This is a genomic window from Pseudoduganella sp. HUAS MS19, from assembly GCF_053615455.1.
Window position 1 is genome coordinate 448,269 of sequence record NZ_CM132133.1, and the last position, 53,173, is coordinate 501,441.

Annotated in this window: 61 protein-coding genes (2 of these 61 only partly in view); 26 read left to right on the forward strand and 35 right to left on the reverse strand. The window is 61.5% G+C overall.

Translation table 11 applies throughout. The features are described 5' to 3' along the window. The 9 genes from ACWBU6_RS02120 to ACWBU6_RS02160 form a co-directional block, all read right to left on the reverse strand. Positions 1 to 470, reverse strand: partial view of a hypoxanthine-guanine phosphoribosyltransferase gene (locus ACWBU6_RS02120; RefSeq protein WP_452647237.1) — the 5' portion only. It extends 112 nt beyond the left edge of the window; the window shows 470 of its 582 coding nt (coding positions 1-470); it begins with the start codon at positions 468 to 470; its stop codon lies beyond the left edge, outside the window. A gap of 95 nt (positions 471 to 565) precedes the next feature. Continuing rightward, positions 566 to 1,822 carry a phenylacetate--CoA ligase family protein gene (locus ACWBU6_RS02125; protein WP_452649512.1) on the reverse strand — a complete coding sequence of 419 codons (1,257 nt, stop codon included), beginning with the start codon at positions 1,820 to 1,822 and terminating at the stop codon, positions 566 to 568. Continuing rightward, complete coding sequence (locus ACWBU6_RS02130) at positions 1,822 to 2,175, reverse strand: MmcQ/YjbR family DNA-binding protein (protein ID WP_452647238.1); 354 nt, start codon at positions 2,173 to 2,175, stop codon at positions 1,822 to 1,824. The genes ACWBU6_RS02125 and ACWBU6_RS02130 overlap by 1 nt, the downstream gene beginning before the upstream one ends. 7 nt (positions 2,176 to 2,182) lie before the next feature. Next, positions 2,183 to 2,983 (reverse strand): ABC transporter ATP-binding protein, encoded by an 801-nt coding sequence (locus ACWBU6_RS02135; protein WP_452647239.1) that lies wholly within the window; start codon positions 2,981 to 2,983, stop codon positions 2,183 to 2,185. Positions 2,984 to 3,003: 20 nt separating this feature from the next. Further along, complete coding sequence (locus tag ACWBU6_RS02140) at positions 3,004 to 4,308, reverse strand: ABC transporter substrate-binding protein (RefSeq protein WP_452647240.1); 1,305 nt, start codon at positions 4,306 to 4,308, stop codon at positions 3,004 to 3,006. A gap of 28 nt (positions 4,309 to 4,336) precedes the next feature. After that, positions 4,337 to 5,395, reverse strand: a complete 1,059-nt coding sequence (locus tag ACWBU6_RS02145; RefSeq protein WP_452647241.1) for a branched-chain amino acid ABC transporter permease — start codon at positions 5,393 to 5,395, stop codon at positions 4,337 to 4,339. Between the two features lie 3 nt (positions 5,396 to 5,398). After that, the gene (locus ACWBU6_RS02150; protein ID WP_452649513.1) at positions 5,399 to 6,295 is read right to left on the reverse strand and encodes a branched-chain amino acid ABC transporter permease; all 897 of its coding nucleotides are present in this window, start codon (positions 6,293 to 6,295) and stop codon (positions 5,399 to 5,401) included. A gap of 6 nt (positions 6,296 to 6,301) precedes the next feature. Next, the gene (locus tag ACWBU6_RS02155) at positions 6,302 to 7,114 is read right to left on the reverse strand and encodes an ABC transporter ATP-binding protein (RefSeq protein WP_452647242.1); all 813 of its coding nucleotides are present in this window, start codon (positions 7,112 to 7,114) and stop codon (positions 6,302 to 6,304) included. 14 nt (positions 7,115 to 7,128) lie between these two features. Continuing rightward, the gene (locus ACWBU6_RS02160; RefSeq protein WP_452647243.1) at positions 7,129 to 9,051 is read right to left on the reverse strand and encodes an AMP-dependent synthetase/ligase; all 1,923 of its coding nucleotides are present in this window, start codon (positions 9,049 to 9,051) and stop codon (positions 7,129 to 7,131) included. 119 nt (positions 9,052 to 9,170) lie between these two features. Between ACWBU6_RS02160 and ACWBU6_RS02165 the strand changes: the two genes are divergently transcribed. The 3 genes from ACWBU6_RS02165 (at position 9,171) to ACWBU6_RS02175 (ending at position 11,848) form a co-directional block, all read left to right on the forward strand. Beyond that, positions 9,171 to 9,854, forward strand: coding sequence for a Crp/Fnr family transcriptional regulator (locus ACWBU6_RS02165; RefSeq protein WP_452647244.1), 684 nt, complete (start codon positions 9,171 to 9,173; stop codon positions 9,852 to 9,854). 110 nt (positions 9,855 to 9,964) lie between these two features. Beyond that, entirely contained in the window at positions 9,965 to 10,963 is a 999-nt protein-coding gene (locus ACWBU6_RS02170; protein WP_452647245.1) for a cyanophycinase, read from the forward strand. A 78-nt stretch (positions 10,964 to 11,041) separates the two neighbouring features. Beyond that, on the forward strand, positions 11,042 to 11,848 hold the full coding sequence (locus ACWBU6_RS02175; protein WP_452647246.1) for a beta/gamma crystallin-related protein: 807 nt from the start codon (positions 11,042 to 11,044) through the stop codon (positions 11,846 to 11,848). A gap of 5 nt (positions 11,849 to 11,853) precedes the next feature. Here the strand turns inward: ACWBU6_RS02175 and ACWBU6_RS02180 are convergent, their stop codons facing one another. Continuing rightward, on the reverse strand, positions 11,854 to 12,225 hold the full coding sequence (locus ACWBU6_RS02180) for a DNA polymerase beta superfamily protein (RefSeq protein WP_452647247.1): 372 nt from the start codon (positions 12,223 to 12,225) through the stop codon (positions 11,854 to 11,856). Further along, on the reverse strand, positions 12,125 to 12,628 hold the full coding sequence (locus ACWBU6_RS02185) for a nucleotidyltransferase domain-containing protein (RefSeq protein WP_452647248.1): 504 nt from the start codon (positions 12,626 to 12,628) through the stop codon (positions 12,125 to 12,127). Before ACWBU6_RS02185 ends, ACWBU6_RS02180 begins: the two co-directional genes overlap by 101 nt. A 58-nt stretch (positions 12,629 to 12,686) precedes the next feature. On the opposite strand from ACWBU6_RS02185, the gene ACWBU6_RS02190 reads away from it, so the two are divergent. From ACWBU6_RS02190 to ACWBU6_RS02210, 5 genes are read left to right on the forward strand one after another with little or no spacing between them, the layout of a single operon-like run. Beyond that, entirely contained in the window at positions 12,687 to 14,477 is a 1,791-nt protein-coding gene (locus ACWBU6_RS02190) for an aminopeptidase P family protein (protein ID WP_452647249.1), read from the forward strand. Continuing rightward, positions 14,474 to 14,737 carry a hypothetical protein gene (locus tag ACWBU6_RS02195; RefSeq protein WP_452647250.1) on the forward strand — a complete coding sequence of 88 codons (264 nt, stop codon included), beginning with the start codon at positions 14,474 to 14,476 and terminating at the stop codon, positions 14,735 to 14,737. Before ACWBU6_RS02190 ends, ACWBU6_RS02195 begins: the two co-directional genes overlap by 4 nt. 12 nt (positions 14,738 to 14,749) lie before the next feature. After that, positions 14,750 to 15,493: an MgtC/SapB family protein gene (locus ACWBU6_RS02200; RefSeq protein ID WP_452647251.1), complete on the forward strand. Its 744-nt coding sequence runs from the start codon at positions 14,750 to 14,752 to the stop codon at positions 15,491 to 15,493. A 9-nt stretch (positions 15,494 to 15,502) separates the two neighbouring features. Next, positions 15,503 to 16,087 (forward strand): DUF924 family protein, encoded by a 585-nt coding sequence (locus ACWBU6_RS02205; protein ID WP_452647252.1) that lies wholly within the window; start codon positions 15,503 to 15,505, stop codon positions 16,085 to 16,087. Next, the gene (locus tag ACWBU6_RS02210; protein WP_452647253.1) at positions 16,087 to 16,917 is read left to right on the forward strand and encodes a Rossmann-like and DUF2520 domain-containing protein; all 831 of its coding nucleotides are present in this window, start codon (positions 16,087 to 16,089) and stop codon (positions 16,915 to 16,917) included. The genes ACWBU6_RS02205 and ACWBU6_RS02210 overlap by 1 nt, the downstream gene beginning before the upstream one ends. Before the next feature lie 46 nt (positions 16,918 to 16,963). Here ACWBU6_RS02210 and ACWBU6_RS02215 read toward each other — a convergent pair whose 3' ends face one another. The 3 genes from ACWBU6_RS02215 to ACWBU6_RS02225 are packed head-to-tail and all read right to left on the reverse strand — an operon-like array spanning position 16,964 to position 18,693. Continuing rightward, a complete protein-coding gene (locus tag ACWBU6_RS02215; protein WP_452647254.1) occupies positions 16,964 to 17,488 on the reverse strand; it encodes a peroxiredoxin family protein in 525 nt (174 codons plus the stop codon). Further along, a complete protein-coding gene (locus ACWBU6_RS02220; RefSeq protein ID WP_452647255.1) occupies positions 17,485 to 18,012 on the reverse strand; it encodes a carboxymuconolactone decarboxylase family protein in 528 nt (175 codons plus the stop codon). Before ACWBU6_RS02220 ends, ACWBU6_RS02215 begins: the two co-directional genes overlap by 4 nt. 60 nt (positions 18,013 to 18,072) lie before the next feature. Further along, a complete protein-coding gene (locus tag ACWBU6_RS02225; RefSeq protein WP_452647256.1) occupies positions 18,073 to 18,693 on the reverse strand; it encodes a MarR family winged helix-turn-helix transcriptional regulator in 621 nt (206 codons plus the stop codon). A gap of 217 nt (positions 18,694 to 18,910) precedes the next feature. Here ACWBU6_RS02225 and ACWBU6_RS02230 point away from each other — a divergent pair, with 217 nt between their 5' ends. Beyond that, the gene (locus ACWBU6_RS02230) at positions 18,911 to 19,273 is read left to right on the forward strand and encodes a hypothetical protein (protein WP_130316215.1); all 363 of its coding nucleotides are present in this window, start codon (positions 18,911 to 18,913) and stop codon (positions 19,271 to 19,273) included. Here the strand turns inward: ACWBU6_RS02230 and ACWBU6_RS02235 are convergent. After that, entirely contained in the window at positions 19,264 to 19,842 is a 579-nt protein-coding gene (locus ACWBU6_RS02235; protein WP_452647257.1) for a molybdopterin-dependent oxidoreductase, read from the reverse strand. The genes ACWBU6_RS02230 and ACWBU6_RS02235 overlap by 10 nt on opposite strands. Before the next feature lie 18 nt (positions 19,843 to 19,860). Here ACWBU6_RS02235 and ACWBU6_RS02240 point away from each other — a divergent pair, with 18 nt between their 5' ends. Further along, positions 19,861 to 20,454 (forward strand): alpha-ketoglutarate-dependent dioxygenase AlkB family protein, encoded by a 594-nt coding sequence (locus ACWBU6_RS02240; protein ID WP_452647258.1) that lies wholly within the window; start codon positions 19,861 to 19,863, stop codon positions 20,452 to 20,454. Positions 20,455 to 20,638: 184 nt separating this feature from the next. Next, positions 20,639 to 21,223, forward strand: a complete 585-nt coding sequence (locus tag ACWBU6_RS02245) for a porin family protein (RefSeq protein ID WP_452647259.1) — start codon at positions 20,639 to 20,641, stop codon at positions 21,221 to 21,223. A gap of 101 nt (positions 21,224 to 21,324) precedes the next feature. Here the strand turns inward: ACWBU6_RS02245 and ACWBU6_RS02250 are convergent, their stop codons facing one another. The 4 genes from ACWBU6_RS02250 to rarD form a co-directional block, all read right to left on the reverse strand. Next, entirely contained in the window at positions 21,325 to 21,798 is a 474-nt protein-coding gene (locus ACWBU6_RS02250; protein WP_452647260.1) for a DUF6265 family protein, read from the reverse strand. Between the two features lie 97 nt (positions 21,799 to 21,895). After that, on the reverse strand, positions 21,896 to 23,563 hold the full coding sequence (ettA, locus tag ACWBU6_RS02255) for an energy-dependent translational throttle protein EttA (RefSeq protein WP_452647261.1): 1,668 nt from the start codon (positions 23,561 to 23,563) through the stop codon (positions 21,896 to 21,898). Between the two features lie 107 nt (positions 23,564 to 23,670). After that, the gene (locus ACWBU6_RS02260; protein WP_452647262.1) at positions 23,671 to 24,450 is read right to left on the reverse strand and encodes a hypothetical protein; all 780 of its coding nucleotides are present in this window, start codon (positions 24,448 to 24,450) and stop codon (positions 23,671 to 23,673) included. Between the two features lie 155 nt (positions 24,451 to 24,605). Then, positions 24,606 to 25,481 (reverse strand): EamA family transporter RarD, encoded by an 876-nt coding sequence (gene rarD / locus ACWBU6_RS02265; protein ID WP_452647263.1) that lies wholly within the window; start codon positions 25,479 to 25,481, stop codon positions 24,606 to 24,608. 130 nt (positions 25,482 to 25,611) lie between these two features. Between rarD and ACWBU6_RS02270 the strand changes: the two genes are divergently transcribed. After that, the gene (locus tag ACWBU6_RS02270) at positions 25,612 to 27,492 is read left to right on the forward strand and encodes a potassium transporter Kup (protein WP_452649514.1); all 1,881 of its coding nucleotides are present in this window, start codon (positions 25,612 to 25,614) and stop codon (positions 27,490 to 27,492) included. 98 nt (positions 27,493 to 27,590) lie between these two features. Continuing rightward, entirely contained in the window at positions 27,591 to 28,790 is a 1,200-nt protein-coding gene (locus ACWBU6_RS02275) for an FKBP-type peptidyl-prolyl cis-trans isomerase (protein WP_452647264.1), read from the forward strand. Positions 28,791 to 28,839: 49 nt separating this feature from the next. Here the strand turns inward: ACWBU6_RS02275 and ACWBU6_RS02280 are convergent, their stop codons facing one another. From ACWBU6_RS02280 to ACWBU6_RS02300, 5 genes are all read right to left on the reverse strand, one after another. Then, positions 28,840 to 29,292, reverse strand: a complete 453-nt coding sequence (locus ACWBU6_RS02280; RefSeq protein WP_452647265.1) for a GNAT family N-acetyltransferase — start codon at positions 29,290 to 29,292, stop codon at positions 28,840 to 28,842. A 42-nt stretch (positions 29,293 to 29,334) separates the two neighbouring features. Continuing rightward, the gene (locus ACWBU6_RS02285; protein WP_452647266.1) at positions 29,335 to 29,634 is read right to left on the reverse strand and encodes a DUF4148 domain-containing protein; all 300 of its coding nucleotides are present in this window, start codon (positions 29,632 to 29,634) and stop codon (positions 29,335 to 29,337) included. A 55-nt stretch (positions 29,635 to 29,689) separates the two neighbouring features. Beyond that, complete coding sequence (locus ACWBU6_RS02290) at positions 29,690 to 30,118, reverse strand: organic hydroperoxide resistance protein (protein WP_452647267.1); 429 nt, start codon at positions 30,116 to 30,118, stop codon at positions 29,690 to 29,692. A 152-nt stretch (positions 30,119 to 30,270) separates the two neighbouring features. Continuing rightward, on the reverse strand, positions 30,271 to 30,783 hold the full coding sequence (locus tag ACWBU6_RS02295; protein WP_452647268.1) for a thioredoxin family protein: 513 nt from the start codon (positions 30,781 to 30,783) through the stop codon (positions 30,271 to 30,273). Between the two features lie 2 nt (positions 30,784 to 30,785). After that, positions 30,786 to 31,490, reverse strand: a complete 705-nt coding sequence (locus ACWBU6_RS02300; protein ID WP_452649515.1) for a cytochrome c biogenesis CcdA family protein — start codon at positions 31,488 to 31,490, stop codon at positions 30,786 to 30,788. 153 nt (positions 31,491 to 31,643) lie between these two features. Here ACWBU6_RS02300 and ACWBU6_RS02305 point away from each other — a divergent pair, with 153 nt between their 5' ends. Together ACWBU6_RS02305 and ACWBU6_RS02310 are read left to right on the forward strand one after the other, a co-directional pair. Then, complete coding sequence (locus tag ACWBU6_RS02305) at positions 31,644 to 32,384, forward strand: response regulator (protein ID WP_452647269.1); 741 nt, start codon at positions 31,644 to 31,646, stop codon at positions 32,382 to 32,384. Further along, the gene (locus ACWBU6_RS02310; RefSeq protein ID WP_452647270.1) at positions 32,381 to 33,697 is read left to right on the forward strand and encodes an ATP-binding protein; all 1,317 of its coding nucleotides are present in this window, start codon (positions 32,381 to 32,383) and stop codon (positions 33,695 to 33,697) included. The genes ACWBU6_RS02305 and ACWBU6_RS02310 overlap by 4 nt, the downstream gene beginning before the upstream one ends. Positions 33,698 to 33,699: 2 nt before the next feature. Here ACWBU6_RS02310 and ACWBU6_RS02315 read toward each other — a convergent pair whose 3' ends face one another. The 7 genes from ACWBU6_RS02315 to ACWBU6_RS02345 form a co-directional block, all read right to left on the reverse strand. Continuing rightward, positions 33,700 to 34,707, reverse strand: coding sequence for a histone deacetylase family protein (locus tag ACWBU6_RS02315; RefSeq protein ID WP_452647271.1), 1,008 nt, complete (start codon positions 34,705 to 34,707; stop codon positions 33,700 to 33,702). A gap of 3 nt (positions 34,708 to 34,710) precedes the next feature. Continuing rightward, positions 34,711 to 36,303, reverse strand: a complete 1,593-nt coding sequence (gene gshA, locus ACWBU6_RS02320; protein WP_452647272.1) for a glutamate--cysteine ligase — start codon at positions 36,301 to 36,303, stop codon at positions 34,711 to 34,713. Between the two features lie 110 nt (positions 36,304 to 36,413). Continuing rightward, entirely contained in the window at positions 36,414 to 37,244 is an 831-nt protein-coding gene (gene prmC / locus ACWBU6_RS02325) for a peptide chain release factor N(5)-glutamine methyltransferase (protein ID WP_452647273.1), read from the reverse strand. Continuing rightward, positions 37,241 to 37,714: a disulfide bond formation protein B gene (locus tag ACWBU6_RS02330; RefSeq protein WP_452647274.1), complete on the reverse strand. Its 474-nt coding sequence runs from the start codon at positions 37,712 to 37,714 to the stop codon at positions 37,241 to 37,243. Before ACWBU6_RS02330 ends, prmC begins: the two co-directional genes overlap by 4 nt. A 141-nt stretch (positions 37,715 to 37,855) precedes the next feature. Beyond that, entirely contained in the window at positions 37,856 to 38,932 is a 1,077-nt protein-coding gene (prfA, locus tag ACWBU6_RS02335; protein ID WP_452647275.1) for a peptide chain release factor 1, read from the reverse strand. 85 nt (positions 38,933 to 39,017) lie between these two features. Then, entirely contained in the window at positions 39,018 to 40,292 is a 1,275-nt protein-coding gene (gene hemA / locus ACWBU6_RS02340) for a glutamyl-tRNA reductase (protein ID WP_452647276.1), read from the reverse strand. Positions 40,293 to 40,346: 54 nt separating this feature from the next. Then, positions 40,347 to 41,036, reverse strand: coding sequence for a response regulator transcription factor (locus tag ACWBU6_RS02345; protein WP_452647277.1), 690 nt, complete (start codon positions 41,034 to 41,036; stop codon positions 40,347 to 40,349). Positions 41,037 to 41,244: 208 nt separating this feature from the next. Between ACWBU6_RS02345 and ACWBU6_RS02350 the strand changes: the two genes are divergently transcribed. Beyond that, a complete protein-coding gene (locus ACWBU6_RS02350; protein WP_452647278.1) occupies positions 41,245 to 41,739 on the forward strand; it encodes a hypothetical protein in 495 nt (164 codons plus the stop codon). A gap of 62 nt (positions 41,740 to 41,801) precedes the next feature. Here ACWBU6_RS02350 and minE read toward each other — a convergent pair whose 3' ends face one another. From minE to minC, 3 genes are read right to left on the reverse strand one after another with little or no spacing between them, the layout of a single operon-like run. Further along, the gene (minE, locus tag ACWBU6_RS02355) at positions 41,802 to 42,053 is read right to left on the reverse strand and encodes a cell division topological specificity factor MinE (protein ID WP_130316192.1); all 252 of its coding nucleotides are present in this window, start codon (positions 42,051 to 42,053) and stop codon (positions 41,802 to 41,804) included. Then, positions 42,053 to 42,868: a septum site-determining protein MinD gene (minD, locus tag ACWBU6_RS02360; protein WP_130316191.1), complete on the reverse strand. Its 816-nt coding sequence runs from the start codon at positions 42,866 to 42,868 to the stop codon at positions 42,053 to 42,055. The genes minE and minD overlap by 1 nt, the downstream gene beginning before the upstream one ends. Positions 42,869 to 42,889: 21 nt before the next feature. Beyond that, positions 42,890 to 43,654 (reverse strand): septum site-determining protein MinC, encoded by a 765-nt coding sequence (minC, locus tag ACWBU6_RS02365; RefSeq protein WP_452647279.1) that lies wholly within the window; start codon positions 43,652 to 43,654, stop codon positions 42,890 to 42,892. A gap of 103 nt (positions 43,655 to 43,757) precedes the next feature. Here minC and ACWBU6_RS02370 point away from each other — a divergent pair, with 103 nt between their 5' ends. Further along, positions 43,758 to 44,231, forward strand: coding sequence for a hypothetical protein (locus tag ACWBU6_RS02370; protein ID WP_452647280.1), 474 nt, complete (start codon positions 43,758 to 43,760; stop codon positions 44,229 to 44,231). Next, positions 44,231 to 44,746, forward strand: a complete 516-nt coding sequence (locus ACWBU6_RS02375; protein WP_452647281.1) for a GNAT family N-acetyltransferase — start codon at positions 44,231 to 44,233, stop codon at positions 44,744 to 44,746. Before ACWBU6_RS02370 ends, ACWBU6_RS02375 begins: the two co-directional genes overlap by 1 nt. Here the strand turns inward: ACWBU6_RS02375 and metE are convergent. Next, positions 44,743 to 47,073 carry a 5-methyltetrahydropteroyltriglutamate--homocysteine S-methyltransferase gene (metE, locus tag ACWBU6_RS02380; protein WP_452647282.1) on the reverse strand — a complete coding sequence of 777 codons (2,331 nt, stop codon included), beginning with the start codon at positions 47,071 to 47,073 and terminating at the stop codon, positions 44,743 to 44,745. The genes ACWBU6_RS02375 and metE overlap by 4 nt on opposite strands. 101 nt (positions 47,074 to 47,174) lie before the next feature. On the opposite strand from metE, the gene ACWBU6_RS02385 reads away from it, so the two are divergent. The 8 genes from ACWBU6_RS02385 to ACWBU6_RS02420 form a co-directional block, all read left to right on the forward strand. After that, positions 47,175 to 48,083: a LysR substrate-binding domain-containing protein gene (locus ACWBU6_RS02385; RefSeq protein WP_452647283.1), complete on the forward strand. Its 909-nt coding sequence runs from the start codon at positions 47,175 to 47,177 to the stop codon at positions 48,081 to 48,083. 126 nt (positions 48,084 to 48,209) lie between these two features. Beyond that, complete coding sequence (locus tag ACWBU6_RS02390) at positions 48,210 to 48,482, forward strand: phasin family protein (protein WP_452647284.1); 273 nt, start codon at positions 48,210 to 48,212, stop codon at positions 48,480 to 48,482. Between the two features lie 75 nt (positions 48,483 to 48,557). Further along, a complete protein-coding gene (locus tag ACWBU6_RS02395; protein ID WP_452647285.1) occupies positions 48,558 to 49,736 on the forward strand; it encodes an acetyl-CoA C-acetyltransferase in 1,179 nt (392 codons plus the stop codon). Positions 49,737 to 49,767: 31 nt separating this feature from the next. Next, the gene (gene phbB / locus ACWBU6_RS02400; protein WP_426167185.1) at positions 49,768 to 50,508 is read left to right on the forward strand and encodes an acetoacetyl-CoA reductase; all 741 of its coding nucleotides are present in this window, start codon (positions 49,768 to 49,770) and stop codon (positions 50,506 to 50,508) included. A gap of 77 nt (positions 50,509 to 50,585) precedes the next feature. Further along, a complete protein-coding gene (locus ACWBU6_RS02405; RefSeq protein WP_452647286.1) occupies positions 50,586 to 50,924 on the forward strand; it encodes a hypothetical protein in 339 nt (112 codons plus the stop codon). Positions 50,925 to 50,987: 63 nt separating this feature from the next. Next, complete coding sequence (locus tag ACWBU6_RS02410; protein WP_452647287.1) at positions 50,988 to 51,383, forward strand: DUF1761 domain-containing protein; 396 nt, start codon at positions 50,988 to 50,990, stop codon at positions 51,381 to 51,383. Then, positions 51,383 to 51,979 carry a hypothetical protein gene (locus tag ACWBU6_RS02415; RefSeq protein ID WP_452647288.1) on the forward strand — a complete coding sequence of 199 codons (597 nt, stop codon included), beginning with the start codon at positions 51,383 to 51,385 and terminating at the stop codon, positions 51,977 to 51,979. The genes ACWBU6_RS02410 and ACWBU6_RS02415 overlap by 1 nt, the downstream gene beginning before the upstream one ends. Positions 51,980 to 52,115: 136 nt before the next feature. Next, positions 52,116 to 53,173 carry the 5' portion of an amino acid deaminase gene (locus ACWBU6_RS02420; RefSeq protein WP_452647289.1) on the forward strand. The gene runs 241 nt beyond the window's last position, so 1,058 of the gene's 1,299 nt are visible here — the first part of the coding sequence; it begins with the start codon at positions 52,116 to 52,118; its stop codon lies off the right edge, out of view.

A 53,173-nucleotide genomic window follows, 5' to 3' on the forward strand; every position in this document is an offset into this window, starting at 1 on the left:
CCGACCAGGTCGGCCTTCACCGGCTTGGTTTTGCCGATATCCTTGTCGCAGAAGACGGCGATGATCACCTCCTTGGCGCCCATCTCCAGCAGGCGTTCCTTGACGTGGGCCAGGGTTTCGCCTTCGTCGAGAATGTCATCGAGCACGATCACGGTGCGACCGGAAACGGTCGGGCGCGGAACAACTTTCCACACTACCTTGCCGCCCTGGTCTTCGTCGCCGTAACGGCTGACGTGGATGTAGTCGAATTCGAGCGGGAAGGTCAGTTGCGGCAGGATGTTGCCGGTGAAGACGACGGCGCCGCCCATCACGCCGAGCACCAGGGGAAACTCCTGTTTGGACGGATCGCCAAAGCGGTCGTTCAGCGTGTCGGCCATGCGGCTGACCGCCACCTGCACCGAATTTTTGTCGAAGAGCTCTTCTGCGTTCTGGAGAAGGGCGCGTGCGCGGTTGTGGTGAAAGTCTTGCATGATGTTTCTGAGGCAGGTCAAGAATGGTTCAATTATCCCGCCAATCCGCTGCCTGCCCTAGGAACAGTTGGATTTATGCCACATGCTGCGGCATCTCAACTGTAATCGCGCACATCGTCGATGATCTTGCCGTCATTTGGCAAACTGCCGCGCGGCGCAAAACACACTTCGCCGCGCAGTTTGGTGATGTCGCGGATGGTGGCGACGATTTCGGTGGCCTGAGCCGGCAGGGCGGGGTCGTCGGTCTCGCAGTGCAGCGTCATGACTTCGTCCGCGATCTTGCCGGAAACGACCAGGCGCGCCTTGCCCATGCCGGGATGGCGGCGCGCGATCTCATGCACCTGCGATGGGTGGACGAACATGGCGCGCACCTTGGTGGTCTGGTCGGCGCGGCCCAGCCAGCCCTTGATACGGGTGTTGGTACGGCCGCAGGCCGATGGAGCGGCATCCGTCAGTACGGCCGACAGGTCGCCGGTGGCAAAACGGATCAGGGGATAGTCAGGGTTGAATAACGTGACAACAACTTCGCCGACTTCGCCCGGCACCACAGGCTCGCCGGATCCGGGGCGCACGATTTCCAGCAACACGTCTTCGTCCAGCACCATGCCGGGATTAAGCTTGCCGTTGGCGCGTGTTTCGTAAGCGATGCTGCCGATGTCGGCGGAGGCATAAGTGGAAATCACTTCCGGTACACCATGCTCGGCGAACCATTGGCGCAGCGATTCAGGCAGCGCTTCGGCGCCCATCATCGCGCGTTTGACGCTGCTGATGTCAGCGCCCATCTCCGCGGCCTTCTCGATGATGATCTTCAGGAAGGAGGGCGTGCCGATATAGGTATCCGGGCGCAGTTCCGTCATGGCCTGCACCTGCAACTCGGTCTGGCCGGCGCCGGCCGGGATCACTGTGCAGCCAATGCGTGCGGCGCCGCCCTCCACCATGAAGGCCGCAGGCGTGAAGTGGTAGGAGAAGCAGTTTTGCACCAGGCAGCCGGGGCGCACGCCGGTGGCGAACATGGGACGCGAGAAGCGCCACCAGTCGATCGATCGGCCTTCCGGGTCGAAAATCGGGCCGGGGGACATGAAAATGCGTCCCAGCCCGCCTGCCGGGGTGCTGTTCAGGCCACCAAAAGGACGTTGCTGCGCTTGCAATGCCTTCAGGTCGGACTTGCGCGTAACCGGCAGTTGCGCCAGCGCCTCGCGGCTGTTGATGCGCGCAGCGTCGATGCCGGACAGGATGCGCGCCCAGCCCGGCGCCGATTGCGCCTGGGCCACCAACAGCGGCAGGCGTTCCATCAGATCGCGTTCGCGCTCGGCGTGCGGGCGCGTCTCGAGGCGGTCCAGGGTCTCGGCCATCATGCCGCTCCTTCAATCTCGCGTTGCAGCTTCTTGGTCAGCTTTTCGAACACCAGCTCGTGCGAGCGCCTGATCAGCGCTTTGGCTTCCGCATCCGCCAGCTTGGACAGGTCCTGCACCATGACCCATTTGGCGCGGGCCAGGTAGGGCGCGGGGATGATGCCTTCGCGGTCCGTCAACTCCAGGAAGCGCTCGTCGTCCACCTTGAAGCTGATCGACTTTTCCTTTTCCTTGGCATCCATCACGGCAAACATCTTTTCGCCGACCGAGAACACCAGGTTGCATTCCCACTTGATGTCTTCGGTGGTGCCGGGAAGCGCGCGGCAGAATTCTTTTGCTTTGTTCAGGTTCATTTTCTGTTTAGGCTAACCAGCGTTTGCGCCGGCGGTAGAATTTCATGTCGCGGAAGCTCTTGCGGCCGGCGCCGGACATGCCGAGGTAGAACTCCTTGACGTCTTCATTGTTGGCCAGTTCGCTGGCCTCGCCTTCCATCACCACCCGGCCGTTCTCGAGGATATAGCCGAAGTCCGCGTAGCGCAGTGCCACGTTGGTGTTCTGTTCCGCCAGCAGGAAAGACACGTTCTCCTTGGCGTTCAGGTCTTTGACGATGCCGAAGATCTCCTCCACGATTTGCGGCGCTATGCCCATCGAAGGCTCGTCCAGCAGAATCATGGAGGGTTTGGCCATCAGCGCGCGGCCAATGGCGCACATCTGCTGTTCGCCGCCGGAGGTGTAGCCCGCCTGGCTGTTGCGACGTTCGCGCAGGCGAGGGAAGTAGTGGTAGACCTTGTCCAGCGATTCCTTCATTTCGCCGCGCGATGCGCTGCGCGTATAAGCCCCTGTCAGCAAATTCTCCTCGATGGTCAGGTGGCCGAAGCAGTGACGGCCTTCCATCACTTGCGACAACCCGCGCTTGACCAGCTCGTTGGGCGTGAGCTGGTCGATGCGTTCACCCTTGAATTGCACCTCGCCCTTGGTGACGTCGCCGCGCTCACCGCGCAGCAGGGTGGAGATGGTCTTCAGCGTGGTCGACTTGCCGGCGCCGTTGGCGCCCAGCAGGGCAACGATCTTGCCCTGAGGGACCTGCAGCGACACGCCTTTCAGCACCAGGATCACGTGGTCATAAATGACCTCGATGTTGTTTACCGACAGGTAGCTCATTAGCTTCTCCGCATTGGCCATCACTTCGCGCAAGCAGGCGTGATCTTCTTCTCGGCAGCGTACTTGGTCGAAGATTCGTCTACCAGCTTGCGCAGCAAGGCTTTATCCCCTATCACCCAGTTCGGGGTGACAGCCTTCCAGGCCTTGCCGTCCCATTGCTGGACCTTGACGGCGCCCGAGCCCTCATGGTCTTCGCAGGACGTCTTCACGGTCGGGAACATATTGTGGACGCCCAGCACCTTTTGCCGCGCTTCGTCGATATTCAGGTTCTCCAGGCCCCAGCGCAGTTGTTCGCCGTTGACCGGCTTGCCCTTGCCAAACTTCTCCTGGGCGGCACGCATGGCTTCCACATACATGACGCCGGCCGTCAGGCCGCGCATGTGGTAGACGGAGCCGATGCGGCCCTGGTCGGCCAGGTTGCCCTTGCCGCCGGCGTAGACCTTCTTGCGCAGCTCGTCCAGCAGCGGGTAGTTGCCAGGGGTATTGAAGGTCATCGAGGTATAGCCCTTGGCCGCTTCGCCCGAAGGCACGGTATCCTCCTCGGAGCCGGCCCACCATACGCCCAGCATCTTCTCGCGCGGGAAGCCGTTGCGCTGCGCGGTCTTGATGGCGACGGAGTTCATCACGCCCCAGCCCCACAGGATCACGTAATCAGGCCTGGCCTGGCGGATTTGCAGCCATTGCGATTGCTGCTCGCTGCCTGGCGGTGCCACCGGGATCTTGATCAGTTCAAAGCCATACTGGCCGGACATTGCCTCCAGGACCGGCAGCGGTTCCTTGCCGAAAGCCGAGTCGTGATAGAGGTGCACGATCTTCTTGCCTTTCAGCTTGTCCATGCCGCCGCTCTTGTCGCCCAGGTACTTGATCATGCCGGCCGCCTGGCTCCAGTAATTGGTAATCAGCGGGAAGACATAGGGGAAGACCTTGCCGTTGGCGGCGTCGGAGCGGCCATAGCCCAGGGTGGTCATCGGGATCTTGTCCTGCGGGATGCGGTCCAGGATGCCGTAGGCGATGCCGGTGGACAGGGGTTCGACCACGGTAGCGCCGCCGTTCTTGGTTTTCAGGCGCTCATAGCATTCGACGCCGCGCGATGGGTTGTATTCGGTCTCGCATTCTTCCCAGCTGATTTTGACGCCATTGACGCCGCCATTGGCATTGACCAGGTTGAAGTAGTCGATGATACCGCCATAAAAGCCGGAGCCGCCCGCCGCATAGGGACCGACGCGATAGGAGGGCAGGGCGACGAATTGGTCGGCTGGTTGTGCCCAAGCGCTGCCGGCGACGATGCTGCTAGCTGCGGCAATGCCAAGTACGAACGATTTCATGTGATGTCTCCAGTTTTGTAGTTGCCGCTCAGTGGGGGAAAGGCCACAGGCGGAGTTTCTCTTTACCGATTTGCCACAAACGCGCCAGACCGTGGGGTTCCACGATCAGGAAGAAAATGATCAGGGCGCCGAAAACCATCAGCTCGAGGTTCGATGCCACGGTGGTTGGCAGCGCCAGGCCGTGCGCGACGATGTTCAGGAATACCGGCAGCAGCACGATGAAGGCGGAGCCGAGGAAGGAGCCGAGCACCGAGCCGACGCCGCCGATGATGATCATGAACAGGATGCGGAAGGACAGGTCCAGGTTGTAGGCTTCCGGCTCCACGGTGCCGAGGTAGGCGAAGGCGTACAGCGCGCCGGCGACGCCGCAATAGAAGGAGCTGACCGCAAACGCCAGCAGCTTGGTGCGCATCAGGCGGATGCCGATCACCTCCGCCGCCACGTCCATGTCGCGCACCGCCATCCAGGAGCGGCCGACGTTGGAGCGGATCATGTTCTTCGCCAGCAGGGCCATGATGGCTACCACGGCCAGCACCAGGAGGTATTTGCGTGCCGGGGTGTCAAACGCATAGCCGAAGATTTCCATCTTTTGCGCGGTGATCACGCCGGAGGAGCTGGAATTCGTCAGCCAGCCGATCTTGGTCAGGCACCAGACGACGAAGAACTGCGTCGCCAGCGTAGAGGCGGCCAGGTAGAAGCCGCGTATGCGCAGAGAGGGCAGGCCAAAAGCCATGCCGACCATGGCGGCGCACAGTCCGCCCAGCACAAACGCCAGCAGCACCGGAATGCCGGGGATACGCAGCATGAAGTTATAAGCCGCGAATGCACCGACCGCCATGAAGGCGGCGGTGCCGAGCGAAAGCTGGCCGGCATAGCCGGTCAGGATGTTCAGCCCCAATGCCGCCAGCGCAAAGATCAGGAAGGGAATGAAAATGGCCGACAGCATGTAAGGCGACGACACCAGCGGCAACACCAGCAGTGCGATGGCCAGCGTGGCGAGCAGCGCGATACGGTCCTGGCGGATCGGCAGGATCTGGCCGTCCGCCTCGTAGCTGGTTTTGAATTGTCCTGCTTCGCGGTAGAACATCGCTCAGATCCTCCGGATGATTTTTTCGCCGAACAGCCCTTCCGGGCGCACCAGCAGGAACAACAGGGCCAGCACATAAGGGAACCAGCCTTCGATACCGCCGCCGACATGCGGGCCGATATAGACTTCGGCCAGTTTTTCCGAGGCGCCGATGATCAGGCCGCCGACGATGGCGCCCGGAACCGAGGTGAAGCCGCCCAGGATCAGCACCGGCAGTGCCTTCAGCGCGATGAAGGTCAGCGCGAACTGGACGCCATTGCGTGCGCCCCACAGCAAGCCTGCCACCAGTGCCACCATGCCAGCCACCGCCCACAGGATGCCCCAGATGCGCTGCAGGGGAATGCCTACCGCCTGCGCTGCCTGGTGGTCGTCTGCCACAGCGCGCAGCGCACGGCCCACCTTGGTCTTGGCGAACATCAGGGCCAGCGCGGCGACCATCACGGCGCAGATAGCGGCCGCGGTGAGGTCGAACTTCGAGACGATGATGTTGAACTTTTGCATCAGGTACTCGCTAGGCACATCCTCGATGGGAATTTCCAGCTTGTGCACCTGCGAGCCCCAGATCAGTTGCGCCAGTCCCTCGATGAAGAAGGCCAGGCCGATGGTGGCCATGAAGAGCGTGATTTCAGGCTGGTTGACCAGCGGCCGCAGCACCACGCGTTCGATTGCCAGGCCGAGGATGATCATCGCCAGTATCGTGGCCGGAATCGCCAGCCAGAGCGAGAGCCCGAACTTGTCCATGAAGCCGACAGTGGTCAGCGCGGCAAAGAACACCATCGCGCCCTGCGCAAAATTGAACACACCGGAAGCCTTGTAGATCAACACGAAGCCGATCGCCACCAGCGCGTACATCACGCCCGACAGCAGCCCGCCGATCAGCACTTCTGCAAAAAAAGTGATATCCATTTAGTGGGCCACTCCGAGGTAAGCGTCGATCACATCCTGGTTGGTGCGGACTTCATCCGGCGTGCCGTCGCCGATCTTCTTGCCGTAATCGAGCACCACGACGCGGTCGGAAATATCCATCACCACGCCCATATCGTGCTCGATCAGCACGATGGTGGTGCCGAACTGTTCGTTCACGTCGAGGATGAAGCGGCACATGTCCTGCTTTTCTTCCACGTTCATGCCGGCCATCGGCTCGTCCAGCAGCAGGATTTGCGGTTCGGCAGCCAGCGCGCGGCCCAGCTCCACACGCTTCTGCAGGCCATATGGCAGGCGGCCCACCGGCGTCTTGCGGATATGCTGGATCTCGAGAAAGTCGATGACCTCCTCGCATTTGCGGCGATGTTCGATCTCTTCGCGCCGCGCCGGCCCCCAGTACAGCGCCTGCAGCAGGAAGTTCGATTTCATCTTCAGGTTACGGCCGGTCATGATGTTGTCGAGCACAGTCATGCCCTTGAACAGCGCGATATTCTGGAAAGTGCGCGCGATGCCCGACTTGGCAGCAGCGTAGCAATCCATATTCTTGCGATGCTCGCCGCGATAAATGATTTCGCCCTGCTGCGGCCGGTAAACGCCGTTGATCACGTTCAGCATCGAGCTTTTGCCCGCGCCGTTCGGGCCGATGATGGCGCGGATCTCATGCTCGCGCACATCGAAAGAGATATTGGTCAGCGCCTTCACCCCGCCGAACGACAGCGAGATATTGCGCAGGTCCAGGATCACGTCGCCGATCTTGCGGCCAGCGGTGATGGCTTCCGGTTCATTCATTTGCATGGTGGCTTCCCCGCTTATGCTGCCTTGAGGTCCACGATCCGCAGGTCAGCTGCCACCATACCGGTGCGCCCGTCCTCGAATTTGACCTGGGTTTCGATATATTGCGAAGCCTTGCCGCCGTACAGCGCCTCGATCAGCACTGCATACTTCTCGGCGATGAACTTGCGGCGCACCTTGCGGGTACGGGTCAGTTCATCATCGTCAGGGTCGAGCTCCTTGTGCAGCACCAGGAAACGGTGGACCTGGGTTTCCGCCATCAATGCCTCCTGTGCCAGGTCGGCATTGACCTTTTCCACGCATTCCTTAACCAGCGCATAGGTCTGTTCATGCGCCGCCAGGTCGGTATAGCCGGAGTAGGCAATGCCGCGCCGTTCGGCCCAGTTGCCCACTGCCTCCATGTCGATGTTAATGAAGGCTGTCACCTTGTCGCGCTCATGGCCAAAGGCCACGGCTTCCTTAATGAAGGGGAAGAACTTCAGTTTGTTCTCGATGTAGTTTGGCGCGAAGATGGCGCCATTGTTCATCTTGCCCACGTCTGCCGCGCGGTCGATGATGCGCAGGTGGCCGTCGTTGTCGAAAATGCCGGCGTCGCCCGTGTGGAAATAGCCTTCGCCGTCAATCGCCTCAGCCGTGGCATCGGGACGCTTGTAATAGCAGTGCATCAACGTCGGCGACTTGACCAGCACCTCGCCGTTCTGCGCCAGCTTCACCTCCACACCAGGCGCCGGTTTGCCGACCGAGTCAAATTTGATTTCGCCATCCGGCTGGAGGCAGATGTAAGCGCAGGTTTCCGTCGAACCGTAGAACTGCTTCAGGTTGACGCCGATGGAGCGATAGAAGCGGAACAGGTCGGGCCCGATTGCGGCGCCGGCCGTATAAGCCACGCGGATGCGCGACATGCCCAGCACATTGCGCAGCGGTCCATACACCAGCACATTGCCGATGGCATAGCTGATACGGTCGCCCAGCGGCACCTGCCTGCCGTCGAGGATGTCTGAGCCCACCCGGCGCGCCACGTCCATGAAGTGATGGAACATCCTGCGCTTGATGGCACCCGCATCTTCCATGCGGATCATCACCTGCGTCAGCATGTTCTCGAAAATGCGCGGCGGCGCAAAGTAGTAGGAAGGTCCGATCTCGCGCAAGTCGGTGGTGACAGTGTCCGACGATTCCGGGCAGTTGACGGTAAAGCCGGCGGTCAGCGCCTGCGCAAAGGAGAACAGGCAATCGCCCACCCACGCCATCGGCAGGTAAGACAGGACGTTTTCTTGGTCGGTCAGCTTGTCGAAGCTGATGCCGCCAATCGCCGCCGATAGCAGAGCCTTATGGGTCTGGCACACGCCCTTCGGCTTGCCGGTCGTGCCGGATGTGTACAGGATGATCGCGTTATCGCTTTCCTTGCCTTCTGCGATCGACGCTTCGTAGAAACCGGGATGTGCCTTGTCGTATTCACGCCCCAGTTGCTGCAGGCGCGCATACGACATCAACTGCTGGTGCGTGTAATTGCGCATGCCCCGCTCGTCTTCGTAAGCGATATGCGCGATCCCCGGGCATTGTTCGCACAGGTCGAGCAGCTTGTCGACCTGCTCCTGGTCCTCGACGATGGCGTACTGGATCTCGGCGTTCTCCAGCACGAAGGCCAGGTCGGCAGCCGGAGCATCCTGGTACATCGGCACGGGCACGCCGCCCAGGCACTGCGCCGCCAGCATCGACCAATACAGGCGAGGGCGGTTATCGCCGATGATGGCCAGGTTCATGCCGCGCTGGAAGCCGATCGCGGCCAGCCCGCACGCCAGCGCGCGCACTTCGGCATTCACTTGCTGCCAGTCCCAGGTCTGCCAGATGCCCAGGTCCTTTTCACGGAACGCAGGCTTGTGCGGCCGCTCCTTGCCATGCTGAAGCAGCCTGCGAGGGAAGGTCGTCAGATTTTCCTGCACGGTGTCTCCTTGGATTTTTAGGTGCCTATGGCTTTTTGTGTGATGATATTAGCGTGAGCTATGTCGCAAAGTTGTCATTTCAAAGACAATTCGTCGACTTTTGATGGTGCGACGCAACAATGAAACCAGAACCCAGCCTGATCGAAGCCATACGCAGTTCCACCTGGGCGCCCGTGCTCACAGAGGAGCAACGGGCACGCGTGGAGGCCACCTGCTACGAGGAATTTATCCCCAAGGGCGGCTATGTTTGCCATAAAGGCGAAATTGTCGATAATTGGATCGGCATTATTTCGGGCATGGTGAAAATGAATAATTTTTCGCCAAACGGAAAAAGCGTCACATTTACTGGAGTGCCGCCTGGCGGCTGGTTTGGCGAAGGTTCATTACTCAAGGATGAACGCCGCCGGTATGACGCCATGACCCTGCGCGACAGCCGCATTGCACGCATGCCTGCCGTCACCTTCCACTACCTGCTCGAGAATAGCCTACCCTTCACCCGCTTCCTCTTGATGCAGCTCAACGAACGTTTGGGTCAATTCATCGGCATGGTGGAAAACGAGCGCTTGCTGGACCCGGACACGCGCGTTGCACGGTGCCTGGCGTCACTATTTAATTCTCACCTGTATCCCGGTATTGAACGGCTGGTCCAGATTTCGCAGGAGGAAGTTGGCCTGCTGTCGGGCGCCTCGCGCCAGCGCGCCAACCAGGCCCTGCAAGTCCTCGAAAAGCAGGGCCTGTTGCGTGTGGACTACGGCGGCATTCGTATCCTTGACCTGGAAGGGCTGCGCCGTTTCGAGGCCTAAGCAGAATATCGCCCGTCGCCATTTGCGCACGGACGCTGAAGTAGTGCAGCATTCCCCGCCACCGATGAGTATAATAAGTTTGCATATTTACAACTTCAGCGGAGTTTGCCATGCGTTCACTGCCTGCCCTCTTCCTGTTTGTGATGTTCCTGTGCGCCGCCGCTTCGGCGCAGTCCGCAAAACAATACGAGTTCTATGTGGTGGGCGATCCGGCCAATGTGACGCGGCCGCAACCGGCCCAGCCTGCGCTGGTGCTGATGGGGGGAGGAACCGATGTCGATGACGCCTTCCGCTGGATGATCCAAAAGGCTGGCGGCGGCAATTTCGTGGTGATCCGCGCCAGCGGTACGGATGCTTACAACCCCTACATTTACGCCTTCGGCAATGGGGTAACTTCGGTGGAGACCCTGGTCATTCCCAGCCGCGCGGCAGCCAACGACCCCTTCGTGCTGGAGCGGGTCCGCAATGCCGAGGCGCTGTGGATAGCAGGTGGCGACCAGGCCAATTATTGGGAAGACTGGAAGGACACCCCGCTGCAAGCCGCAATCCAGGGACTGGCCAACAAGAATATCCCGATCGGCGGCACCAGCGCCGGCTTGGCTGTGATGAGCCAGTATGTGTTCAATGCCTTGAACGGGTCGATCACTTCGCCGCAGGCGCTGGCCAACCCATACGACAGGTCGGTCTCGCTCGGGCGCGACTTCCTGGCCCTGTCCGGCATGGGCAATATGATCTCCGATATGCACCTGGACTCGCGGGACCGTATGGGCCGCCTGGTGACCTTCATGGCGCGCATCGTGAACGATGGCTGGACACCCATGACGCACGGCATCGGCATCGATGTCGAAACCGCATTGCTGGTGGAAAGCGGCAACGCCACGCGTGTCGGCAGCGGATCCGCATACTTCCTTAACACCGTCGGGGTGCCGGAAGTCTGCAAGCCGAAGACCCCGCTCACCTATCGCAATGTTGGTGTGCAACGCCTGTCCGGTGCCGGCAGCTTCAGCCTGACCAATTGGGCCAGCTACAACAACGCTACAGTCAACTACCGTATCTCAGCCATTAACGGCGTGTTGAGCTCGACCCAGCCAGGAGGTTCAGCTTACTAAGTAACGCGCGTTCCCGAACAGACCAGCCCCCGCAGCCGGGGGCATGCTGGACGTACCTGATCTGTATCGGAGGACATCATGAACTTTCCAATCAGAACTGCGCTGGCGACTCTTATCGCCCTCTTCAGCGCGCAAGCCTTTGCCCAAATCACGCTTTATCCACGCGAAGGCTGGCGTGGCCGCCCAGTGAATGTCACGCGCTCGATCAACGACCTGCGTAATGCCGGTTTCGACAACCGCGCATCGTCCGCTGTGGTTGAGCGCGGCCGCTGGGAGGTTTGCCCATTGCCCAACTTCCAGGGCGAATGCAGGATTTTGCGGCGGGGCAGCTATGAATCGCTGGAAGGCATGGGACTGGACGACAATATCTCCTCGATCCGCGCGGTGCCGCCACGCCGGCGTGTGGATGAAATGGCATATGCACCTGATCCGGTGCCCCGGCCAAGCTACGAATACCGCATGCGGCCGAGCGAGCGAGTATACGAAGCCCCGATTACTTCCGCCCGCGCTGTGGTCGGTCCGCCCGAACAGCGCTGCTGGGTTGAACGGCAGCAGGTTGATGCCTCGGGCGGCAGCGGCACGGCCGGCGCTATTGCCGGTGCATTGATCGGTGGCGTGCTGGGGCACCAGGTAGGCAGCGGTTCCGGCCGCGATCTTGCGACTGTTGGGGGCGCGATTGCCGGTGCGGCTGTCGGTTCCAACGTTGGGCGCAATACCGGCAACCAGTACGCCCAGAACGTCCAGCGCTGCGAGTCGATTCCGAGCCGTACCCCGCAGTATTGGGACGTGACCTATGATTTCCGCGGTACCGAACACCGTGCCCAGCTCTCGTCGGAGCCGGGCCGCACCATCACGGTTAACCGTGACGGCGTGCCGCGGATGTAGCGGAACTAGCGCTGCTCGGCCAGCGTGGCGTGGAATAGCTGGTTCAGTTCGGCATTGACATCGTTGCTTCGGAAGCGGACCACGTCCGGCCGTTCAAGGCGGATGAGTTCCGCTTCAATAAAGCGGTTCAGGCATGGGACGGGCTCGGACAGTCCCATTTCCGGCGCGGCTTTCTTTTTCTCCAGCAGCGTCGCAATGGCGTCCAGGAGTTGCGCCTCGCCCTCCAGCAAATGCAGTAGTTTGTCAAACTCAATCGGCGCCGGTGTGCCATACCGTTCAAGCCAGCGCACAGCCAACAGTGGGCGCAGCACGTAAAAGTACTTCTTCAGGGGCACCATATCGGCGCGCAAATAGCCGCGATAGTTGGTTTTCGCCATGCTGCGGTAGTGGTAGGTTCGGCAGCAGCGCCCGCGCCCCGTCAGCGAAACCGCCATGCGAACGGTACAGGATCGGCGACTGGATCCACTCCACGAATGCTGGATTCGAACGGCGGAACAAGCGTAGCGCTTTGCGGAGATCCCAGCCGTTGATGTCGATCTCATCGACAATCCTGTATTCGATGACGTCGCGTTTCTCTTCCAGGTCGACCGCAACGTACCAGTCGCGTGGATGCGCGTAAATAAAGCGCACGTCGTAATCGCTATTCGGCGAGGCAAAACCCCAGGCGCGGCTGCCCGATTCTACTGCCAGTAAAACACGCACATTATGTTCGGCTTCCGCAGCCGCGAGCCGGCGCATGATCTCTTCGCGTACATCGTCAGGTATCAATTCTCTCTCCATTGCCGCCTGAAAGCAGCGGCAGCCAGGCATTATGACGCAATCGGGGTATGATTGCGCTATGAAAGACTCGATCCGCACCAGACTTGAATCCATGCGCGCGGCCATGCGCCGCCATCAGGTTGATGCCTGCATGGTCCCTTCCTCCGATCCCCATTTGTCCGAATATTTGCCGGCGCGCTGGCAAGGGCGGGAATGGCTGTCGGGCTTTACCGGCTCGGTCGGTACTTTTATCGTCACGCAGGATTTCGCGGGCGTCTGGACTGACGGCCGTTATTGGACGCAGGCGGAAGCCGAACTGGCCGGAACCGGCATCAAGCTGATGAAAATTTCATCGGGCGCCAGCGTGCAGTATGTGGACTGGCTGGCCGAAACACTGAAGCCAGGCCAGGTGCTGGCGGTAGATGGCGCCGTTCTCGGCCTGTCGATAGCCCGCCTGCTGCAGGCACGCGGCATAGCCATGCGCACCGGCATCGATCTGCTGGAAGAGGTGTGGACCGACCGTCCCGACCTGCCGGATGCGCCAGTCTATGAGCACCAGCGCCCCTACGCGGACAAGACGCGCGCGGCCAAGCTGGCTGCACTGCGGGCCGAAATGGAGCGGCAGGGTGCGACCCACCATATCATCTCGACGCTGGACGATATCGCCTACCTGTTCAATCTGCGCGGTTCGGATGTCAGTTACAACCCGATATTCCTGTCGCACGCACTGGTGGACCAGGAGCGCGCCATGCTGTTTGTCGGTGCGGGAAAGATCGAGCCGGGTCTGGCAGGCCAGCTGGCGGCCGACAGTGTTTTCGTCGAGCCTTATGCAGAGGCGGCGCAGGCGCTGGCTGCGATTCCTGCCGGCAGCACGCTGCTGCTGGACCCGCGCCGCATTACGTTCGGGACGCGGCAGTCGGTGCCCGACAGCGTGAAAGTTATCGAGGCGGTCAACCCGACCACTTTCGCCAAGTCGCGCAAGACCATGCAGGAAGCCGACCATGTGCGCGCAACGATGGAGCAGGATGGCGCCGCCCTGTGTGAGTTCTTCTGCTGGCTCGAACAAACCTTGGCAGATCCGAAGCGTGAACCGCTGACCGAATACGCCATCGGCCAGCACCTGCTGGAAGCGCGCCGCCGCCGTCCGGGCTTCGTCAGCCCTAGCTTCGGCACCATCGCAGGCTTCAACGCCAACGGCGCGATCATGCATTACCGCGCTCCGGCGAAAGGCAGCGCCGTGGTGGAGGGCGACGGCCTGCTGTTGCTCGATTCAGGCGGCCAGTACACCGGCGGCACCACCGACATCACCCGTGTGGTGCCGGTTGGCGCCATCAGCCAGGAGCACAGGCGCGACTTTACCCTGGTACTGAAAGGCATGATGGCGCTGTCTGTCGCCCAGTTCCCGCGCGGTGTGAAGTCGCCGATGCTGGATGCGATCGCACGTGCGCCGCTGTGGGCGGCCGGTATCGACTTCGGCCACGGCACCGGCCACGGCGTCGGCTTCTTCCTCAATGTGCACGAAGGCCCGCAGTCGATTTCGCCGTCAACGCCGCCCGATGCGCATACGGCAATGGAACCCGGCATGATCACCTCCAACGAGCCAGGCATCTATCGTCCCGGAAAATGGGGCATACGCATCGAAAACCTGGTGCTGAACGTGCCTGCTGCGGATTCGGAGTTCGGTGAGTTCCTGCGCTTTGAAACCTTGACCCTGTGCCCGATCGATACGCGCTGCATTGACAGGTCCCTGCTGCGCGAAGACGAGGTGCGCTGGCTGAACGAATACCACGCCATCGTGCGCCGGCGGCTGTCCACGCATGTCAGTGGCGACGCGCTGCGCTGGCTGGAAGAAAGGACGGAGGCGATATGAGCCGCTCCACCAAAGCATCCAACGCGCTGGCCCGTCTGAAAGAGCGCTCCGGCAACCAGTCTTATTCAATGACGATGACCGGCAGCGGCCATTTCTTCCTGACGGAAGGACCAGGCCAGCCGCCGCTCTGTTCGCCGATGGAGCTGGACGACTTTGTGGCCTTCGTCAATGCCCAGGGTCCGCAAAAGGTAAAACGCGTCAGCAAACTCGATGTAGCATTCGAAAAGCAGCTCACAGCCAAGAAAACACCAAAACCATAAAGTGAGGCAGCTATGCCCAGCATAGATTTCCTGCGTGCCTACTGGTCGTCCGGCGAACTGGCGACCAATCTCGTGATCCTGATGAATATCGTTGGTGCGCTCTTGCTTGGCCTGCTGGTCGGCTATGAGCGCTCTTATCACGGGCGAGCGGCGGGCATGCGTACCTATGGGCTGGTGTGCATGGCGTCGGCCGCGCTGACGGTGGTGTGCGGCTATCCCTCGCTGTGGTTCGGCGGCCATATGTCGGACCTGGTGGGTACCGATCCAACGCGCGTGGTGCAAGGCATTGTGACCGGTATCGGCTTCCTTGGCGCCGGCGTCATCATGCGCGAAGGGTTCAATATTTCCGGTCTGACGACGGCGGCATCGATCTGGGCGTCATCGGTCATCGGCGTGGCCGTTGGGCTGGGTTTCTATCTCGGCGCCATGGGGCTGGCTTTCCTGTGCGCGATGTCGATGATCTTCTTGTCCAAGGTCGAGGCGTGGCTGCCGTCGCGCCATGCGATTGCAATCACCATGCGCTTCAAGCCGGGCTTTGAGCCGAAGGAAGACCAGCTGCGCGCCATGGCACTGGAGCGCGGCTACCAGATTGCCGGCGGCTCGCTGACCATCGGCATGGACCAGGGTAAGCTGGAATGGCGCTTTGTCGCGCTGGCATTGAGCAAGCGCAGCGGCTCGCCGCTGTCGCGTATCGCGGAAGAGATGACCCACTACGAAGGCATCGATAGCTTCCAGGTCACCCACGCACGCAATTAGGAGGCAGGTTTGGTCATTCATTCACAAGACGTTCTCGATTTCTGGTTCCTGCCGATTGGCGCAAAGGGGCACAACTTGCAACGCCCCGAGTGGTGGCGCAAGGACGATGCATTTGACCGGGCAATTTTCCAGCAGTTTGGCGACGTGATCGAACAGGGATTGCTGGGCGGGCTGCGGCAATGGGACGACGAGGGCACGCAGGGTACCCTGGCGCGCATCATCGTGCTGGACCAGTTCACGCGCAATGTTTATCGCGGCACGCCGAAAGCCTTTGCCGGCGATGCCCTGGCGCTGGAGGCGGCCAAGGCGCTGGATGATTCCGGCGCCAACCAGACCTTGCCGCCGGCACAGCGGGCGTTTTCGTACATGCCGCTTGAGCATTCGGAGAATTTGTCGATGCAGATGCGTTGCGTGGACCTTTTCGAAATGCTGGCTGCGGATTCGCCGGGCTATGCGGGCATGCTGGATTACGCGAAGAAGCATTACGAGGTGATTCGCCGCTTCGGGCGCTTCCCTCATCGCAACGCCATCCTCGGCCGCGAATCGACGCCGGAGGAGATCGAATTCCTCAAGCAACCGGGGTCAAGTTTCTGATGCGCGGATTGACTGTCGTTGGCGGCGGCCATGTTGGCCGCGTTCTAGGCCGCCTGTTTTCCGCGGCCGGCGTTTTCCTTGTGCAGGATGTGCTGGCACGTTCGGCCGGCAGCGCGGCACAGGCGGCGGCATTCATCGGCGCCGGAAGGGCGCTCGCCGACGTGAGCGCCGTGCGGCCGGCCGATGTCTACATGCTGACCGTCACCGACGACCAGATCGTGCCGGCTTGCGAGGCGCTGGCGGCTGCCGTGCCGTTGCAGGGCGCGGTGGTGTTCCACTGCAGCGGTGCGCTGGCATCCGACCGGCTGCAAGCGGCGCGCGCGGCGGGCGCTTACGTCGCCAGCGTGCATCCGATCCGCAGCTTTGCCGACGTTGATGCGGTGGCGGCGGGATTTGCCGGCACATTCTGCGGCGTGGAAGGCGACCAGCCGGCGCTGGATGTGCTGCTGCCGGCGCTGGCCGCGATCGGGGCCAGGGCGGTGCAGATCGACCCCGCCGCCAAGACGGTGTACCACGCGGCGGCAGTCTTTGCGAGCAATTACCTGGTTACCGTGATCGATGCGGCCTTGCGCGCCTACCAGGCGGCCGGCATTCCGGAAGCCGTGGCGCGCGAGCTGGCGCGACCGCTGGCGCTGGAGTCGATGGAGAATGCCTTCCGCCTGGGCGCTGCGCCCGCGCTCACCGGCCCCGTAGCGCGCGGCGACATGGCGACAGTGCTGCGCCAGCAGGATGCCGTGATGGCATGGGACGCGGAAACTGGCCAGCTCTACCGCGCGCTTGTCCCGCCAACCATCGCGCTGGCCGCGCGCAAGCGGGAAGGGAAGCCCTGACGGGCGCAACGCACGGAGCGCCGCGCACCGCCAGAAGGCTTGGCTGCTATCGGGGCATGGCGCATCCCTCCGCGTCGCAGGCCTGGCCATCGCCGTGCCGCGCGGCGCCCGGGGCGGCTGCCGTTGCCGTGCTGCCCGGCAGCTCGGCCAGCATGCGCCCGATCACTCCTCCCAGCACCATGTCGTCGATGTTCCCGAAATGGTTCAGCCGCAAGCGTCCTTCGCGGTCGAACAACAACAGGCTTGGCGTGCCGCGCAACGCATAGCGCTGCATGGTGGCGGGCACTGGCGAGTCCGGAAGGGGCCTGTCGAGCGCCACCGGGAACGGCAGCCGGTACTCGTGGATAAACACCTCCAGGGCGCGCGGCGTCATCACGTCATGGTGTTCGAAGACGCTATGCAGTCCGATCACTTCCAGCTCAGGAAAAGCCTGGTGCATCTTCACCGCCTGCGGGATGCCATGCGCCACACAGCCGGGACACAGCATCTGGAAGGCGTGCACCGCCACCACTTTGCCTTCGATGGCGGGTGCAGCCCCGTTGAGCCACGCCAAAGCATCGAGCAGCTTCATTTTGCGCGCAGCTTCACGCCAGGGAAATCGACGGGCACCTTGAACGCCACGTTCACATAATTGGTGAACAGGTTCAGTGCCACATGGGCCATGATTTCCACGATTTCCTCATCTCCGAATCCAACCGCACGCAGCTCTTCCACCTGCTCATCCTCGATCCGGGCGCGGTTGCTGACCACCGCTACAGCGAAGCGTAGCGCGGCAGCGGTTTTCGGGTCATGCGATTGGCCGGCCTGCGCCGCGCTCATTTCTTCGGCTGAGGCGCCAGCCTTGCGGCCCAGTGCAGTGTGCGCCGCCAGGCAATATTCGCAATCGTTGCGGTCGGCAATTGCCACGGCAATCTGCTCGCCCAGCTTGGCGCCGAGCTTGCCGTTGCCGAGGGCGCCGAAGCTGCCCCACATGCTCGTTAAAGCGGCCGGCGAATTGGACACCGCCTTGAACATATTCGGGGTAGCGCCAAACGCCTGGTGGATCTGCGCCAGCAGGCCGGTGGAATCGTGGGTATTCAATGGGATGCGCGACATGGTGATGCTCCTCTCAATAAAATAGGAGTCCTAACTATTTAGGACAAAAAAAGGCCGGCCTCATGCGAGGGCCTGCCAATTCTTTACCTGCTGCGCTGGATTGGCCGGCTGGTGGTCCGGACAATCGATGCGCAGCATCGCCACCGACAGCGGCGCGTCGACCAGGCCGCAATGGTGCGGGGCGGTGGCGTCCTGGTGCCGGTCGGGCTGGAAATGTGTACACGACAGGCAGGCGCGCAATTCAGGGAAGCGTTCCGTCTTCTGCAACTGTCCGATTAGCTGTAGCAAGCCGCCCAGCAACTGTTCCTGGGCCTGGAGCGACAGTTGCGCAACGGCCTCATCGGCAAAGCCGGTGGCGCCCGCGATGCGTTGCGCCACCTGCCGGCCGTCCTCGGTAAGATGCAGGTCAGTGGCACGGCCATCGTCCAGTGCACGTGCCTTGCGGACCAGGCCTTTTGCAACCAATGCCGTCACCGAATCGCTGGCGCTGGCGGCTGAAATCGAGAGTTGCCGTGCAAGCCAGGACAAGCGTACGCCCTGCGCGCGGCTGTGCAGCAATTGCAGGATCTCAGCCTGTGCCGGGTTCAGGTTTTCGCTGGTCGCAAATTCCCACATGCCCGAGCGCAGCACGCTGCCGATACGGGAAATGGCGGAAATAATGCGGGTTGAAGTCGTGTCCATGCGCCAAGTATATGGGCAAAATGCAAGATGTCAAGGACTCCTAACTAATCTTCGGTCTTGTAAATCAGCAGTGCAAAAGTATAGTTGAAGAGCAGGTAATGCTTTTTGCCCAGGCTTCTGTTGTGGTGGAGCAAAAAGATAGACCCGGCGAGTGACAAAATTGGCCGTTAGCAATAAGCTTGTCCAACTAAGCCACACACAGTTCTAGGGGAACGCTATGTTATTTTTGAAATCCACGTCGGTCACCAAGGCGCCTGGCATCTACGAAGTGGATATTGCCGCCAAACCGCCTGGCAAGACTTTCGGCGTGTACATGGCAACCGACCCGGATAATCCGCCGACGTCCGTGCTCGAAGCACTCGCTGCGGGCGGCTTCAAGCAAGTGCACAGTTCCGGCTACACGCACAAGGACCGCGGCAAGGTGCTGGACCTGCATTTCCAGAAGGATGGCACGGACTTGTTCAACGGCTGGAAGGCGGAAGAAGCCGAAGCCAATATGGCCATCATCAACAAGATCTTCAGCGACATCGGGGTGGCGATCACCCCGCGCGTGATGTCGCTGGCTGAAGCTTACGCCTGAACCTCAATGTGGTACAGGGCCCAGGGGCAGGTGCTGAAGCGCTCGCCGACGGGCCTGCTTGCCATCTCCGGTACCCGATCCGCATCGTAGAGTGCCCAGAGGGGGCCGAGACCGCCCAGCGCCATCGGCGCGCCATCCAGATGGGTGGCAACGATAAAGCGCTGTGCCCGGGCGCGGGCCAGGGTCACCGCCACCGCATAGCCATCCACTGCCCGCAGGATCAGGTTGCTGTTATTGCCTGTCTGGGCACCAGCGGCCTTCAGGACCTCCACCAGCAGCGGGCCGGACAGGGTGTGCGGCCGGCTGTCGTACTCCAGCGTCGGCTTGATCGTGATCGCCGGCAGGGCCGCCAGCGCAGCGAAATCGAAAGTGAAAGCCTTATCGAAAGTCAGGCGCTGGCGGTGCATCATCTGGTCCGCAACGCGGTCGAAGCTGCCACGGTTCGGCTTGGCAATGGCGCCGGTCACGGTCAGCAGCGTGGGACCCCGCTCGGCCTTGGGAGCAGCGGCGCCCAGTGAAGGAAGGGCGCCGGCCGCTGCCACGGCGCCGAGGAATTGACGTTTGTCCATTGCTATATGATAACGCCTATGGACCTGTTTTCCGCTCAAGCCGAGTTATTGCCCATCCCGATCGAAGACGGCGAGCTGTATTTCATGCAACAGCTCCCGCTGGCTGTGAATAACGCGCAAGTTATGCAGCGCTTGCTCGGCGAAACGGCGTGGAAGGCAGAGACCATTTTCCTGTTTGGGCGCGAAGTGGCGCAACCGCGCCTGAGTGCCTGGTATGGCGAGAAAAACTATACCTATTCCGGCCGTACCTTCAAGCCGCTGCCTTTCACCCCGCTGCAGCTTGACATCAAGCGCGCCGTCGAGGCGGTGAGCGGCAAGCGCTTCAACAGCGTGCTGCTGAACTACTACCGCAATGAGCAGGACAGCATGGGCTTCCACAGCGACGATGAGCCGGAATTGGGGCCGCTACCGGCTATCGCATCCGTCAGCTTCGGTGCGACGCGCACCTTCATCCTCAAACATAAGAAGCAGCCCAAAACCGTCAAGATCGACCTGAGCGACGGCAGCCTGTTGTTGATGGCTGGAAAACTCCAGCACTGCTGGCGGCATGGCATCAATAAAGAGCGCAAACCCTGCGGTCCGCGCATCAACCTGACATTTAGGCTTATCTGAGTCCAAATTCGGTCATTTTGGGTTGAACATTGGTAATTCAAGGTTGCTTACAAATTCACACAATTCTTACCAGTTCGTCTCCCCCTTGAACTTTTGGCAGTGTTATCGTGCTTTCCATCGCACTTCCACAGCCGAAGCGCGATCCCAGGCAAGTCCGACTTACTTTTGCTGAAAGATCACGAACATGAAAAAAATCGCACTCGCACTCATCACTTCCGCCGTTGCCCTGAGCGCGGCGTCCGTCCAGGCCCAGGAACTGAAGCCGTACATCGGCGCCGGCGTTGTGGCGAACTCGAACAAATACACCCTGCCGAACGACACCACTGACGGTGACAAGAAAACCACCGAGTACGGTGGCAAGATCTTCGGTGGCGTGCAGATCGACAAGACCTGGGGTGTGGAAGCCGGTTATGTAGATTTCGGTAAGCAGTCGTACAACTACACCACTGGCGCCGGCGCCGGCAGCATCGAAAGCAAGGCCAAGTCCTTCTACCTGGCCGGCAAGGGCACCTTCCCGATCAACCAGCAGGTTTCGCTGACCGGCAAGCTGGGCCTGGCCCACAACAAGAATGACGTGAATGCCACCGGCCTGGCTGCCGCGTATAACGGCGATAGCAGCCGTAACGCGCTGTACGCCTCGGTTGGCGCTGAATACGCCTTCACCGAGAAGGTGTCGGGCGTGCTGGAGTACGAACACTTCGGCAAGAACGATATCGACCAGGGCCGCCGCAAAGGCGCGGTCAACCTGGGCGTGAAGGCCAGCTTCTGAGCCGAGGGGGAGGGCAGTTCAGCTGCTTCCCCCCGCAAAGTCCCGATCGAGGCCGGGCGCGACAACGGCAGCTTTGCGCTGCCAATGTCCTTGTGCCCGCCTCACCCTCCATTTGGACATTGCGTCCGCCGCATGGGGTAGTCAAAGGTCTTGTCCTTGCCTTTTGAGACGCCTTCGATGCGCGCCTTGATGCCATCGGCGCCATCGCGCTTGTAAACGATCCGCTGCGGGAAGTCGTGCTGCGGGTTTTCAAACACCACTTCTCCGTCACCGACCGATTTGATCGGGAAGGCCGCTTCCGCTTGCCGGCTCGGCTTGGCCACATAGGCCCAGATGCCCGGCTCGGTTTCCCGGATCATCGTGTGTTCCCACTCGACTGTCTTGCCGTTTTTCACCGTGCGGGCGACGCCCAGCATGGTGCCGCCGGCGGGCAGGGTCCACATTTCCATGGAACCCTGCTCGGCGCCGGTGTGCGACCAGCAGCCGGCCAGCCAGCTCAGTTTGTCGATCGGGGCCTCGTGCGCAACGGCACCTGCGCTGGCTAACACCAGTCCACATAGGAATTGCTTACGCATTTTGGCTCCTTCTTAAACCGATAACAGGCGCACAACCAGCTACGCGGCGTTGGCATACTCGGGCCAGACCCTTGGGTCTGACCCTGCGTTGCCGGGTTTAGCCGTGCAGCGGCTTATAACGAATACGCTTCGGCTTCGCGCCCTCTTCACCCAGACGCTTCTTCTTGTCGGCTTCGTATTCCTGGTAGTTACCCGCAAAGAAGGTCACCTGGGAATCGCCCTCGAAGGCCAGGATGTGGGTCGCAATACGGTCCAGGAACCAGCGGTCGTGGGAAATCACCATCACGGAGCCGGCGAATTCCAGCAAGGCATCTTCCAGCGCACGCAGGGTTTCCACGTCCAGGTCGTTGGACGGTTCGTCCAGCAGCAGGACGTTACCGCCCATCAGCAGGGTCTTGGCCAAATGCAGTCGGCCACGTTCACCGCCGGACAGGTTGCCAACGATTTTCTGCTGGTCAGAGCCCTTGAAGTTGAAACGGCCCACATAAGCGCGCGACGGCATCTCGAAACGGCCCACGCTCAGGATGTCGGCACCGCCGGACACTGCCTCGAACACGGTCTTTTCGTTATCCAGTTTGTCGCGGCTCTGGTCCACCAGCGAAATCTTGGCGGTCTTGCCGATTGCTACTTCGCCGCTGTCAGGCTGTTCGATCCCCGCGATCATCTTGAACAGGGTCGACTTGCCGGCGCCGTTCGGGCCGATGATGCCGACGATCGCACCCGGTGGAATGATGAAGGACAGGTTGTCGATCAGCAGGCGGTCGCCAAACGATTTGCTGACGTTCTTGAACTCGATCACATCGTTGCCCAGGCGTTCGGCCACAGGGATGAAGATCTCCTGGGTCTCGTTGCGCTTCTGGTATTCGTATTCGCTCAGTTCATTGAAGCGCGCCATACGGGCCTTGGACTTGGCCTGGCGCGCCTTCGGGTTCTGGCGCGACCATTCCAGTTCCTTCTGCAGCGCCTTCTGGCGCGCGGACTCGGTGGCTTCCTCCTGTTTCAGGCGGGCCTGCTTCTGGTCCAGCCAGGAAGAGTAATTGCCTTTCCATGGGATGCCGTGGCCGCGGTCCAGTTCCAGGATCCATTCGGCGGCGTTATCGAGGAAGTAGCGGTCGTGGGTAATGCCCACCACGGTGCCCGGGAAGCGCACCAGGAACTGTTCCAGCCATTCCACCGATTCTGCATCCAGGTGGTTGGTCGGTTCGTCGAGCAGCAGCATGTCTGGCTTCGACAGCAGCAGTTTGCACAGCGCCACGCGGCGCTTCTCACCACCGGACAGCACGCCGATCTTCTGTTCCCAAGGCGGCAGGCGCAGCGCGTCGGCTGCCATCTCCAGCTGCAGGTTCAGGTTGCCGCCGTCGGCAGCAGCGATGATCGATTCCAGGCGCTCCTGTTCCTTGGCCAGGGCGTCGAAGTCGGCGTCCGGTTCAGCGTAGGCGGCGTATACCGCTTCCAGCAGGGCTTGCGCGTTGAAGGCTTCGCCCAGGCCGGATTCCACTTCCTGGCGGACGGTTTTTTCAGGATCGAGTTGCGGTTCCTGTGGCAGGTAACCGATGTTCAGGCCCGGCATCGGGCGTGCTTCGCCCTGGATGTCGGTGTCGATGCCCGCCATGATCTTCAGCAGGGACGATTTGCCGGAGCCGTTCAGGCCCAGCACGCCGATCTTGGCGCCCGGGAAGAAGGAGAGCGAAATATCCTTCAGAATCTGGCGTTTCGGTGGGACGATTTTGCCCACGCGGTTCATGGTATAGACGTAATTGGCCACGGTATGTGTTCTTGTCGGTTCGTAAAGGCGCTAGTTTAGCGCATTGTGGTGGCGCATAAAAAAAGACCCGGCAAGTGCCGGGTCCTTTTGCGCGCAAGTGCAGCTGCTTATGCTTTGCGGCGGCGCACCGTGGCCAGCGCCGCCAGGCCCAGGCCGGTCAGCAGCAGGCTGGTTGGCAGTGGCACGTCGGTTGGAGGGACCGGTACGTTGGCCAGCAAATCCAGGCGCAGGCTGTCGACGTTGAACTGTCCGCGGCTGCCCCAGATCGACAGGCCCAGGACGCCATCCTTCATGATATCGGCCAGTGCTTTGCTGTCCAGGTTCAGGGTGACGCTCAGGGCGCCGCTGTAGGAACCATAATAGTCATCTGCGGTAGTGTTGTAGATATCCCAGCCCCAGCGCGCGCTGCCATCCCTGTCATCTTCGGTGGTCTTGTAGCCGGTATAGCTTTGCTGCCACGCGGTCGTGTCGCTGCCGTCGGCATCGCCGACCGACACCCTCATCGTGTCGGCAACGAAGTCGTAGTGATACCGGTGGCCGGTCCGGTTATACACGTAGTCGGTTACGCTGCAGCCGCCGTGCTTGCAGGCGCCCGAGTTGTAGTGGGAGCTGGTGCCCGAATATGCGTAGCGGCCCAAATCGCTGTAGTTGAATTTGTATTCTGCGGCCGAGTGCCCGAGCACAGTCAACTGGCCCAGGGCGATGGCGTTGCTGCTCAGGCCATTGCTTGCCAGCAGGTCGTTGATATTGACTTCGAACGCCTTGCCGGCGCCCGATACCAGATGGTTGCCCGCATTGACAGTCTTGCTTAGCGACATTGGCAGGGCGTGGACGTTAGCAGCGCAGAGCAATGCGGCGATACCTGCCAATAACTTTTTGCTTACCATGTGGAATTCTCCCGAGTTAATCCACGCTGATAAAGCAAGCATTGTGCCTAGCACTTGCCGCTGCTTTCCAGGTCCTTGATTTTTAAAGGGTAATTTCTATTGGATGTAGGAAAATTAAGTTATCAAAGAGATAACCATGTAAAATTTTCCGACACTCAACTCGCCTTTCTGCTGGTTAACCACCCTTCGAGCATATAGATGGCCAAGGCGCTCCAGATAAGCAGGAAGCCCACCAGCCTGGTCGAGGAAAATGCTTCATGGAATACCCACACGCCCAGCAGCATTTGCAGCGATGGCGACATGTATTGCAGCATGCCCAGCACCGACATCGGTATACGGCGCGCGCCTGCCGCAAACAGCAGCAACGGGATAGCGGTGGTTGGGCCGGCCGCCGCCAGCAACCAGCGCGTACTGTCCGATTCCGCATTCAGGAATACGCTCTGGCCGTTGTATACCAGCCAGCCGAGGTAGGCCACCGCCAGCGGGAACAGGATCAGGGTCTCGAAAGACAAGCCTTCCAGCGCCGCCAGCGCCGCCGTCTTGCGCAGCAAGCCATACGCGCCAAAGCTCAGGGCCAGCACCAGCGCGATATAGGGCACCTGCCCAGCCTGCCAGGTCAGCCAGGCCACGCCGGTGGCGGCGACGCCGATGGCGATCCACTGGCCGCGGCGCAGTTTTTCCTTCAGCACCAGCATGCCCAGCAGTACGTTCACCAGCGGGTTGATGAAGTAACCCAGGCTGGCATCCACCACATGGCCGTTGTTCACGGCCCAGATATAGACAAACCAGTTTGCGCTCAGCAGGAAAGCGCTGGCCACGAAACTGGCCACCACCCTGGGCTGGCGCAGCACTTGCGGCAGCCATTTCCATTGCCTGCGCACCAGCAGCACCAGCATCAGGAACAGCAGCGACCAAGCCATGCGATGCGCCAGGATCTCGGACGCCGGCACATTCTTAATTGCGTGAAAATACAGCGGGAACAATCCCCAGGACAGGAAAGCGCCTGCGGCGTACAGCATGCCGGTATTCATGAGAGCGATGATTTTCTTTGCGTAAAGATGGAAAATAGCACATCCGCCAAGTTTTCACCGGCGGCTGAAAAACTTGCAAAAGGCCTATAGTTGGCCTATTGTGCGATGCACCAAAACCAATTTGGGTGAAATCTTGTCACTACATAAGAAAAGCAGCGTTGCTGCGCTGACGCTGGCCGCGATCGGCATCGTATACGGCGATATCGGTACCAGCCCCCTCTATACCCTCAAAACCGTCTTCCACCCCACCCACGGGTTAGTGCTCAACCAAGCCAATTTGCTGGGCATCATTTCCCTGATCTTCTGGAGCCTGACGCTGATCGTGTCGCTGAAGTACGTCAGCCTGGTGCTGCGCGCCGACAACCGCGGCGAGGGCGGCATCATGGCCCTGATGGCCTTGGCGCTGAATTCCGTGCACAAGGCTGCCCCGAAAGCGCACTTTCCGCTGCTGCTGATCGGCACCTTTGGCGCCACCATGTTCTATGGCGACTCCGTCATCACCCCGGCCATTTCCGTGCTGGGCGCGATCGAGGGCCTGGAAGTCGCCGCCCCAGGCCTGGCGCATTACGTCGTGCCGCTGACGATTGTGGTGCTGGTCACGTTGTACTCCGTGCAGCGCCACGGCACGGCCGGCATCGGCCGTTTCTTCGGGCCGGTCATGACGATCTGGTTTGCCGTGCTGGCGGCCATGGGGGTCGTGAATATCGTCGAAACCCCGGCCATCCTCGCGGCGCTGAATCCTTACCATGCCATCATCTTCATGCGCGACAATGGCTTCATCGCCTTCGTCGCGCTGGGCGCCGTGGTGCTGGCGATCACCGGTGCCGAGGCGCTGTACGCCGATATGGGCCATTTCGGCAAGCGCCCGATCCGCATGGCATGGTTCTGGGTCGCCTTCCCGGCCCTGGTGCTGAACTACTTCGGCCAGGGTGCGCTGCTGATCCGCAACCCGGAGGCGATCGCCAACCCGTTCTATAACCAGCTGGGCGCCTGGAGCGTCTACCCGCTGGTGGTGCTGTCCACTGCCGCGGCAGTGATCGCATCGCAGGCAACCATTTCCGGCACCTTCTCGATGACCAAGCAAGCTATTGCGCTGGGCATGCTGCCGCGCATGCGCGTGCAGCACACTTCGGAAAGCGAGATCGGCCAGATTTACATTCCAGTGGTGAACTGGCTGCAGCTGATCGTGGTGCTGATCGCTGTCATCGGTTTCCAGAACTCGGACGACCTGGCAGGCGCCTACGGTATCGCCGTGACCGCGACCATGCTGGCGACGACCATCCTGACCTTCTTCGTGATCCGCTACCGCTGGCACCTGCCGCTGCTGCTGTGCTTTGCCGCGACCGGCTTCTTCATCGTGATCGACATCATGCTGTTCTCGTCGTCGGCCCTGAAGCTGTTCCACGGCGGCTGGTTCCCGCTGCTGCTCGGTACCGCGCTGTTTACGACCATGCTGACCTGGCGCACCGGCCGTGAGCTGGTGTTCAAGAACCTGGAAAAGCACGCCATCCCGCTGGAAGATTTCCTGAACTCCCTGTTCATGGCGCCGCCGACGCGCGTGCCGGGTACGGCAGTGTTCCTGCGCGGCGAAAGCGATGGCGTACCGCACGCGCTGCTGCACAACCTGTCGCACAACAAGGTGCTGCATGAGCGCGTGGTGTTCTTCACCGTGCACATTGTGGAAGAACCCTATGTGCCGGCCGAGGAGCAGGTGCGCGTCACAGCGCTGGGCCACGAGTGCTACCAGTTGAATATCAGTTACGGCTTCAAGGATGAGCCGGATGTGCCGGCCATCATGGCCCTGTGCGAGGAAAAAGGCCTCAAGTTCGAGATGATGGAAACGTCCTTCTTCATCGCGCGCCAGACCGTGATTTCGTCGCCGGGCGCCGGCATGGCGCCCTGGCGCGAGCACCTGTTCGTGGCCATGTCGCGCAATGCGCGCGCCGCAGCCGACTACTACCAGATCCCGCCAAACCGTGTCATCGAGCTCGGCACACAAGTGGAAATTTAATTTGTAACGGAAGTTGCGTCGTATGGAGGGGGAATTAACGGTCTGCTAAACTTCTGCTCCGTTATCCCCGACTCATTTGACGAATAGGCAAGATTGAAATGAAGAACTCGATGTTCAAGGCAATCGCCATCCTGGCTTGCGCCGCGGCGCTGACGGCCTGCGGCGGTGGTTCCAATAACGAACCGACCACTCCCCTGCCGCCGCAGCCTTCCTATAGCTTGGCGACAACTGAAGTCGTCGGGACTGGCGAGGCATCCGTGGCAAACGGTGACCTCGTGTCTTTTTATGCTGCGGGCTTCCTGTACGACGAGACCAAGCCTGGTAAGAAAGGCGACCAGTTCTTGTTTGCGCGCGCCGGAGCGCCGCAAGTGGCCACCGTTGGCGTCGGTGCGCTGATCCCCGGCGTTGACCAGGGCCTGGTCGGCATGAAAGTGAACGGCAAACGCACCTGGCTGATTCCTGCAAACATGGCGTTCGGTCCTGCGGGTTTTACCGACGCGAGCGGGAAAGTGCAAGTGCCAGCCAATACCGCCGTGGTTTACGAGCTCGAGGTGGTGGCGTTTACCACGCTGTCGCTGGTTCCCAAGATTGACACCGTAATCGGCACCGGCGCCATCGCCGCGACCAGGAACCTGGTGACGATCAACTATACCGGCTACCTGCACGACGAGAGCAAGACCGATAAAAAAGGCGCACAATTCGAAACCTCCACGGCGCCGTTTTCATTCCTGCTGAATGTCGATAGCCGCATCCAGGGATGGGACCTGGGCATTCTTGGCATGAAGGTGGGCGGCAAGCGCACGCTGCTCGTTCCTGCCAATATGGCATGGGGCAAGGATGGCCGCAAAGACAACGCCGGGAATGTCATTGTGCCGCCAAATACCGCCGTGGTTTACGACATCGAACTGACTGCGGTCAATGCTTCGCCACCTGCCCAGACCACCCAGCCTGCATTCAAGATCACCGACGATGTGACGGGCACAGGCACCCTGGCCGCCGCCAAAGGCCACACCCTGTCCGTGCAATACAGCGGCTACCTGTACAACGATAGCGTGACCGACAAAAAGGGGCTGCGATTCGATACCTCGCGCATCACCGGCACTCCGCTCTCGGTCAAGCTGGGCGACAATAAAGTCATCCAGGGTTGGGAGACGGGCCTGATTGGCGTCAAAGCGGGCGGCAAACGCACCCTGATCATCCCGGCCGACCAGGCCTATGGCAACAGTTCGCAGGGCAGCATTCCGGCAAACGCCCCCTTGATCTTCGAGATCGAAGTGATTTCCGTCACTGCTCCTTGAGCAGGCGGGAGCCCTAAAAAGAAACGGCCTGCGGGCCGTTTTTTTTTGCTCAGCGCAGCATCTCCAGGTGTGGAATGCCGTCCTCGTCATAGGGTTCGCCCACCGCCCGGAAGCCGAAACTGCCGTAGAACTTCTCCAGGTGGGCCTGGGCGCCGATGCGTATACGATGACCGGGATGCAGCGCTTCGGCGTAGCGGATCCCTTCGGCGATCAACTGGCGGCCCGCGCCGCTGCCGCGTGCAGCCTGCGTCGTCAGCACGCGGCCCAGCGACATTTCAGGATATTTGATGCCCGGCGCGATGCAGCGCAGGTAAGCGGCCAGCGTGCGCTTACCTTCCACGGTTTGCCAACCGAGCAGGTGGTGAGCCGCTTCATCGTAGCCGTCCATATCGGAGTAAAAACACTGCTGTTCGATCACGAAGACCTCTTGCCGCTGCCGCAGCAGCTCGTACAGGTCTGCGTTGGGAATGCTGTTGAAGTCCAGCCACTGCCATTCAATCATTGGTCGCCTCGCTTGATAGGGAGGCGACCATTTTATGCCAGCTTACTGCTCGATGCGTATCTCGCCATTCCGGAGGGCAGCGGCCAGCTCGGCCTTCACCTGGGCGCGGGTTTTGCCGCGGGTCGGGGAGGCAAAGTCCAGCGGATACAGCTCGCCGTTCAGGATCTCGCCGCGGCGCAGGGCGGCGATGGTCTCCGCCTTGACTTCCGCGCGGGTCTTGGTCGAGACGAAATTGGTGTCGGCCTGGTAGCCTTCGCCGCTGCCGGTAGCGGGCGGCGTTGCCTGGGCGGCAGTGGAGAGAGCCAGGGCGGCGGAAGCGATGATGGTGGCAAATGCTTTCATGATATTTCTCCTCTTAGGTGGGCCCGGCTGCCGTTGCCGCCGGGCACTTGCTTGCTTATACGATGGTCAGGGTGACGTCGATGTTGCCGCGTGTCGCGTTCGAGTACGGGCAGACGATGTGGGCGGCGTTCACCAGTTTTTCTGCGGTGGCGCGGTCCACGCCTGGCAGCGAGATCTTCAACTCCACTTCGATGCCGAAGCCGGTCTCGATCGGGCCGATACCGACGGTGGCGTTGATCGACGCGTCAGCCGGTACGGCGATCTTGTCGCGGCCGCCAACGAACTTCAGGGCGCCAATGAAGCAGGCCGAGTAGCCGGCGGCAAAAAGCTGCTCCGGATTGGTACCGAAGACGCCATTGCCGCCCAGTTCTTTTGGCGTGGTCAGCTTGACGTCCAGGGCGCTGTCGCTGGAGGTGGATTTGCCCTCGCGGCCGCCGGTGGAAGTTGCGTTTGCGCGGTACAGGATGTTGGAGATCTTTGCCATGATGGTTTTCCTTTTCGTGAGTAGTGAGCGATTAACTAGCGTGCTATTTGTTTCCAGTTTCCGGGGCCTGGTTTGCTGCCCATGTGCACACTATAGATAGTGTGCGATTTAATTGCAAGCTATTTTTGAAAAATTTTTCGCTCATCGTCGACTCACTCGGTTTGTGCCAGCAGTTGCTGGATCCGCGCTTCGGTTTGCTCGTACCGGCCTTCACCGAAGTGGGTGTACACTACCTGGCCCTTCTTGTTGACAAGATAGAAAGCCGGCCAGTAGCGGTTGTTGTACGCGTTCCAGGTGGCGTAGCGGTTGTCCTGGGCGACTGGATAGCGTATATCGAAACGCTTCAACGCGGTGCGTACATTCTCGGTCTTGCGCTCGAAAGCGTATTCCGGCGTATGGACGCCGACCACGACCAAGCCCTTGTCCTTGTACTTGTCGTGCCACTTCACGACATGCGACAGGGTGTTGATACAGTTTATGCAGTCGTAGGTCCAGAAATCAACCAGTATCACCTTGCCACGCAGTTGCTTCATCGTGAGCGGCTCGCTGTTCAGCCATTGGGTGATGCCGCTGAATTCGGGGGCTTCGAACGGGGCCGTTGCCGCACTGGCGCTGGCGCCGACCAGGGTAGCCGCGGCAGCCAGGAATTTCAGGTAGTTCTTCATATTCACAGTCCTTTCAGGGTTGGGAGGTGTTGGGCGGCCCAGGAATAGGCCAGGACGTCGTATTGCAGATAAATCGCGATGGCGGTGGCCAGCACCAGCACGCCGAACACTTGCTGCAGGCGTTGGGCATGGCGCGCCACCGAACGCACGCGCTGGGTGGCGTACTGGCCGCCGTAAATAATGCCGAGCATTGGCAACGCAGCGCCGATGGCATACAGCGTGAGCAGCAGGGCGGACCAGGCCGGGTCTTGCGCCTTCACCACCAGCACCAGGATGGAAGCGAGCACCGGCCCGGCGCACGGTGTCCAGACCGCACCCAGCGAGACGCCGAGCAGGAAGGCACCGCCGTTGCTGCCATCGTCCTGGCGCGGGGCGGCGGCGCTGCCTCCGCGGCCCGGCAGGCGTGCGATCAGCCACGCATATGGCGCCGGCCACACGCGGAACAGGCCGGACAGGGCAAGCAGGGCGATAGCGGTATTGCGCAGCGCTTCCTGCGCCACGTCAACGGTGGCCGAGACCACGCCCAGCAGCATGGCGAAGCTGGCAAAGCTCAGGATGAAGCCGGCCACGATGAACAGCGGCCGGCTGCGCTTGCGCTGGTTGACGCCGGAGCCCAGCAGGATGGGCAGCATCGGCAGCACGCAGGGCGAGGCGATGGTCAGCAGCCCTGCCAGGAAGGCCAGGGGAGTGTCGAGCGGGTTGGTCATGGTCGGCTCCGTGTTTTGGAATGACTCCATTGGACCGCCTGCAGGTATCCGGCATATTTCGCCGCCCCCCCTCCTGTGCAATGTATTGTGTACCTGGTCCGGCTGTACACACTGGGATACAAATCTCCCCCGGGCATTGGGTATCATGGCCTTATGGAAAACCAAGACCACATCCTGATCGTTGACGACGACCGTGATATCCGCGAGTTGATCGGCGCCTATTTGCACAAGAACGGCCTGCGCACCTCGCTGGCAGCCAACGGCCGCCAGATGCGCGGCGTGATCGAGGAAGACACGCCGGACCTGATCGTGCTGGACCTGATGCTGCCGGGAGAAGACGGCCTGGCGCTATGCCGCGACCTGCGCGCCGGCAAGCACAAGGCCATTCCGGTGCTGATGCTGACCGCGCGCAACGACGAGACCGACCGCATCATCGGCCTGGAAATGGGGGCGGACGATTACCTGCCCAAGCCTTTCGCCGTACGCGAACTGCTGGCGCGCATCAACGCCGTGCTGCGCCGCACGCGCATGCTGCCGCCGAATATGCAAGTCAACGAATCGGTGCCGATGCTGGCGTTCGGCGACTGGCGGCTTGACACGGTGGCGCGCCACCTGCTCGATGCCGACGGCACGCAAGTCGCGCTGAGCGGTGCCGAATACCGCCTGCTGCGCGTCTTCCTCGACCACCCGCAGCGCGTATTGACGCGCGACCAACTGCTGAACCTGACCCAGGGCCGCAATGCCGACCAGTTCGACCGCTCGATCGACCTGCTGGTGAGCCGCGTGCGCCAGCGCCTGCGCGATACGGCGCGCGAACCGCGCTACATCAAGACCTTGCGCAGCGAAGGCTATGTCTTCTCGGCCGCCGTCACGCTGGCGGCAGGCGAGCCATGATGCGCCTGCACTGGCCGCGTTCGCTGTTCGCGCGCCTCGCCCTGCTGCTATGCCTTGGCGTGGCCGTGGCACAAGGCTTGTCGTTCTGGCTCACCATGCGCGAGCGGAACGAGGCTACCACCAATATGATGAAGGGCTATATCGAACGCGAGGTTGCCACTTCGGTTGCCCTGCTCGATGCGCTTCCTCCCGTCCAGCGCCTGGAATGGCTGCCGCGCCTGGCGCGGCGCAGCTATGAGTTCCGCCTCGAGGCGTGCGACGAGTCGCTGCCGCACCTGGAAGTGATCGAGGCCAATGCAGTGCGCTCCTTCGAAGAGGGCATCGGCAAAAAGTACAAGCTCACCGTGCACCAGATCCCCGGCGAGCGCGAACGCTATCAGGTGCACCTGGAGTTGAGCGACGGCATGCCGTTGACGATTGATTTCCGCCCGATGCGCGACGTGCCCATGTCGCCCTGGTTTGGCGCCCTGATGGCGGCGCAGCTGGCGGTGTTTGCCTTGTGCTGCTGGCTGGCCGTACGCCTGGCCACACGGCCGCTGGAACAGCTTGCGCTGGCTGCCGATGCGCTGGGCCCCGACATGCAGGGGGCCCACCTGCCGGAAAGCGGACCGTCGGAAGTCGCGCGTGCAGCGCGCGCGTTCAACGCCATGCAGCAGCGCATTGCCGGCTATATGGCGGAGCGCATCCAGATCCTTGCTTCGATCTCGCATGATCTGCAGACGCCGATTACGCGCATGCGCTTGCGGGTCGATATGATGGATGACGAGGCGCAGCAGTCGAAACTGCGGCAGGACCTGAAGGCAATGGAGCAGCTGGTGAAAGAAGGCGTAGCTTACGCGCGCACCCTGCACGGCACCTCGGAAGCTCCCACGCGCATCGACCCTGACGCGCTGCTCGAGAGCATGGTGCACGATTACACCGACGCCGGGCAGGACGTGACGCTGCACGGCACGGTCGGCCACGCGATGGAACTGCGGCCGCAGGCGCTGCGCCGCGTGCTGGGCAACCTGATCGACAACGCGCTCAAGTTCGGCGGCCGCGCCGAGGTGCACGTTGCGCGTACGGACGGCGCCCGGGAGCAGCGCGGCATCGTCATCCAGGTGCTGGATCGGGGCCCGGGCATCCCGGCTGAATCGCTGCAAGCGGTTTTCGAGCCGTTCGTGCGGCTGGAGTCTTCCCGCAGCCGCGAGACCGGCGGCACGGGCCTGGGCCTGGCTATCGCCCGCCAGCTGGCAACTGCAATGGGCGGGAACCTGACGCTGCACCAGCGTGAGGGCGGCGGCCTGGAAGCGCGGCTGGCGCTGCCCGGCTAATCCTAGACCATCGCGCAGTCAAAGCCTTCCAGCACGTTGACGATATTGATGCCCAGCTCGCGCCGGACGGTGCCGCCTTCCAGCTGGAAGGTGGTCGGAACGCCGAGCCATGCCAGGCGTTCGCCCAGGCGCAGGAAGTCGGCAGGCGCCAGCCCGAAGCCGCCATGCTGCTCGCCATGGAAGATATTACCGCCCAGCGCCACCACCAGCGCCTCCGGACGGTACATGGACAGGCGCACGCAAGCCGTTTCCAGCGCGGCAAACCAGGCCTGCGCATTGGCGCCCGGAACCAGGGGGATGTTGACGTTGTAGCCCAGGCCGGCGCCCCCGCCTGTTTCATCGGCGTGGCCGCAGAAGTAAGGGTAGGCATGGCGCGGGTCGGCATGGATCGACAGGCAAAGCACATCGGCCCGTTCATAGAAGATGCCCTGCGCGCCGTTGCCATGCTGGTAATCGAGGTCGAGGATCGCCACCCTGGACATGCCGTCATCGAGCAGGTGCTGGGCGGCCAGTGCCGCATTATTCAGGTAGCTGTAGCCGCCGCAAAAATCGGCCCCCGCGTGATGGCCTTGCGGCTGGGTCAGCACAAAGCTGCCGCGCTCGCCAACCCGCAAGGCATGCGCCGCGTTGACCGCGCAGTCGGCGCCGCCTTTGGCCGCGCTCCAGGTGCCGGCGCCGATTGCAGTGAAGGTATCCATCGCATACAGCCCAAGCCGGGCGCGGAAATCCTCCGGCTCGATATCGGTACGCATGGTGCGTATCGCAAGCTGTTGCGGAACAATGCCCGGATAGCCGATGAATTCCTTGTGCGACTGCGACTCGCTCCAGGCGTTGCGCAGGAAGGCCAGATAGCGCGGGCTGTGCGTGCGCTCCAGCGCAGTCAGCGGCACGCTTTGCGGGGTCACGATCTGTCCCAGCCCGCGGCGCTCCAGCTCGGCCTGCACGGACCCGACCAGATGGGCCGTCCCGCCGAGTTGTTGTGCGTGCTGTTCGTTAAAGAAGGTGAGCAAGGGTCAGGTGCAGTGGTTCGGGCACAGGTTGCTGGCCCGGTAGGCCTTGACGTAATCGTCGAAGCTCCCGGTCTGGGTGCGCTCCAGATGTTCCTGCTCGGCGATGGAAACGCGCGCCATGTCGTCGAAGCGCGCCACATCTTGCGCGCTCGGCGGATGGCTGCGGAAGTAGGCCGCATGCTTCTCGCTCTGCTGCAGGCCGAAGGCGGTGAACGACTTGCCGTTCGCGCGCAGCGCCTGCAGCACGCGGGCTGACGGCGTGAGTTCCGGATCGTGCAGCTTGGCCGCCTGCGCTTCCAGTGCCGCCATGTGTTCGCGGCTGCCGTGCTCGCGGTCCAGCAGCTCCGCCACCGGCTTGAAGCGCTCCAGCAGGTCCAGGCCCCACTGCTTCAGCGTGACTTCCTCGCCGCCGCGGGTCAGGTTCAGGCCGGGACGGCGGCCTTCCTTCACCGTGCGTGCGAAATTGCGCGCCAGCAGTGCGCCATGTTCGGGCGTGATCAGCGGGCTTTCCTCCAGCGCGGAGAACAGCAGGAACACGTCGAGGAAGCGGCCCGTCTGCACGTTGATGCCGACCGGCTCGAACGGGTCCACGTCCATGCAGCGCACCTCGATGTACTGCACGCCGCGGTTGCACAGCGCCTGGATCGGACGCTCGCCGGTATTGATCACGCGCTTCGGCCGGATCGTCGAGTAATACTCGTTCTCGATCTGGATCACGTTGGTCGACAGCTGGACCCACTCGCCATTGACCTTGGTGCCGATCTTTGCATACGGCTCGTAAGGCTGGTTGACCGCCTTGGTCAGCGTGGCCACGTAGGAATCCAGGCTGTTCTCGTGCGGATGCAGGCCCGATTGCGCTTCGTTCTGGTAACCCAGGTCGCTCATGCGCAGGCTGGTCGCATACGGCAGGTAGAGCGTGTCGCCGGACAGCTTTTCCAGCTTGTGCGGCCGGCCGCGCAGGAAACCCTCGGCCAGCGCCGGCGAAGCACCGAACAGGTACATCAGCAGCCAGCTATAGCGGCGGAAGTTGCGGATGGTCGCCAGGTAGGCTTCCGACTGGTAAGCCTTGGGCGTGACGTTGGTCGCGCCTTCGTTCTCGGCCAGGATGCGCCACAGGCGCTCGTCCAGCGAATAGTTGTAGTGGATGCCGGCGATGCACTGCATCGCCTTGCCATAGCGCAGCGCCAAGCCGCGGCGGTAAACGTGCTTCAGCATGCCCAGGTTGGACTTGCCGTACCACGCGATCTCGATGTCCTCTTCGGCCGGCAGCTCGCAAGGCATGGACTGGCTCCAGATCAGTTCATCGCCCAACTTGGTATAGCTGAAACGGTGGATTGCATCGAGTTTTTCCAGCGTGGTTGCAATATCGTGTTCCGCCGGGGTGATGAACTCCAGCAGCGTCTCTGCGTAATCGGTGGTGATGTGCGGGTGGGTCAGGGCAGAGCCCAGGGGCCGGGGATGGGGCGTATGCGCCAGGTGGCCATCCGCTTGTACACGTAAGGTTTCTCGCTCAATGCCGCGCAGGCCGCCGCCCAGCACCGCACGGTGCTTATCGTCGGCCAACAAGGCCAGGCGGCGTGTCAATAGATTGGACAATTTGCTTCCTTTCCGATGCAGCAAATCAAATTGGTGCGAGATTAACCGAAAACCGAAAAGCGCGTACGATGCCCCCCAAAAACGGCCGGGAAGCCGCATGTTGCCGTATTTTACCCGGGGCGGCGGCCGCCGCTGACCCGCTCGATGCCGGCCAGGTCTTGCCAGCTTTGCACTTCAGTGTAACCGGATGACAATAAAAGCTCGCGCACCGCGGCCGGCTGGTCGTAGCCATGTTCCATCAGCAGCCAGCTACCCGGCGCCAGTTTGGCCTGGGCACCGGAAATGATGGTGCGCAGTGCGCTCAGTCCATCGGCAAAATCGGTCAGCGCACCGCTTGGTTCGAAGCGCAGGTCGCCCTCCGACAGGTGGCGGTCGCCATCCGCGATATAGGGCGGGTTGGAGACGATCAGGTCAAACTGCTCGCCTTCCACCGCAGCGTACCAGTCGCTGTGCAGGAAGCGTACATTGGCGCCGTTACGCTGCGCATTGCGCCTGGCCACAGCCAGGGCTTCCTGGCTCACGTCCAGTGCCGTCACGCCGGCATCCGGCCGGCTATGGGCGATGGCCACGGCGATGGCACCGCTGCCGGTGCCCATGTCCAGCACCTTGCCGCGCGGCGGCAGGCGCACCAGCGCCAGTTCCACCAGCAGTTCCGTATCGGGGCGCGGGATCAACACCGCCGGGGTGGTCTCGAATGCGAGACCGAAGAATTCGCGCTGGCCGACGATATAAGCCACCGGCTCGCCATCATGGCGGCGCTGCAGCAAGGCCGCCACGCGCGCCGCCTCCTCCGCGTTCAGCACGCGGTCGGACTGGGTAATCAACGCCGTGCGGCCGATGCCCAGCGCGTGGCAGACCAGGATGCGCTGGTCGACCGGATCGAGCAGCGGCTTGCGCTGCAAGGCGCCAAGCGTGATCCCGGCCGTGACCTGGTCTTTCATGCGCGCTTGCGCAGCACCAGCCACGCGCTGACGATCGCCAGGATACCGAACCAGATGCAGGACCACATCGGAACCACCAGGCCCAGGAACTTTTCATTCGCATCCTGGCACAAGCCTTCCGCGTAGAACAGCCATGGCAGGTATTCGGAAGTGGGGATTTTGTTCAGCAGCGTTTCCATGGGATCGATGCCGCAGGACAGGCCGGGGTGGGCCAGGACCCACAACTGCTTGATGGCCACGCCCATGCCGCCCAGAGCCGCCAGCAGCCCGACGCCGGCCGCGATTTTCGGCCTGGAGGCAAAGGCGCCGATCAACGCCGCAATGCCGATCGCGATGAACAGGTAGCGCTGGATCACGCACAGCGGGCAAGGCATCAGGTACAGCACATGCTGGAGATACATTGCCGCGCCGATCATGCCAAAGCTTACAAAGGCGATCGCCAGCAGGACATTACGGTTGCTCATCGTCATCAAGTTATCAAGGTTAAAAATCCGACCAATTCTCGCACAAAGCGCCGGCACAATCCTTAAGCCGCCATTATTCCAGCCCGGCCCGTGGCAACCTTGGGGTCTGACCCCAAGGTTGCCACGGGCCGACCCCTGACCAACACCTTAATCGCCGAGGGCGGCAAGTTGCTCGGCCTGGTGCTCGGTGGTCAGGGCGGTGGTCAGTTCGTTCAGGTCGCCGTCCATGATCATGTCCAGCTTGTACAGCGTGAGGTTGATGCGGTGGTCCGTCATGCGGCCCTGCGGGAAGTTGTAGGTGCGGATGCGCTCGCTGCGGTCGCCGGAGCCGATCAGGCTCTTGCGCGTGGCCGCTTCCTTCGATTGCTGCTCGCGCAGTTGCACGTCCTTGATGCGCGCTGCCAGCACCTTCATTGCGGATGCCTTGTTCTTGTGCTGCGAGCGGTCGTCCTGGCATTCCACCACGATGCCCGAGGGCAGGTGGGTGATGCGTACCGCCGAATCGGTCTTGTTGATGTGCTGGCCGCCGGCGCCCGATGCGCGGAAGGTGTCGATGCGCAGGTCGGCCGGGTTGATATGGACGTCTTCCACTTCATCCGCTTCCGGCATCACCGCCACGGTGCAGGCCGAGGTGTGAATGCGGCCCTGGGTCTCGGTGGCGGGCACGCGCTGCACGCGGTGGCCGCCGGATTCGAACTTCAGCTTGGAATAGGCGCCGTTGCCGATGATGCGCGCAATGACTTCGCGGTAGCCGCCCAGGTCGCTCTCGGATGCCGACACAATCTCCACCTGCCAGCGCGAGCGCTCGGCAAAGCGGGTGTACATGCGCAGCAGGTCGCCCGCAAACAGCGCCGATTCGTCGCCGCCGGTGCCGGCGCGGATTTCGAGGAAGATATTGCGCTCGTCGTTTTCATCCTTCGGCAGCAGCATCTTCTGCAGGTCCAGTTCCAGTCCCCCAAGGCGCGCCTTGCCCGCTTCGATTTCTTCCTGCGCGAATTCCTTCATGTCCGGATCGGACAGCATCGCTTGCGCGTCGTCGATATCGCCCAGCACCTGCTGGTAATCCTTGTACAGCGCCACCAGTGGCTGCAGTTCGCTGTGTTCGCGCGTCATCTTGCGGTAGCTGTCCATGTTCGACGTGGCGCCTTCGGACATCAGCAGTTCGTCCAGTTCGACCAGGCGGTTGGCGAGTTGGTCCAGCTTGGCCAGCATTGATGGTTTCATTCGGGTCCTATGCGGAAGGGGGGCGCCAGGCGGCGCGATCAAAACGGGAGGTTGCCGCATCTGCGGCAGGCAGCGGGAAGCGCCGCTAACGGCGGCCGCGGAACAATTGTGGCAGCAGTTCGGCCAGTTGGGCGCGCTCGTCGCCCTGGGCGCGGTGCAGCGCCTGCTGCGGGCCGTGCATGAACTTTGCGGTCAGGCCTTTGGACAAGGCTTCCAGCACCGCGTCGACCGATTCGCCCCTGGCCAGCAGCTTGCGTGCGCGCTCCAGCTCCAGCAGGCGAATCGCTTCGCCGTTCTCCTGCAGGCCCTGGATCACCGGCACCACGGCGCGGTCGTCGATCCAGTGCATGAACGATTGCACGCGGGTTTCGATAATCGCTTCGGCCTGCGCTACGGCGGCCTGGCGATTTTCCATGCCGGTCTGCACCACCTTGCCCAGGTCGTCCACGGTGTAGAGGAAGGCGTCGTTCAGGCGGCCCACTTCCGGCTCGATATCGCGCGGCACGGCCAGGTCGACCATGAACATCGGCTTGTGGCGGCGGGCCTTGATGGCGCGTTCCACCATGCCCAGTCCGATCAGCGGCAGCGACGAAGCGGTGCAGGAAACGACGATATCGTACTGGTGCAGCTGGTTGCCCAGTTCGGCCAGGCGCATGGCCTTGCCGTTGAAGCGGTGCGCCAGCGCTTCGCCGCGTTCCATGGTGCGGTTGGCTACGGTGATCGATTTCGGGTTTTGCGCCGCGAAGTGCGTGGCGCACAGTTCGATCATTTCGCCGGCGCCGATGAACAGCACGTTCTGTTCGGAGATCTTGTCGAAGATGCGCTGCGACAGGCGCACGGCCGCAGCAGCCATCGACACGCTGTGCGCGCCGATCTCGGTGGTGCTGCGCACTTCCTTGGCAACGGAGAAGCTGCGCTGGAATAGCTGGTGCAGGTAGGTGCCGAGGCCGCCCGCTTCATCGGCGGTGCGGATCGCGTCCTTGATCTGGCCCAGGATCTGGGTCTCGCCCAGCACCATGGAATCCAGGCCGGAAGCGACGCGGAAGGTATGGCGCACGGCATCGTGCTGCGGCAGCATGTACAGGTGCGGGCGCAGTTCGGCGTAATTCAGCTTGTGGAAATCGGCCAGGAATTGCGCGCCGGCGTCGAGCGGGCTGGCGGCATTGCTGGCCGCGTACAACTCGGTGCGATTGCAGGTGGACAGGATGGCCGCTTCGTCGCCGCCTTTCGAATCGGCGCGCGCAAACCAGTTGCGTGCCGCCGCCACTGCCGTGCCAAGCTGCTCAGGCGCGAACGCCAGCCGTTCGCGCAGTGCGACGGGTGCAGTGGTGTGGTTGAGGCCGACGGCGAGAAGTTGCATCTTGGTCCAGACGGAAGATTCCAGACGCCATTATACCTTGTGCTGCTTTCGCCCTCAGGAGCCCAGCTTTTCGAGCCGGTAGCCGTAGCTGTAAACCGGCACCAGGCGGAAGCCGTTTTCTGGTTTCAGTTGCAATTTATTGCGGACGCGGGAAACGTGGGTATCCATCGTGCGCGACGGGACTTCGGTTTCGCGGATCCAGACCGCCTCGTGGATGTAGGCACGCGACAGTGGGCGGCCAATGTTGCGGAAAAACAGCAAAGCCAGGTAGAACTCTTTGTGGGTGACATCCAGTACTTGCCCATCCATCAACAAGCGGCCGGGACGGGTTTCGAACACGTATTGGCCGAATTGCAATTGTTCGGCGCCGTTCTGGCTCGGGTAGGCGCGCCGCAACTGGGCCTGGACGCGCGCCACCAGCTCGGCCCGGCGCAGCGGCTTGACCAGGTAGTCTTCGGCGCCGAGCGACAGGCCGGCCACGATATCGTCTTCGCCGGCACTGGTGGTGAGGAACATCACAGGGCCGTTTTCCGGCAGCTTTTCGCGGGCCTTGCGAATGACCTCGGCCGGGTCCATATCGTTAACCTGCCAGTCAAGGATCAGCATGTCGACGCTGTCCTTGCGCATATTGGCCAGCAAGTCCTTGGCCATCTGGTAGCCATGGCAGGCATGACCAGCAGAAGTCAGGACCTGGCAGATCAGGTCCGCCTGGCTTCGGTCAGCATCAAGGACAACGATTCTCATGGTTCTTTACAGCAAAATGTTAAGAAGCAGTCACACGAATATAACAGAGTTTTACAAGAAATAGTTACCAATTTGATCAAAGATTTCTATGTGGCACTATTTTATCTGGTCCCGTGCGAAGCTGTCTCTCTATCACACGGTACACTGCTTGGGCGGGTAGCACAATGGATCAGGTGTTATTTTGCAAGTCGATTGGGGGAGTGAAAACATGAAAAATGACTGGACTGTGTTGCCCTCCACTGAGGCGGACATCGATGCCGTGCGCGAACGCTGCCGGCGCCTGGTGCGGCGCCGCGCGGCGGTTTCGGCCGGCGTGGCGGCGGTGCCGATTCCCGGCATCGACGTGGTGTCCGATCTTCGCCTGTTCACGCAGCTCATCGATGATGTGAACCACGAATTCGGCTTGTCTGCGGATCAGATCGACCGTATGCAGCCGAAATTGAAGCTGATCGCTTACGAGGCGGTCGTCAGCCTGGGCGGGATGTTAGTGGGGAAAGTTGTGACGCGCGAGCTGGTCGGGACGGTGTTAAAACGTAGTGCCGGCAAGATCGCGGCCAAGCAGGCGGGCAAACTGGTGCCTATTGCAGGTCAAATCGCTTCCGCTACTATTGGTTTCTTTGCCTTCCGGCAGATTGGCTACCAGCATGTGGAGGCTTGCGCCAAGGTGGCGCGGCAGGTGCTGGTGGCGGGCCAAAACCGGTAAGGCAGGGTCAGACCCAAGGGTCTGACCCGCGTATGCGGCTGCCACAGGCCGGTTTAGCGGTTCTAAGCGTCCGGTAGAACCACGTTCACGTCGAGCACTTCCAGGTTGCCCTGGCGATCCAGCGAGATCTTGATATCGTCCGCCGACACCTTGGTGTACTTCGAAATCACATCAACCAGCTCTTTGTGCAGCGCCGGCATGAAGTCCGGCCCGGCGCGGCCGTTGCGCTCGCGGGCAATGATGATCTGCAAGCGCTCCTTTGCCGCCACCGCCGTCTTGGGCTTGTTCTGGAACAGGAAAGAAAGCAGGGCCATTATTTAGCTCCAAAGATACGCTTCAGGAAACCTGGCTTTTCATAGTCGGTAAACTTCAGCTCAACTTCTTCGCCCAGGAAGCGCGACACCACGTCGGTGTAGGCTTCGGCCACATCGGTTCCCTTGAAGTGGATTGCCGGGTTACCCTGGTTGGAAGCATGCAACACCTGCTCCGACTCGGGGATGATGCCGATCAAAGGAATGCGCAGGATCTCTTGCACGTCTTCAAATGACAGCATCTCGCCCGCTTCCACGCGCTTCGGCGAGTAACGGGTGATCAACAGGTGTTCCTTGACCGGCTCGCCGCCGGACAGGGCGCGGCGCGACTTGGCCTGGATAATGCCGAGGATGCGGTCGGAGTCACGTACCGACGACACTTCCGGATTGGTCACGATCAGGGCTTCATCGGCAAAGGTCAGCGCCATCAGGGCGCCGTGTTCGATACCGGCCGGCGAGTCGCAGACGATGAACTCGAAGTCCATCTTGATCAGCTCGGCCAGCACGGCTTCCACGCCGTCTTCCGTCAGGGCATCCTTGTCGCGCGTCTGGGACGCCGGCAGGATGTACAGGTTCTCGCAGTGCTTGTCCTTGATCAGGGCCTGGTTCAGGGTAGCTTCTTTGTGCACCACGTTGATCAGGTCATACACAACGCGTCGTTCGCAACCCATGATCAGGTCCAGGTTGCGCAGGCCGACGTCAAAATCGATGACGACGGTTTTGTGGCCGCGCATGGCGAGGCCGGTGGAGAAGCTGGCGCTGGAAGTCGTTTTGCCGACACCGCCCTTGCCGGACGTAACTACAATAATTCGTGCCACAAAGAATCCTTTACTGAACTGTTATTTTGCGGAATTGACAGATTGTATATCCAGACTCTCGCCCTTTAACCGGATTTGTACCGGTTTGCGTGCGTTTTCAGTCGGGAAACCATCTTCAAAAGTACGATAAACACCTGCGATCGAGACCAGTTCCGGGCTCATCGACATAGCGAAAATACGGGCCGAAGCGTCGCCGGAGGCGCCTGCCAGGGCACGGCCGTTCAAAGTGTTGTAAACGTGGATACTGCCATCCGCGATGATCTCGGCGCCGTTGTTGACGACGGCCATCACGATCAGGTCGCCGCCGCGCGCATAGATGCGCTGGCCGGCCCGGACCGGGGTGTCGATGATCATGGTACCGCTGAAAGCTGGTGCCGCCGGCGCCGCCGTTTTGGCAGGAGCCGGGGCCGGCGCAGGGGCCGGAGCTGGCACTGGTTTCGGGGCTGCGACGGGCGCTTCTTCGCGCTTGCCGCTGTCCAGTTGCAGGCCGTGTTGCTGGATTTCTTCCACCATGTCCGGTTTGGCGTTGCGCACGGCCACCGGATTCAGGCGGTATTTTTTCAGGAGGGCGATAGTTGCCGCCCAGTCAATGCGTTCGCAGCCCGGCGCCAGGTCGCCGACGTCGATGACGGCAAGGTCCCCTTCGAAGAAATCGGAAACGCCGCCAGTCATCTCATGCATGGCGGCGTCGAGGGCGACGAGATCGCTCGTGTACATGATGGCGGACACGGCGACGACGGTGGAAATCCTGATCTCGATAGGCTTCTGGAACGTGCTCTTCGGCATAACAATCGCAAAGTAACGGGCTGGGCCCAGGCTGGGTGCATTGTACTTTGCTTAAGCTTGCTTGGGGAGGGGAGCCCAGTGTTTATGCGGCCTGCAGGCCTAAATGGTCGACGAACGGCTGGAAATCCCTGTCGCTATAGAGCAGTGCATAGTGCGATACCGTTGCAAACGCGACTGGCTGGAAGTTGTCATGCCTTGTCGCCGCGAACCGGTTAGTATTTGCCGTTTCAACAAGGAATGGCCAAGCATGGATAACAGGGCACGCTTTGCAGCGTTGGCCGAAAATTTGGCCGGCGAACCAGGTGTCGAGTCTGGACAAGGCGCCAGGAAAGGCTTTGGTACGTCGGCTTTGAAGGTCAACGGAAAGATATTTGCCATGGTGTCGGCGGCTGACGAATTTGTCGTCAAGCTGCCACGCACGCGGGTCGCAGAGCTCGAGGCTTCCGGCATCGGCCACAAGTTTGACCCAGGCCATGGGCGTTTGATGAAGGAATGGCTGGCGGTCGGCGCGAACGCGGTCAGCCGCTGGCCTGATCTGGCACGCGAGGCCCTGCACTGCGTGGGTGGTGCCCAATAATGCCTGAGATCGAACTGCTTCAGCTCACAAGCGAAGAATTGCTTGGCTTGGCGAGAACGGAGCCTGCCGACAATTTCGCTGGCGCGCTGGAAGGAGCGCTTCCACCGCCGCACGTTGCCGACCGCGCGTTGAAGCAGCTGGAGGCAGGCGTGCCTGCTTTCTGGTGCGCGCCGTTCCTGATCGTGGCCCGGCCCGAAGGCACCATCCTTGGAGGCTGCACCTTTAAAGGCATGCCGTCCAATGGCGATGTTGAAATAGCGTATGGGGTTGCCAAGCCGATGCGGGGCCGCGGCATTGCAAGTGCTGCCGTGGCCCAGCTCCTGAAGTTGGCAGCAGCGGATCGTTCGGTGCAGCAAGTCGTCGCAGAGATCCTTCCGTCAAACATCGGCTCGTCGAAAGTTGTATCGCGCCTGGGCTTCACGGCGCGCGCGACTCTGGTCGACTCCGACGGGGAAACAGTTGTGCGCTGGATCTATTCTGTTTCCCCTAATGGAGTCCAAATAGGGAAGGCTTAGGAAAGTTCCAGTTCAGTACGCAGATTTCGGGCGGCCGCGACCATGTTTTGCAGGGCCGCGGCAGTTTCCGGCCAGGCGCGCGTTTTCAGGCCGCAGTCGGGATTGACCCAGAGCTGCGCGGGCGGCACTACCTTCGCCGCCTTGCGCAGCAGCGCGGCCATTTCATCGCTGCCGGGCACGCGCGGCGAGTGGATGTCATACACGCCGGGACCGATCTCGTTCGGGTAGCGGAAGCTGGCGAAGCCGCCCAGCAGCTCCATGGCCGAGCGGCTCGATTCGATGGTGATCACGTCGGCATCCAGCGCAGCGATCGCCGGCAGGATGTCGTTGAACTCGGCGTAGCACATGTGGGTATGGATCTGCGTAGCGTCGTCAGCCACGGCCGCGCTGAGACGGAAGGCCTTGGTCGCCCACGCCAGGTAAGCATCCCAGCGGCTGCGGCGTAGCGGCAAGCCTTCGCGCAGCGCAGGCTCGTCAATCTGGATGATGGCGATGCCAGCGTTCTCCAGGTCATGCACCTCATCGCGGATCGCCGCGGCAATTTGCTGCGCTGTGTCGGAGCGCGGCTGATCGTCGCGGACAAAAGACCATTGCAGGATCGTGACCGGTCCGGTCAGCATGCCTTTCACCGGCTTGGCGGTCAGGCTCTGCGCATACCCGGCCCATTGCACCGTCATCGCTTGCGGACGCTGCACGTCGCCGAAAATGATCGGCGGCTTCACGCAACGCGAGCCGTAGGACTGCACCCAACCGTTAGCCGTAAAGGCGAACCCTTCCAACTGCTCGCCGAAGTATTCGACCATGTCGTTACGTTCAGCCTCGCCGTGGACCAGCACGTCCAGTCCGAGTTCTTCTTGCCGGCGGATGGCGTGCTCAATTTCTTCACGCATTGCTTGCTGGTAGTCCAGCGCAGCAAGCTCACCGCGTTTGAAGGCCGCACGGGAGGCACGAATTCGCGGAGTTTGCGGGAACGAACCGATGGTCGTGGTTGGAAACGCAGGCAGTGCCAGGCGCTCGCGTTGCAGTTGCTGGCGTTTGGCGAACGGCGAATTGCGGCGCGAACTGGCCGCATCTGCGGAGAATGCCGCAATCCGCGCAGCGACTTCCTGCTTGTGAACACGGGTGCTGGCGCGGCGGCTGGCCAGTGCTGCGCGCGCTTCGGCAAAGCCCCGCGCGACCTGGCCGGAAACGCGCTCATCTGCGGACAGCGCGGCTTTGAGCAATGCGAGTTCGGCCAGCTTCTCCTCGGCAAAGGCCAGCCATGGCTGCACCTCGGCGTCAAGGGAGGGCTCGGCCGCCAGGCTGTATGGCACGTGCAGCAAGGAGCAGGAAGTGGAAAGCCAGACCGGCCCGCTGCGCTTGCCGATCACCGGCAGGAGCGTCGCGAGGGCGGCATCCATATCGGTGCGCCAGATGTTGCGGCCATCAATGATGCCAATCGACAGCACCTTATGTGCCGGCAGCCAGTCGGCCACGCTGGCCAGCTCGCTGGCGGCGCGCACGGCGTCCACGTGCAGGCCGGCGACAGGCAAGCGGCAGGCCAGGCTGACGTTTTCTTCCAGGGGCGAGAAGTATGTGGCGACCATCAGTTGCGCACCTGATTGGTTGAGCAGCCAATATGCTGGCTCGAACGCATTACGCCAGGCGTTGGGCAGGTCGAGGCCCAGGATAGGTTCGTCCAGTTGCACCCAGTCGGCGCCTGCTGCGCGCAACTGCATCAGGAGCTTGCTGTATTGCGGCAGCAGGGTGTCGAGCAGGTCGAGGCGATTGAAGCCGGCGACTGCGTCGCGCTCCTTGCCGAGCCAAAGGAAAGTCAATGGACCGAGCAGCATCGCTTTCACCTGGTGACCGGCGGCGCGCGCTTCGGCGACTTCATCCAGCAGCCGCTGGGCATGCAGTGCGAACCCAGTCGACTCGCTGAACTCCGGCACCAGGTAGTGGTAGTTGGTGTCGAACCATTTCGTCATTTCCAGCGCCGCACCATTGTGGCCGCAGCCGCACGATTCATGTGCGCTATCTCCGCGTGCCATGGCGAAGTAGCGTGCCAGTTCCGGCTCGCCATCCTCGAAGCCAAAGCGTGCCGGCTCGCATCCAAACAGCTGGATATGGTTGGCCACATGGTCGTAGAAGGCGAAATCACCCACCGTCACGACATCCAGTCCGTGCTGGCGCTGGGTTTCCCAGTGCCGGGCACGGAGATTGCTGGCAGTGTCTTGCAGCGCTGCTTCGGACAGGTCGCCGCGCCAAAAGCGCTCCAAGGCGAACTTCAATTCACGCGCTGCGCCGATGCGTGGAAAGCCAGGAATATGAGTTTGTATGAGTTTCATTTTTGTCATGCTTAAGAAATATTGATGAAGTACAGTTTGCGGCATGACGGCATATAATAAAAACGAAACTTTTTATGCATCCACTTGAAAACTTTTCATACATGCTTGAGATTCGTCACTTGCGCACGCTGTCGGCGCTTCGCTCCTCGGGTAGCCTGGTCAAGGCAGCACAGTTGCTGAACCTGACGCAGTCAGCCCTGTCGCATCAAATCAAATTGCTGGAAGATCGCTACGGTACGCCGCTGTTTGAGCGTAAATCGATACCAATCGGCTTCACCGCTACCGGCGAACGCTTACTGAAACTGGCCGATACGCTGTTGCCGGAAGTGGAGCGTGCCGAGCGCGACGTGCTGCGCCTGTCGCAAGGCGACACCGGCCAGTTGCGCGTGGCGCTGGAATGCCATACATGTTTCGATTGGCTGATGCCGGTGATGGATGCCTTCCGCACCCGCTGGCCGGACGTGGAAATCGACCTGGTTTCCGGCTTCCACAGCGAACCGGCCGACCTGCTGCGCAATGGTGCGGCCGACCTGGTGATCGGTTCCGACTACAGCGCCGAGTATTCCACCTTCCCGCTATTCCGCTTCGAAATCCTCACCGTGATGGCGCAAAAGCACCGCCTCGCCGGACAGCGCCGCCTGTCGGCCCAGGATTTCTCGGGCGAAACCCTGATCACCTATCCGGTGCCCGAAACACGCATCGACCTGATCCGCGAGGTGCTGCGCCCCGCCGGCGTCGAGTTCCAGCGCCGCACCGCCGAACTCACGGTGGCGATACTGCAACTGGTTGCAAGCCGGCGCGGTGTCGCGGCTTTGCCGAACTGGGCCATCAAGAATTATGTCGACTACGACTACGTCATCGCGCGCCCGATTGGCGAGACCGGATTGTGGAGCGACCTGTTTGTCTCGGTGCCGCCGCCCTTGCAGCACAAGGCCTACGTGGCCGACTTCGTCAACGTGATACGCGAGCAGTGCGCAGCTACCTTGGACGGTATCAAGTTATTGTCGTGACATCGACATAGGTTTTATGCAAAATGAAAGCAGCCTTGATGTTTATCAAACGTTTGTCAGGAATCGCGCACTAACATGAGAAGTCTTGCGGTATCTCAGCCACCGAACAATTGAAGGAGCATGGGCATGTACGCGTTTACCGACGAATTTTCCCGCGCCGCACAAGCGGCTTTCGACACGCAACTTGCCAGCTTCGCCAACATCTGTGACTGGCATCGTGATACCGCATGGGCTTCTCTGGCTGCCATGACCGCAGCCTCCAACGAATTCCTGGCCATCCAGCATCCACAAGACCTGCTGCAAATGGCTACCGACCAGGGCAAGCACGCCATCGACCGTGCACAAGCATATGGACGCGAGGCAACAGACGTGGCTTTGAATAAGCCATTGTTCCGGTAGGCCATAGCTGGCCGCAGGCAGGGCACTTAGCTAGAATGCATTGAATGATTTTCATACCACTCCCGGAGAAGCAGAATGGATGATGTAGTAATTGTTGCAGCAGGCCGTACCGCAGTAGGCAAGTTCGGCGGTTCCCTGGCCAAGACCCCGGCAGCAGAGCTGGGCGCCCATGTCATCAAGGGCCTGTTGGCCAAGACTGGCATTGACCCGAACCTGGTCAGCGAAGTGATCATGGGCCAGGTGCTGACCGCTGGCGTCGGCCAGAACCCGGCCCGCCAGGCCCTCATCAAGTCCGGCCTGCCAAGCGCCATCCCGGGCTACACCATCAACAAAGTCTGCGGCAGCGGCCTTAAGGCCACCCACCTGGCAGCGCAAGCGATCAAGTGCGGCGACGCCAACATCATCATCGCCGGCGGCCAGGAAAACATGAGCGCCTCGCCGCACGTGCTGAACGGCTCGCGCGACGGCTTCCGCATGGGCGACGCCAAGATGGTCGATACCATGATCGTCGACGGCCTGTGGGACGTGTACAACCAGTACCACATGGGCATCACCGCCGAGAACGTCGCGAAGAAATACGATATCTCGCGCAGCCAGCAAGATGAATTCGCGCTGCAGTCGCAACTGAAAGCGGAAGCCGCGCAAAAGGCCGGCAAGTTCAAGGACGAAATCCTGCCGCTGGAAATCGTGCAGAAGAAAGGCAGCATCTTCTTCGACCAGGATGAGTACGTGAAGCCTGGCTCCACGCTGGAAGCGCTGTCCGGCCTGCGCCCAGCCTTCGACAAGGCAGGCTCCGTCACTGCCGGCAATGCCTCCGGCATCAACGATGGCGCGGCAGCCGTGATCATGATGTCCGCCAAGCAGGCCAAGGAACTGGGCCTGACCCCGCTGGCCCGCATCAAGGCTTACGCTTCGTCCGGCCTGGACCCGGCCTACATGGGCATGGGCCCGGTCACCGCTTCGCAGCTGTGCCTGAAAAAGGCCGGCTGGTCGCCGCAGGACCTGGACCTGATGGAAATCAACGAAGCGTTCGCCGCGCAAGCCTGCGCCGTGAACAAGGAAATGGGCTGGGACACCAGCAAGATCAACGTCAACGGCGGCGCAATTGCGATCGGCCACCCGATCGGCGCTTCCGGCGCCCGCATCCTGGTGACCCTGCTGCATGAAATGGTTCGCCGTGACGCTAAGAAGGGCCTGGCCTCGCTGTGCATTGGCGGCGGCATGGGCGTGGCATTGGCAGTTGAGAGGGAATGAGCTTTTGTTTAAATAAATAGGGGAACATTAAATGGCACGAGTTGCATTAGTAACGGGCGGCATGGGTGGTCTGGGCGAAGCGATCTGCATCAAGATGGTCGCACTGGGCTACAAAGTGGTAACCACGTATTCCCCAAGTAACAAGACGCATGAATCGTGGCTGGCCACGATGAAGGACCAGGGCTATAACTTCACCGCTTATCCTTGCGATGTGTCGGACTACGATTCGGCACAGACCTGCATCGCAGCGGTAGAGCGCGACATCGGCCCGGTTGACGTGCTGGTGAATAACGCCGGTATCACCCGCGACATGACCTTCAAGAAGATGGACAAGGTCAATTGGGATGCAGTGATGAAGACCAACCTTGACTCCGTGTTCAACATGACCAAGCCGGTAGCGGATGGCATGGTGGACCGTGGCTGGGGCCGCATCATCAACATCTCCTCGGTGAACGGCCAGAAGGGCGCTTTCGGCCAGACCAACTACTCCGCGGCCAAGGCCGGCGTGCACGGTTTCACCAAGGCGTTGGCGCTGGAAGTGGCACGCAAGGGCGTGACGGTCAACACCATCTCGCCTGGGTATATCGGCACCAAGATGGTGATGGAGATCCCGAAAGACGTGCTGGATTCGAAGATCATCCCGCAAATCCCGATGGCCCGCCTGGGCAAGCCGGAAGAAGTCGCAGGCCTGGTGGCCTACCTGGCGTCGGAGGAAGCGGCCTTCGTCACCGGCGCTAACATCGCGATCAACGGCGGCCAGCACATGTCCTGAGCGAAGCAAAGAGCAACGCAACACCCAAACGCCGTCCGGCCCTCGCGCCGGTCGGCGTTTGTCCTTCCGGAGGCACTATGAAGAAAATGCTGCCCCTGCTGCTGCTGGCAGCCTGTAGCAGCGAGATCCCGCAGGACAAGCTGCTGAACATGCTGAACCAGCGCGCGCCGCTGGTGGCGCACATCGGCCCGGTGACCAAAGTCAGCGTGCTGAGCACAGCCAAGGCCTCCGCCAACGGCCGTAGTTGCGAAGTCCGCCTGATGCACGTCACCGGCAAGAAAGGCTCCACCTACGTCAGTTTCCTGCGCCGGGAAGAACCGGGCGGCACCGAATCCGCCCTGACTTGGGCCGACGAGCGCCAGGCCGCCAGCGGCAAGATGGGTGAAATGCTTTCGGCGCATTGCAACAACAAGTGATTGACGCTGCCTGCCTGCTCACATATCGTTCTTTCTCAACAATAATTAACTGGGGAGACAACGATGCAACTCTGGGCGATGAACTACTGGGCCGTGCTGCTCGCGGCCGTTTCGAGCTTTATGTTGGGCGGCCTGTGGTACTCGCCGGCCCTGTTCGGCAAGATGTGGAATGACGAAAATGGCGGCGTCAAGCAGAACGGCCATCCGGCCAGGGTCTTCGGCGTAGCCTTCCTCTTCTCCCTGCTGGCCGCCATCGCCTTCGCCCGCTGGGTTGGCCCGGCGCCCTCGCTGGAGTACGCCATCAAGCATGCTTTGCTGGCCGGTGGCGGCATGGTGGCAGCCTGCTTCGGCATCAATTACCAGTTTGCCCAACGCAGCTTCAAGCTGTTGCTGATAGATGGCGGCTACCACACCGCGCAATTCCTGGTCTTTGGCCTGATCCTCGCTCTCTGGCACTGATGACCAGGCTTTATGAATGGCGGCCGATCCCGCATCAACTGGATATCGTATGCCCAGCATGCCGGGGCCGCGCCGAATTTGAGTTTGCCGAAGTCGTCCGTATCGGGCTGAAAGCGGACGTCGAGTTTTTCCAGAAGAGCAGCCTGTTTGAGTACCAGCAGTTCCAGGATTCATGCGGCCACAAGTGGCATGCGGCGCTCTATTTCCAGGGGCTTCATGGGCGCCCGCAGCAGGCAATTCACGAACTTCCGGAAGGGTATGCCGCAGGCGATTGGGACCATTCAAGGTATCTCAAAAATCGAAGCGGCTGGCCGGTTGGCTCAATCCGATGTAGCTCGTGCCATACCCGTGCCAGGCACGTCCTGCGGTGGCCAGACGAGGCCTATTTTTCGGTCGCGTATCGCAATCACGTACTCTGGACATTTCATCGTGAATCCGCAATCGATTTGATGCAGTACTTGCAGTCCAAGGAGCGAAACCGGTCGCGTTATCGCTGGGGCTATTTCCTGCTTTATGTTCCGACCGTGTTCAAAGTCGGAAAAGCCCGAGGCACGGTTGTAAGGCAACTCGGAAAACTACTGCTCATCAATCAATGAAAAGGATTTCCAGGAGAACGAACTGGCAGAAGAAATCCAGTCAAACTCTGGTCGTCTTTCCTGATAAGGGCAGTTCAACACCGCAGAGCCATCCGCTGGTTGACGGTGCTATTCTTGAAGAGAGATTGGAACACTTATGTACGCCTTGCCCGAACTCGACGAACAAATCCTGCAGCCAGGCGTAAAAGGCCTGCCGATTGTGGAGCCCTTGCGCCAGCATATGATCGGCGCCCAGCACTGGAACGTGCTGGCGGCGGATACCAGCCTGCCGGTTGCCGTGCTCAAGGCTTCGGCCCTTCAGCACAACCTGGCCTGGATGCGCGATTTTTGCGAGCGCCACGGGGTGCTGCTGGCGCCGCACGGCAAGACCACCATGAGCCCGCAACTATTTGCGGCGCAGATCGAGAACGGCGCCTGGGGCATTACGCTGGCGACCATTCCTCAGGTGCAGATTGCGGCGCGCTTTGGCGTGCGGCGCGTGATCCTGGCGAATGAGCTGGTGGCGCCTGCCGATGTCCGCGCCGTGCTGCACCTGATGCAGGAAGACCATAGTTTCGAATTCTTCGCCCTGGCCGATTCGTTGCAAGGCGTCGCACGCCTGTCGCGCGCCGTGCAGGATGTGGGTCTCACGCGGCCCTTGCCGCTGCTGGTGGAGCTGGGTATGAAGGGCAAGCGTGCCGGCTGCCGCGACCCGGACGAGGTGATGGCCGTGGCGCGTGCCATCGCCGGCGCGCCGGGCCTGCAGCTGGCTGGCATCGAAGGCTATGAAGGCCTGGTGGTCACCGATAACCGCGCGGCGGATGTGGAAGTGGTCGACGCCTTCCTGCAGCGCATGGCGGAAATGCTGAAGGCTGCAGCGGCGGAGGGCTTGTTCGGTGGCGAACAGGTGATCATCTCCGCTGGTGGCTCAGCCTATTTCGACCGCGTGGCGCGGGAATTTTCCGGGCTTGCGGTACAGGGCAAGAAAGTGCTGCCGATCCTGCGCAGCGGATGCTACCTGACCAATGATCACGGCTACTACGGCGGTTTGACGAGTGAGCTGGCCAGCCGCGAAGGCAAGGCGGCAGGAGAGGGCTTGCAACCGGCGCTGGAGCTCTGGACTACGGTGCTGTCGCTCCCCGAGCCGAACCTGGCGATACTGGCCCTGGGTAAACGGGACGCTTCGCACGACTTGGGCCTGCCACGCGTGCTCGC

What these genes read in the sequence shown, in the direction of transcription:
- metE (WP_452647282.1), bottom strand. Translation starts at nt 47,073, where the DNA reads ATGAAACTCATACAAACTCATATTCCTGGCTTTCCACGCATCGGCGCA.
- ACWBU6_RS02385 (WP_452647283.1), top strand. Translation starts at nt 47,175, where the DNA reads ATGCTTGAGATTCGTCACTTGCGCACGCTGTCGGCGCTTCGCTCCTCG.
- ACWBU6_RS02370 (WP_452647280.1), top strand. Translation starts at nt 43,758, where the DNA reads ATGGTCGACGAACGGCTGGAAATCCCTGTCGCTATAGAGCAGTGCATA.
- ACWBU6_RS02145 (WP_452647241.1), bottom strand. Translation starts at nt 5,395, where the DNA reads ATGTTCTACCGCGAAGCAGGACAATTCAAAACCAGCTACGAGGCGGAC.
- ACWBU6_RS02225 (WP_452647256.1), bottom strand. Translation starts at nt 18,693, where the DNA reads ATGGACACGACTTCAACCCGCATTATTTCCGCCATTTCCCGTATCGGC.
- minE (WP_130316192.1), bottom strand. Translation starts at nt 42,053, where the DNA reads ATGGCCCTGCTTTCTTTCCTGTTCCAGAACAAGCCCAAGACGGCGGTG.
- ACWBU6_RS02180 (WP_452647247.1), bottom strand. Translation starts at nt 12,225, where the DNA reads ATGGCGAAAACCAACTATCGCGGCTATTTGCGCGCCGATATGGTGCCC.
- ACWBU6_RS02260 (WP_452647262.1), bottom strand. Translation starts at nt 24,450, where the DNA reads ATGGTAAGCAAAAAGTTATTGGCAGGTATCGCCGCATTGCTCTGCGCT.
- ACWBU6_RS02175 (WP_452647246.1), top strand. Translation starts at nt 11,042, where the DNA reads ATGAACTTTCCAATCAGAACTGCGCTGGCGACTCTTATCGCCCTCTTC.
- ACWBU6_RS02195 (WP_452647250.1), top strand. Translation starts at nt 14,474, where the DNA reads ATGAGCCGCTCCACCAAAGCATCCAACGCGCTGGCCCGTCTGAAAGAG.
- ACWBU6_RS02210 (WP_452647253.1), top strand. Translation starts at nt 16,087, where the DNA reads ATGCGCGGATTGACTGTCGTTGGCGGCGGCCATGTTGGCCGCGTTCTA.
- ACWBU6_RS02155 (WP_452647242.1), bottom strand. Translation starts at nt 7,114, where the DNA reads ATGCAAATGAATGAACCGGAAGCCATCACCGCTGGCCGCAAGATCGGC.
- ACWBU6_RS02250 (WP_452647260.1), bottom strand. Translation starts at nt 21,798, where the DNA reads ATGCGTAAGCAATTCCTATGTGGACTGGTGTTAGCCAGCGCAGGTGCC.
- ACWBU6_RS02220 (WP_452647255.1), bottom strand. Translation starts at nt 18,012, where the DNA reads ATGTCGCGCATCCCATTGAATACCCACGATTCCACCGGCCTGCTGGCG.
- ACWBU6_RS02350 (WP_452647278.1), top strand. Translation starts at nt 41,245, where the DNA reads ATGAAAAATGACTGGACTGTGTTGCCCTCCACTGAGGCGGACATCGAT.
- ACWBU6_RS02130 (WP_452647238.1), bottom strand. Translation starts at nt 2,175, where the DNA reads ATGAACCTGAACAAAGCAAAAGAATTCTGCCGCGCGCTTCCCGGCACC.
- ACWBU6_RS02405 (WP_452647286.1), top strand. Translation starts at nt 50,586, where the DNA reads ATGAAGAAAATGCTGCCCCTGCTGCTGCTGGCAGCCTGTAGCAGCGAG.
- ACWBU6_RS02285 (WP_452647266.1), bottom strand. Translation starts at nt 29,634, where the DNA reads ATGAAAGCATTTGCCACCATCATCGCTTCCGCCGCCCTGGCTCTCTCC.
- ACWBU6_RS02165 (WP_452647244.1), top strand. Translation starts at nt 9,171, where the DNA reads ATGAAACCAGAACCCAGCCTGATCGAAGCCATACGCAGTTCCACCTGG.
- ACWBU6_RS02125 (WP_452649512.1), bottom strand. Translation starts at nt 1,822, where the DNA reads ATGGCCGAGACCCTGGACCGCCTCGAGACGCGCCCGCACGCCGAGCGC.
- ACWBU6_RS02245 (WP_452647259.1), top strand. Translation starts at nt 20,639, where the DNA reads ATGAAAAAAATCGCACTCGCACTCATCACTTCCGCCGTTGCCCTGAGC.
- ACWBU6_RS02185 (WP_452647248.1), bottom strand. Translation starts at nt 12,628, where the DNA reads ATGGAGAGAGAATTGATACCTGACGATGTACGCGAAGAGATCATGCGC.
- ACWBU6_RS02280 (WP_452647265.1), bottom strand. Translation starts at nt 29,292, where the DNA reads ATGATTGAATGGCAGTGGCTGGACTTCAACAGCATTCCCAACGCAGAC.
- ACWBU6_RS02330 (WP_452647274.1), bottom strand. Translation starts at nt 37,714, where the DNA reads ATGACGATGAGCAACCGTAATGTCCTGCTGGCGATCGCCTTTGTAAGC.
- ACWBU6_RS02170 (WP_452647245.1), top strand. Translation starts at nt 9,965, where the DNA reads ATGCGTTCACTGCCTGCCCTCTTCCTGTTTGTGATGTTCCTGTGCGCC.
- minC (WP_452647279.1), bottom strand. Translation starts at nt 43,654, where the DNA reads ATGCCGAAGAGCACGTTCCAGAAGCCTATCGAGATCAGGATTTCCACC.
- rarD (WP_452647263.1), bottom strand. Translation starts at nt 25,481, where the DNA reads ATGAATACCGGCATGCTGTACGCCGCAGGCGCTTTCCTGTCCTGGGGA.
- ACWBU6_RS02375 (WP_452647281.1), top strand. Translation starts at nt 44,231, where the DNA reads ATGCCTGAGATCGAACTGCTTCAGCTCACAAGCGAAGAATTGCTTGGC.
- prmC (WP_452647273.1), bottom strand. Translation starts at nt 37,244, where the DNA reads ATGAAAGACCAGGTCACGGCCGGGATCACGCTTGGCGCCTTGCAGCGC.
- ACWBU6_RS02395 (WP_452647285.1), top strand. Translation starts at nt 48,558, where the DNA reads ATGGATGATGTAGTAATTGTTGCAGCAGGCCGTACCGCAGTAGGCAAG.
- ACWBU6_RS02135 (WP_452647239.1), bottom strand. Translation starts at nt 2,983, where the DNA reads ATGAGCTACCTGTCGGTAAACAACATCGAGGTCATTTATGACCACGTG.
- phbB (WP_426167185.1), top strand. Translation starts at nt 49,768, where the DNA reads ATGGCACGAGTTGCATTAGTAACGGGCGGCATGGGTGGTCTGGGCGAA.
- hemA (WP_452647276.1), bottom strand. Translation starts at nt 40,292, where the DNA reads ATGCAACTTCTCGCCGTCGGCCTCAACCACACCACTGCACCCGTCGCA.
- ACWBU6_RS02190 (WP_452647249.1), top strand. Translation starts at nt 12,687, where the DNA reads ATGAAAGACTCGATCCGCACCAGACTTGAATCCATGCGCGCGGCCATG.
- ACWBU6_RS02295 (WP_452647268.1), bottom strand. Translation starts at nt 30,783, where the DNA reads ATGAAGAACTACCTGAAATTCCTGGCTGCCGCGGCTACCCTGGTCGGC.
- ACWBU6_RS02140 (WP_452647240.1), bottom strand. Translation starts at nt 4,308, where the DNA reads ATGAAATCGTTCGTACTTGGCATTGCCGCAGCTAGCAGCATCGTCGCC.
- ACWBU6_RS02240 (WP_452647258.1), top strand. Translation starts at nt 19,861, where the DNA reads ATGGACCTGTTTTCCGCTCAAGCCGAGTTATTGCCCATCCCGATCGAA.
- ACWBU6_RS02200 (WP_452647251.1), top strand. Translation starts at nt 14,750, where the DNA reads ATGCCCAGCATAGATTTCCTGCGTGCCTACTGGTCGTCCGGCGAACTG.
- ACWBU6_RS02290 (WP_452647267.1), bottom strand. Translation starts at nt 30,118, where the DNA reads ATGGCAAAGATCTCCAACATCCTGTACCGCGCAAACGCAACTTCCACC.
- ACWBU6_RS02415 (WP_452647288.1), top strand. Translation starts at nt 51,383, where the DNA reads ATGACCAGGCTTTATGAATGGCGGCCGATCCCGCATCAACTGGATATC.
- ACWBU6_RS02235 (WP_452647257.1), bottom strand. Translation starts at nt 19,842, where the DNA reads ATGGACAAACGTCAATTCCTCGGCGCCGTGGCAGCGGCCGGCGCCCTT.
- ACWBU6_RS02275 (WP_452647264.1), top strand. Translation starts at nt 27,591, where the DNA reads ATGAAGAACTCGATGTTCAAGGCAATCGCCATCCTGGCTTGCGCCGCG.
- ACWBU6_RS02310 (WP_452647270.1), top strand. Translation starts at nt 32,381, where the DNA reads ATGATGCGCCTGCACTGGCCGCGTTCGCTGTTCGCGCGCCTCGCCCTG.
- ACWBU6_RS02230 (WP_130316215.1), top strand. Translation starts at nt 18,911, where the DNA reads ATGTTATTTTTGAAATCCACGTCGGTCACCAAGGCGCCTGGCATCTAC.
- ACWBU6_RS02345 (WP_452647277.1), bottom strand. Translation starts at nt 41,036, where the DNA reads ATGAGAATCGTTGTCCTTGATGCTGACCGAAGCCAGGCGGACCTGATC.
- ACWBU6_RS02305 (WP_452647269.1), top strand. Translation starts at nt 31,644, where the DNA reads ATGGAAAACCAAGACCACATCCTGATCGTTGACGACGACCGTGATATC.
- prfA (WP_452647275.1), bottom strand. Translation starts at nt 38,932, where the DNA reads ATGAAACCATCAATGCTGGCCAAGCTGGACCAACTCGCCAACCGCCTG.
- ACWBU6_RS02300 (WP_452649515.1), bottom strand. Translation starts at nt 31,490, where the DNA reads ATGACCAACCCGCTCGACACTCCCCTGGCCTTCCTGGCAGGGCTGCTG.
- ACWBU6_RS02215 (WP_452647254.1), bottom strand. Translation starts at nt 17,488, where the DNA reads ATGAAGCTGCTCGATGCTTTGGCGTGGCTCAACGGGGCTGCACCCGCC.
- ACWBU6_RS02410 (WP_452647287.1), top strand. Translation starts at nt 50,988, where the DNA reads ATGCAACTCTGGGCGATGAACTACTGGGCCGTGCTGCTCGCGGCCGTT.
- ACWBU6_RS02390 (WP_452647284.1), top strand. Translation starts at nt 48,210, where the DNA reads ATGTACGCGTTTACCGACGAATTTTCCCGCGCCGCACAAGCGGCTTTC.